The organism is Ensifer sp. GW101-20A05, assembly GCF_059424735.1.
Genome location: NZ_JBWKZT010000007.1, coordinates 81,965 through 139,000, shown reverse-complemented (window position 1 = coordinate 139,000; position 57,036 = coordinate 81,965). Strand labels below are relative to the sequence as shown.

49 protein-coding genes, 3 tRNA genes, 1 pseudogene and 1 riboswitch are annotated in these 57,036 nt (G+C 62.1%); of the genes and pseudogenes, 31 read left to right on the top strand and 22 right to left on the bottom strand.

What is annotated here, in order from left to right; translation table 11 throughout:
- Window positions 1-54: 54 nt before the first annotated feature.
- Window positions 55-564: an outer membrane protein assembly factor BamE gene (locus tag AC070A_RS18975; RefSeq protein WP_057252891.1), complete on the bottom strand. Its 510-nt coding sequence runs from the start codon at window positions 562-564 to the stop codon at window positions 55-57.
- A 138-nt stretch (window positions 565-702) separates the two neighbouring features.
- Here AC070A_RS18975 and AC070A_RS18970 point away from each other — a divergent pair, with 138 nt between their 5' ends.
- The 6 genes from AC070A_RS18970 to AC070A_RS18945 all read left to right on the top strand — a co-directional run bounded on the left by AC070A_RS18970 (window position 703) and on the right by AC070A_RS18945 (window position 5,241).
- Window positions 703-1,242 carry a ubiquinol-cytochrome C chaperone family protein gene (locus AC070A_RS18970; RefSeq protein ID WP_057252563.1) on the top strand — a complete coding sequence of 180 codons (540 nt, stop codon included), beginning with the start codon at window positions 703-705 and terminating at the stop codon, window positions 1,240-1,242.
- Between the two features lie 104 nt (window positions 1,243-1,346).
- Window positions 1,347-1,898: a YceD family protein gene (locus AC070A_RS18965; protein ID WP_113479473.1), complete on the top strand. Its 552-nt coding sequence runs from the start codon at window positions 1,347-1,349 to the stop codon at window positions 1,896-1,898.
- Between the two features lie 201 nt (window positions 1,899-2,099).
- A complete protein-coding gene (gene plsX / locus AC070A_RS18960; protein ID WP_058320505.1) occupies window positions 2,100-3,158 on the top strand; it encodes a phosphate acyltransferase PlsX in 1,059 nt (352 codons plus the stop codon).
- Between the two features lie 4 nt (window positions 3,159-3,162).
- Complete coding sequence (locus AC070A_RS18955; protein WP_057252559.1) at window positions 3,163-4,134, top strand: beta-ketoacyl-ACP synthase III; 972 nt, start codon at window positions 3,163-3,165, stop codon at window positions 4,132-4,134.
- 92 nt (window positions 4,135-4,226) lie between these two features.
- Complete coding sequence (locus AC070A_RS18950) at window positions 4,227-4,565, top strand: integration host factor subunit alpha (protein WP_057252557.1); 339 nt, start codon at window positions 4,227-4,229, stop codon at window positions 4,563-4,565.
- Between the two features lie 139 nt (window positions 4,566-4,704).
- Window positions 4,705-5,241, top strand: coding sequence for a MerR family transcriptional regulator (locus AC070A_RS18945; protein WP_057252555.1), 537 nt, complete (start codon window positions 4,705-4,707; stop codon window positions 5,239-5,241).
- Window positions 5,242-5,546: 305 nt separating this feature from the next.
- Here the strand turns inward: AC070A_RS18945 and AC070A_RS18940 are convergent, their stop codons facing one another.
- On the bottom strand, window positions 5,547-5,711 hold the full coding sequence (locus tag AC070A_RS18940; RefSeq protein ID WP_093232207.1) for a hypothetical protein: 165 nt from the start codon (window positions 5,709-5,711) through the stop codon (window positions 5,547-5,549).
- 309 nt (window positions 5,712-6,020) lie between these two features.
- On the opposite strand from AC070A_RS18940, the gene AC070A_RS18935 reads away from it, so the two are divergent.
- A tRNA-Pro gene (locus AC070A_RS18935) sits at window positions 6,021-6,097 on the top strand.
- A gap of 64 nt (window positions 6,098-6,161) precedes the next feature.
- Here the strand turns inward: AC070A_RS18935 and AC070A_RS18930 are convergent.
- From AC070A_RS18930 to AC070A_RS18910, 5 genes are all read right to left on the bottom strand, one after another.
- Window positions 6,162-7,355, bottom strand: a complete 1,194-nt coding sequence (locus tag AC070A_RS18930; protein WP_113479309.1) for a glycosyltransferase family 4 protein — start codon at window positions 7,353-7,355, stop codon at window positions 6,162-6,164.
- Window positions 7,356-7,357: 2 nt separating this feature from the next.
- Window positions 7,358-8,602, bottom strand: a complete 1,245-nt coding sequence (locus tag AC070A_RS18925; protein ID WP_110878256.1) for an O-antigen ligase family protein — start codon at window positions 8,600-8,602, stop codon at window positions 7,358-7,360.
- Window positions 8,599-9,972, bottom strand: coding sequence for an undecaprenyl-phosphate glucose phosphotransferase (locus AC070A_RS18920; RefSeq protein WP_440636845.1), 1,374 nt, complete (start codon window positions 9,970-9,972; stop codon window positions 8,599-8,601). The genes AC070A_RS18925 and AC070A_RS18920 overlap by 4 nt, the downstream gene beginning before the upstream one ends.
- Window positions 9,973-10,220: 248 nt before the next feature.
- Entirely contained in the window at window positions 10,221-11,393 is a 1,173-nt protein-coding gene (locus AC070A_RS18915) for a glycosyltransferase family 4 protein (RefSeq protein WP_112995515.1), read from the bottom strand.
- Window positions 11,394-11,398: 5 nt separating this feature from the next.
- On the bottom strand, window positions 11,399-11,974 hold the full coding sequence (locus AC070A_RS18910; protein ID WP_057252881.1) for a polysaccharide biosynthesis/export family protein: 576 nt from the start codon (window positions 11,972-11,974) through the stop codon (window positions 11,399-11,401).
- A gap of 204 nt (window positions 11,975-12,178) precedes the next feature.
- Here AC070A_RS18910 and AC070A_RS18905 point away from each other — a divergent pair, with 204 nt between their 5' ends.
- Window positions 12,179-14,368 (top strand): GumC family protein, encoded by a 2,190-nt coding sequence (locus AC070A_RS18905; RefSeq protein WP_112995514.1) that lies wholly within the window; start codon window positions 12,179-12,181, stop codon window positions 14,366-14,368.
- A 55-nt stretch (window positions 14,369-14,423) separates the two neighbouring features.
- Here AC070A_RS18905 and AC070A_RS18900 read toward each other — a convergent pair whose 3' ends face one another.
- The 3 genes from AC070A_RS18900 to AC070A_RS18890 all read right to left on the bottom strand — a co-directional run bounded on the left by AC070A_RS18900 (window position 14,424) and on the right by AC070A_RS18890 (window position 16,811).
- Window positions 14,424-15,614 (bottom strand): GNAT family N-acetyltransferase, encoded by a 1,191-nt coding sequence (locus AC070A_RS18900; protein WP_309239060.1) that lies wholly within the window; start codon window positions 15,612-15,614, stop codon window positions 14,424-14,426.
- Between the two features lie 210 nt (window positions 15,615-15,824).
- On the bottom strand, window positions 15,825-16,565 hold the full coding sequence (locus AC070A_RS18895) for a metallophosphoesterase family protein (protein ID WP_058321518.1): 741 nt from the start codon (window positions 16,563-16,565) through the stop codon (window positions 15,825-15,827).
- A 33-nt stretch (window positions 16,566-16,598) separates the two neighbouring features.
- A complete protein-coding gene (locus AC070A_RS18890) occupies window positions 16,599-16,811 on the bottom strand; it encodes a DUF2842 domain-containing protein (protein ID WP_057252395.1) in 213 nt (70 codons plus the stop codon).
- A gap of 174 nt (window positions 16,812-16,985) precedes the next feature.
- Here AC070A_RS18890 and AC070A_RS18885 point away from each other — a divergent pair, with 174 nt between their 5' ends.
- On the top strand, window positions 16,986-18,089 hold the full coding sequence (locus tag AC070A_RS18885; RefSeq protein WP_113479308.1) for a COX15/CtaA family protein: 1,104 nt from the start codon (window positions 16,986-16,988) through the stop codon (window positions 18,087-18,089).
- A gap of 75 nt (window positions 18,090-18,164) precedes the next feature.
- Here the strand turns inward: AC070A_RS18885 and argC are convergent, their stop codons facing one another.
- The 3 genes from argC to AC070A_RS18870 all read right to left on the bottom strand — a co-directional run bounded on the left by argC (window position 18,165) and on the right by AC070A_RS18870 (window position 21,130).
- Window positions 18,165-19,097, bottom strand: coding sequence for an N-acetyl-gamma-glutamyl-phosphate reductase (gene argC / locus AC070A_RS18880; RefSeq protein ID WP_057252391.1), 933 nt, complete (start codon window positions 19,095-19,097; stop codon window positions 18,165-18,167).
- 151 nt (window positions 19,098-19,248) lie between these two features.
- On the bottom strand, window positions 19,249-20,211 hold the full coding sequence (gene speB / locus AC070A_RS18875; RefSeq protein ID WP_057252389.1) for an agmatinase: 963 nt from the start codon (window positions 20,209-20,211) through the stop codon (window positions 19,249-19,251).
- A gap of 127 nt (window positions 20,212-20,338) precedes the next feature.
- On the bottom strand, window positions 20,339-21,130 hold the full coding sequence (locus AC070A_RS18870) for a phenylalanine 4-monooxygenase (RefSeq protein WP_113479307.1): 792 nt from the start codon (window positions 21,128-21,130) through the stop codon (window positions 20,339-20,341).
- A gap of 113 nt (window positions 21,131-21,243) precedes the next feature.
- Here AC070A_RS18870 and AC070A_RS18865 point away from each other — a divergent pair, with 113 nt between their 5' ends.
- On the top strand, window positions 21,244-21,717 hold the full coding sequence (locus tag AC070A_RS18865; RefSeq protein WP_255571377.1) for an Lrp/AsnC family transcriptional regulator: 474 nt from the start codon (window positions 21,244-21,246) through the stop codon (window positions 21,715-21,717).
- A 30-nt stretch (window positions 21,718-21,747) separates the two neighbouring features.
- On the opposite strand, the gene AC070A_RS18860 is transcribed toward AC070A_RS18865, so the two are convergent.
- The 4 genes from AC070A_RS18860 to AC070A_RS18845 form a co-directional block, all read right to left on the bottom strand.
- Entirely contained in the window at window positions 21,748-22,086 is a 339-nt protein-coding gene (locus AC070A_RS18860) for an antibiotic biosynthesis monooxygenase family protein (protein WP_058321512.1), read from the bottom strand.
- A gap of 102 nt (window positions 22,087-22,188) precedes the next feature.
- Complete coding sequence (gene rpsI, locus AC070A_RS18855; protein WP_057252381.1) at window positions 22,189-22,656, bottom strand: 30S ribosomal protein S9; 468 nt, start codon at window positions 22,654-22,656, stop codon at window positions 22,189-22,191.
- Between the two features lie 2 nt (window positions 22,657-22,658).
- Window positions 22,659-23,123 carry a 50S ribosomal protein L13 gene (gene rplM / locus AC070A_RS18850; protein ID WP_057252379.1) on the bottom strand — a complete coding sequence of 155 codons (465 nt, stop codon included), beginning with the start codon at window positions 23,121-23,123 and terminating at the stop codon, window positions 22,659-22,661.
- Between the two features lie 225 nt (window positions 23,124-23,348).
- Window positions 23,349-23,780, bottom strand: coding sequence for a PaaI family thioesterase (locus tag AC070A_RS18845; protein ID WP_093232241.1), 432 nt, complete (start codon window positions 23,778-23,780; stop codon window positions 23,349-23,351).
- Between the two features lie 168 nt (window positions 23,781-23,948).
- Between AC070A_RS18845 and AC070A_RS18840 the strand changes: the two genes are divergently transcribed.
- Entirely contained in the window at window positions 23,949-24,770 is an 822-nt protein-coding gene (locus tag AC070A_RS18840) for an enoyl-CoA hydratase (protein WP_113479306.1), read from the top strand.
- A 12-nt stretch (window positions 24,771-24,782) separates the two neighbouring features.
- Here AC070A_RS18840 and AC070A_RS18835 read toward each other — a convergent pair whose 3' ends face one another.
- Window positions 24,783-25,619: a DMT family transporter gene (locus tag AC070A_RS18835; protein ID WP_113479305.1), complete on the bottom strand. Its 837-nt coding sequence runs from the start codon at window positions 25,617-25,619 to the stop codon at window positions 24,783-24,785.
- A 179-nt stretch (window positions 25,620-25,798) separates the two neighbouring features.
- On the opposite strand from AC070A_RS18835, the gene AC070A_RS18830 reads away from it, so the two are divergent.
- The 7 genes and pseudogenes from AC070A_RS18830 (at window position 25,799) to AC070A_RS18800 (ending at window position 33,830) form a co-directional block, all read left to right on the top strand.
- Window positions 25,799-26,227, top strand: coding sequence for a CoA-binding protein (locus tag AC070A_RS18830; RefSeq protein WP_113479316.1), 429 nt, complete (start codon window positions 25,799-25,801; stop codon window positions 26,225-26,227).
- A 204-nt stretch (window positions 26,228-26,431) separates the two neighbouring features.
- Entirely contained in the window at window positions 26,432-27,715 is a 1,284-nt protein-coding gene (locus AC070A_RS18825; protein ID WP_113479304.1) for an O-acetylhomoserine aminocarboxypropyltransferase, read from the top strand.
- A gap of 38 nt (window positions 27,716-27,753) precedes the next feature.
- A complete protein-coding gene (locus AC070A_RS18820; RefSeq protein WP_058321537.1) occupies window positions 27,754-28,149 on the top strand; it encodes a hypothetical protein in 396 nt (131 codons plus the stop codon).
- 109 nt (window positions 28,150-28,258) lie between these two features.
- Complete coding sequence (locus AC070A_RS18815; RefSeq protein ID WP_058321508.1) at window positions 28,259-28,663, top strand: FixH family protein; 405 nt, start codon at window positions 28,259-28,261, stop codon at window positions 28,661-28,663.
- Window positions 28,660-30,089, top strand: a pseudogene (locus AC070A_RS18810) (efflux RND transporter periplasmic adaptor subunit). The gene AC070A_RS18815 and the pseudogene AC070A_RS18810 overlap by 4 nt, the downstream one beginning before the upstream one ends.
- Entirely contained in the window at window positions 30,086-33,274 is a 3,189-nt protein-coding gene (locus AC070A_RS18805) for an efflux RND transporter permease subunit (protein WP_113479303.1), read from the top strand. Before AC070A_RS18810 ends, AC070A_RS18805 begins: the two are co-directional and overlap by 4 nt.
- 211 nt (window positions 33,275-33,485) lie before the next feature.
- Entirely contained in the window at window positions 33,486-33,830 is a 345-nt protein-coding gene (locus AC070A_RS18800) for a cupin domain-containing protein (RefSeq protein WP_058321505.1), read from the top strand.
- 38 nt (window positions 33,831-33,868) lie between these two features.
- Here AC070A_RS18800 and AC070A_RS18795 read toward each other — a convergent pair whose 3' ends face one another.
- Complete coding sequence (locus AC070A_RS18795; RefSeq protein ID WP_058321504.1) at window positions 33,869-35,107, bottom strand: cytochrome P450; 1,239 nt, start codon at window positions 35,105-35,107, stop codon at window positions 33,869-33,871.
- Between the two features lie 204 nt (window positions 35,108-35,311).
- Between AC070A_RS18795 and AC070A_RS18790 the strand changes: the two genes are divergently transcribed.
- The 9 genes from AC070A_RS18790 (at window position 35,312) to AC070A_RS18750 (ending at window position 47,901) form a co-directional block, all read left to right on the top strand.
- Window positions 35,312-35,959 (top strand): VOC family protein, encoded by a 648-nt coding sequence (locus AC070A_RS18790; protein ID WP_113479302.1) that lies wholly within the window; start codon window positions 35,312-35,314, stop codon window positions 35,957-35,959.
- A gap of 162 nt (window positions 35,960-36,121) precedes the next feature.
- Window positions 36,122-36,979: an endonuclease/exonuclease/phosphatase family protein gene (locus tag AC070A_RS18785; RefSeq protein ID WP_058321503.1), complete on the top strand. Its 858-nt coding sequence runs from the start codon at window positions 36,122-36,124 to the stop codon at window positions 36,977-36,979.
- An 18-nt stretch (window positions 36,980-36,997) separates the two neighbouring features.
- Entirely contained in the window at window positions 36,998-38,557 is a 1,560-nt protein-coding gene (locus tag AC070A_RS18780) for a phospholipase D family protein (RefSeq protein WP_058321502.1), read from the top strand.
- A 291-nt stretch (window positions 38,558-38,848) separates the two neighbouring features.
- Window positions 38,849-39,481: an ATP-dependent Clp protease proteolytic subunit gene (locus AC070A_RS18775; protein WP_057252356.1), complete on the top strand. Its 633-nt coding sequence runs from the start codon at window positions 38,849-38,851 to the stop codon at window positions 39,479-39,481.
- Window positions 39,482-39,764: 283 nt separating this feature from the next.
- Window positions 39,765-41,042 carry an ATP-dependent Clp protease ATP-binding subunit ClpX gene (gene clpX / locus AC070A_RS18770; protein ID WP_034803621.1) on the top strand — a complete coding sequence of 426 codons (1,278 nt, stop codon included), beginning with the start codon at window positions 39,765-39,767 and terminating at the stop codon, window positions 41,040-41,042.
- A 374-nt stretch (window positions 41,043-41,416) separates the two neighbouring features.
- Window positions 41,417-43,837, top strand: a complete 2,421-nt coding sequence (gene lon / locus AC070A_RS18765) for an endopeptidase La (RefSeq protein WP_057252354.1) — start codon at window positions 41,417-41,419, stop codon at window positions 43,835-43,837.
- A gap of 220 nt (window positions 43,838-44,057) precedes the next feature.
- On the top strand, window positions 44,058-44,333 hold the full coding sequence (gene hupB / locus AC070A_RS18760) for a DNA-binding protein HupB (protein WP_057252351.1): 276 nt from the start codon (window positions 44,058-44,060) through the stop codon (window positions 44,331-44,333).
- Window positions 44,334-44,458: 125 nt separating this feature from the next.
- A riboswitch (FMN riboswitch) is annotated at window positions 44,459-44,624 on the top strand.
- A 78-nt stretch (window positions 44,625-44,702) separates the two neighbouring features.
- Complete coding sequence (locus AC070A_RS18755; protein ID WP_192494661.1) at window positions 44,703-45,617, top strand: DMT family transporter; 915 nt, start codon at window positions 44,703-44,705, stop codon at window positions 45,615-45,617.
- 88 nt (window positions 45,618-45,705) lie between these two features.
- Window positions 45,706-47,901: an esterase-like activity of phytase family protein gene (locus AC070A_RS18750; protein WP_113479301.1), complete on the top strand. Its 2,196-nt coding sequence runs from the start codon at window positions 45,706-45,708 to the stop codon at window positions 47,899-47,901.
- Window positions 47,902-47,983: 82 nt separating this feature from the next.
- Here the strand turns inward: AC070A_RS18750 and AC070A_RS18745 are convergent, their stop codons facing one another.
- Window positions 47,984-48,460, bottom strand: coding sequence for a MarR family winged helix-turn-helix transcriptional regulator (locus tag AC070A_RS18745; protein ID WP_057252345.1), 477 nt, complete (start codon window positions 48,458-48,460; stop codon window positions 47,984-47,986).
- 272 nt (window positions 48,461-48,732) lie between these two features.
- On the bottom strand, window positions 48,733-50,571 hold the full coding sequence (locus AC070A_RS18740; RefSeq protein WP_162770849.1) for a methyl-accepting chemotaxis protein: 1,839 nt from the start codon (window positions 50,569-50,571) through the stop codon (window positions 48,733-48,735).
- Window positions 50,572-50,953: 382 nt separating this feature from the next.
- Between AC070A_RS18740 and AC070A_RS18735 the strand changes: the two genes are divergently transcribed.
- The 3 genes from AC070A_RS18735 to AC070A_RS18725 all read left to right on the top strand — a co-directional run bounded on the left by AC070A_RS18735 (window position 50,954) and on the right by AC070A_RS18725 (window position 56,178).
- A complete protein-coding gene (locus AC070A_RS18735) occupies window positions 50,954-52,234 on the top strand; it encodes a metallophosphoesterase family protein (protein ID WP_113479315.1) in 1,281 nt (426 codons plus the stop codon).
- Window positions 52,234-55,692, top strand: coding sequence for an ATP-binding protein (locus AC070A_RS18730; RefSeq protein ID WP_113479299.1), 3,459 nt, complete (start codon window positions 52,234-52,236; stop codon window positions 55,690-55,692). Before AC070A_RS18735 ends, AC070A_RS18730 begins: the two co-directional genes overlap by 1 nt.
- 87 nt (window positions 55,693-55,779) lie before the next feature.
- Window positions 55,780-56,178, top strand: a complete 399-nt coding sequence (locus AC070A_RS18725; RefSeq protein WP_113479298.1) for a (R)-mandelonitrile lyase — start codon at window positions 55,780-55,782, stop codon at window positions 56,176-56,178.
- Window positions 56,179-56,432: 254 nt separating this feature from the next.
- Here the strand turns inward: AC070A_RS18725 and AC070A_RS18720 are convergent.
- A tRNA-Val gene (locus AC070A_RS18720) sits at window positions 56,433-56,508 on the bottom strand.
- Window positions 56,509-56,959: 451 nt separating this feature from the next.
- Between AC070A_RS18720 and AC070A_RS18715 the strand changes: the two genes are divergently transcribed.
- Window positions 56,960-57,036, top strand: a tRNA-Asp gene (locus tag AC070A_RS18715).

The following is a 57,036-nucleotide window of genomic DNA, read 5'->3' as shown; positions in this document are numbered from 1 at the left end:
GAAAAAGGCCCGCGGAAGAGACTTCCGCGGGCCTTTTGCTTTGTGATGGGTGAACTACTTGCTGCCGAAGTCCTTGAACAGGCTCTTTGCAGCAGCCTGTCCGGCACCTGGTCCGCTCAACAGCTGGCCGAGGAAGCTCGTTTCCTTGCCGCCGGTCGGCGTCGTGCGCGACAGCATGTCGAAGACCTTGCCATCCTTCAGCGTATAGTGTGCGAGCTGGCTGACAGTACCTTCCTTGTCGAAGTAAACAGCAAGGATCGACTGGTCGACCAGCTGAGGCTTCATGAAGGCGACGGGACGCTTGCGGGTCTGCGAAATGTAGTAGAACACTTCGTTGTCGAAGGTCGCGGTCGTCGACGGGGTGCCGAGCGACAGGAGCACCTGCTCGCGGCTGGAGCCGACGGGAACGAGGTTTAGCGTTTCCTGGTCAACCACATAACCCTGATGAAGGACTTCACCGACATTGGCGGACTGGCAGGCTGAAAGGGTGAGACCGGCGATGGTAGCTACGGCCGCCACGCGGCCGAGGGTTTTAAAGTTTTTTCTCAAATACCGCTTCGTCAACGACAGCTCCCCTTGGAGAAACGATGGCAGATCCGCCATTGCAATTCGTGCCTGCTTCGGTAAACCAGCTTCGGCTGTCATGCAACAACGGGATGGGCGCTTGCGCGCATTTCGAGAAAGCCAAGCCCGAGCTTTGTGATGATTTTTGGACTGTTCAAAAGAAAAAGCGGCAATGCCGTGATTGTCGAGCGTCAGTATGCACTGCTGACGTCGGCCGCGCGCCAACCTTATCTCTACACCGACCTCAATGTGCCGGACACGGTCATGGGGCGGTTCGAGATGCTGTCGGCTATGCTGATCCTCTACTTCCGCCGCACCCGTGCTTCGGCAAGGCCCGGCCAGGAGATCGCGCAGGAGATCATCGACGCTTTCTTCGAGGACGTCGATCACTCGATCCGCGAACTCGGCGTGGGCGATGCCGGCGTTCCGAAGAAGATGAAGAAGCTGGCCGGCATGTATTACGGTCGCCTCGAGTCCTACGCGGCAGCGCTGGAAGCGAAGGATACGGCCGCCTTGGCAGCGGCACTCAAGCGTAACTTTCATCCGGAAGGCGGCGATGCAGCACCCTCGATGGAGGCGCTTGCAGCCTATCTGCTGACTGTCGAGGCGCACCTCGCCGACATTGCCGAAGAGGTTGTCGAGGCCGGTCAGTTGCAGATTCCATCCGCTGGCGTTTAATAGAGCGGTTATTAAGAGATATCAGCGCCGCGAGCCGGAACCCGGGCGGCAGCTGCATTCGCGACTGGGCGGCGTCAATCGCCCTGGCGAGGAAGGATCCGATCATGAAAGACGATAGCCAGCCGGCCTTCTCCTATCCGGTGAAGGTGGGGCATATCTCGGCGAACGCTGTCAGCGTGCAACTGTCCGCAAACGAGCGGGAAAGGGCGGCACTGGCGAAGCTCTGGGGCGTCAGGGATGTGCTGTCGCTCAGTGCAGAGCTGCAGATCGCGCGCTGGAAGAAGGATGGCGTCAAGATCAAGGGCGATGTCACGGCCCGCATCGTGCAAAGCTGCGTGGTGACGCTCGAGCCCGTCGAGGCCGACATCCATGAACCGGTCGAAGCGATCCTGGTTCCCGAAGGATCGCGGCTCGCCCGCCAGGCGAGCAACGACGGCGGCGAGATGATTCTCGACCCGGATGGTCCCGACATCCCCGACACGTTCACGGGCGACACGATCGATGCCGGCGTCGTCGTCAGCGAGCAGGTGGCGCTTGCCATCGACCCCTATCCGCGCAAGCCGGGTGCGGCTTTCGCCGAGCGAATCGAGAGCACCTCAGCGGACGACAAGAAGCCGAACCCGTTTGCTGTCCTGAAGGACTGGAAAAAGGACTGAGGCCGCGAAAGCCTCTTCTACAATTCGGTTGTCACGCAAAGGAAAAGCAGTATTTTGGCCCCAAACCGGCCAAAAGAGCCGTTAAGCGATCTGCCGCGTGCTTGGCTCAAGCGTCAGAAGCAATATGTTTCGTCATTGCGTCCCAGGTGAGTGCGCCACGACGGCACGTGTTGTGTGGCAGAAATGAAGGATAAGACACGCGTGGTCAGAATTTCACTTGACGTGATGGGTGGCGACTATGGTCCCGAAGTCGTCATCCCGGGTGCCGCAAGAGCGCTCGAACGTCATCCGGACATCAAGTTCGTGTTGTTCGGTATCGAAGCGCAATGCGCGGAACTCTTGGGAAAATATCCGAAGCTCAAGGCCAGCAGCACCTTTTACGATTGTGAAATCGCCGTGGCGATGGACGAGAAGCCGAGCCAGGCGCTTCGCCGCGGCCGCGGCAAATCGAGCATGTGGAAGGCGATCGACGCGATCAATGCCGGCGAGGCCGATGTCGTCGTTTCGGCCGGCAATACCGGCGCGCTCATGGCCATGTCGGTCTTCTGTCTGCGCACGATGCAGGGGATCCAGCGCCCGGCGATCGCTGCCATCTGGCCGACGCTGAAGGGCGAGAGCATCGTGCTCGACGTCGGCGCGACGATCGGTGCGGATGCGCAGCAACTCATGGACTTCGCGCTGATGGGCGGCGCCATGGCGCGGGCCCTCTTCGAGATCGAACGACCGATGGTTGGGCTTCTCAACGTCGGTGTCGAGGAAATCAAGGGACAGGAAGAGGTCAAGGAAGCTGGCCGCCTGATCCGTGAAGCCAATATCGATGGCTTTGACTATTACGGTTTCGTCGAAGGCGACGACATCGGCCGTGGGACGGTCGACGTCGTTGTGACCGAAGGCTTTTCCGGCAATATCGCGCTGAAGGCAGCCGAAGGCACCGCGCGCCAGATTGCCGAATATCTGCGCGCTGCAATGTCGCGCACCCTGCTTGCCAAGATCGGCTACATCCTGGCCAAGGGTGCGTTCGATCGCCTGCGCGAGAAGATGGATCCCAGGAAGGTCAACGGCGGGGTATTCCTTGGCCTCAATGGCGTCGTGATCAAGAGCCATGGTGGTGCGGATGCCGAAGGTTTCGCAGCCGCGATCGATGTCGGCTACGACATGGTGAAGAATGGCCTGAAGTCGAAGATCGAGCTCGATCTGGCGAAGTACCATGGTGCAGAACCGCCGCAGGCCCTTTCCGCCGGCATGAATGATGAGGTTTGAATAGATGATCCGTTCCGTCGTCCGCGGCTTCGGCGCAGCTTTGCCGAAGCGCGTTGTTACCAATCAGGAGCTGGAATCCAAGGTCGATACGTCCGATGAGTGGATTGTGCAGCGCACCGGCATCCGGCAGCGCCACATCGCCGGCGAGGGTGAAACGACCGCGTCGCTCGGCGAAGGCGCCGCGCGCGCCGCACTCGCCAATGCCGGGCTTACGCCAGATGACATCGACCTCATCATCCTGGCGACCTCGACTCCGGACAACACGTTTCCGGCAACCGCCGTCAATATCCAGGATCGCCTTGGCATGCGCCATGGCGCAGCCTTCGATATGCAGGCCGTTTGTTCCGGCTTCGTCTATGCGGTGACGACGGCCGACGCCTACATCCGCGGCGGTCTTGCCAAGCGCGTGCTGGTGATCGGCTCGGAGACGTTCTCGCGCATCCTCGACTGGAGCGACCGGACGACCTGCGTGCTCTTCGGCGACGGCGCCGGTGCCATCATCCTGGAAGCCCAGGAAGGCGAGGGTACGAATGCCGACCGTGGCGTGCTGACGGCGAAGCTTCGCTCGGACGGCGCCCATCGCGACAAGCTCTATGTCGATGGTGGTCCTTCGACCACGGGAACGGTGGGCCATCTCAAGATGGAAGGCCGCGAAGTCTTCAAGCACGCGGTCGGCATGATCACCGACGTTATCGAGGCAGCCTTCGAGGCGACCGGCACGACGGCCGAGGACATCGATTGGCTTGTGCCGCACCAGGCCAACCGTCGCATCATCGATGGCTCGGCCAAGAAGCTCTGCATCCCGCTCGATAAGGTTGTGGTGACAGTCGATCTCCATGGCAACACCTCCGCGGCGTCCATTCCGCTGGCCCTGAACACCGCGGCGGCCGATGGCCGGATCAAAAAGGGCGATCTCGTTCTGCTCGAAGCCATGGGTGGTGGCTTCACTTGGGGCTCCGTTCTGATACGCTGGTAAAAAATGCTGAGGCAACGCAGGCGCTTGACCACAATAGGCAAGGGCAATAGTCTTCGGTCGCTGATCGGCGTGCCAGACGTTGGTGGGGGAAGATGAGCGGAAAAACAGTAACACGAGCAGACTTGGCTGAGTCGGTTTTTCGCAAGGTAGGTCTGTCACGGACAGAGTCTGCCGAGTTGGTGGAAACCGTCATTGATGAAATATGCAACGCAATCGTGCGTGGCGAGAGCGTGAAGCTGTCTTCTTTCGCGACCTTCCAGGTCCGCGACAAGAACGAACGCATCGGGCGAAACCCGAAGACCGGCGAGGAAGTGCCGATCTCGCCGCGTCGTGTGATGACCTTCAAGGCGTCCAACGTGCTCAAGCAGCGCGTGCTGAAGGCCCATCTCAGCCGTAGAGCGAAGCAGAAGCCGGCATCTCCCGCGGCGTGAAGTCATGGCTTCAGCCACAAATGTGGTTGAAAACCCATCCATAAGCCGTTGAAATGGACCCGATTCGTGCCATCATCGGTATGATATCGGTTCATTGCGGCCCGCGAGCGTGAGTCGCGTGACATGGATTGGGAACCACATGGAAAAGAGCCCGGACGCTTTCCGCACCATCAGCGAGGTCGCCGACGACCTCGATCTGCCGCAGCATGTTCTGCGCTTCTGGGAAACCCGTTTCCAGCAGATCAAGCCGATGAAGCGCGGCGGCGGTCGTCGCTATTATCGGCCGGAGGATGTCGATCTCCTGAAGGGTATCCGGCATCTGCTCTATGATCACGGCTACACCATCAAGGGCGTGCAGAAGCTGTTGAAAACCAACGGCAACAAGTTCGTTGCCGCCATTGCCAGCGGCGATCTCGCAACCGTCGAAGCGCTTGCGGCGTCGAGCAACGAGGAGCCGGCACCGCCCAAGGCCGGCGTTTCGGAAGAAGATCAGATCGTCGGCCGCGCCAAGGCACCGGCGAGCCGCCGCTTCTTCTCGTTCGGCGGCGGCAGCGACGACGTGCCGGAAATCTCGCTCGGCAAATCGTCGTCCGTCGGCAAGGAAGACCGGGCGCTGCTGCAGGAGGCGCTCTACGATCTCCTGGAATGCAAACGCCTGCTCGATCAGGTGCGCTGAGAGTACCGCGGTCGCCTACCAAGCGCGTGCTCGTCCGACGAGGCGCCCCGCCTTCAAGACCATAGGAAAATTGACCGACGACGCAGGCGTGACGCTTGCGCGGTCGTGGGTCGCATAACAGTCAGCCGACGGTTCCGGCCGAGCAATCGGCGAATACTCGTTCGATCGTCAGTTTGTGAGATTGGCGGCTCGCATTCAAATGCTGCAGGCCCAAGGGAAGGGGCAAACCACGCATGCATTGACGTGAGCGACTGAGGGATGCCCACAGGGCCCGTGTTCTGTCGCTCACACTAAAGTTGCCGCGTCTAGTAGGACATACGGAAACCACCGGGGCTGGATGCGGAAACATCAGGCTGCGGATAGGGGCCGTTCCACTGCGCGTAGGTTGTGTTGGTCGAACCGGACGTCGCGCATCCGGACAGCGTCAGGACGACAAGTGCGGTTACGGCCATCAGAGATTTAAGAGGCATGGTCTACTCCTGAAAGGGAGGCTCCAGGCCTCAAGGGCCAGTACCAAACTGTCCCTCAAATCGGTTGTGATGGCAAGCTCACGTTACGTCAGGGGCAGCGTTTCCAACGATGTGATTTCAGGTTTGGTGAAGGTTCCATTGCGATCGAGGATCGCCGATCCATGGGCGATCTTCCGACAAAATGGACTTTTCTTCTGATCGACCCGCCGAGTGCCCGCAGCTTTTCCACGCCGGAGATTTCTTTTTCACGCCGAGTTCGAAATTCCCGCTTGCGCTCTAAGCGCTGGTTATATAGGGGTTTCCTCGGTTCGGAGCGTAGCGCAGCCCGGTAGCGCACTTGACTGGGGGTCAAGGGGTCGTGGGTTCGAATCCCGCCGCTCCGACCATTTTTCTCAATCCTCAATCCCCCATAGAGCGATTGATCTGTTTTTCATTTCCCTCTTTGCAGCGCTACTCCGCCGGCTGAAGGATAGCCGGTACGCGGCGTTTGGCGGCCGCCTTCTGATAGAGCGTTTCCGTTTGATCGAGCATCACGTCGAGGGTGAAGCGGTCTTTCAGTCTTTGCGCGATGGCGGACAGTTTTCCGAACGTTTCCGGTGTGGCGGCTTTAACCATCGTCTTGGCGAGCAGGGACGTGTCGTCACTGTTCGGCAGGACGAAGCCGTTCTGGCCATCTTCGATGACCGTGCGGGCGCCGCCGATATCGGTGGCGATAATAGGCTTGCCTGCGGCCGCCCCTTCCAGCATCACGTAGGACATGGCTTCGTAGCGGCTCGGCATGACCAGAAGATCGAATGCCGGTGCGGCCTGCGGTCCGGTGAAGGCCGAGGTCAGGTGCATGCGGTTCTGCAATCCACTCTCGGCCATTGCCTTGCGCAGGCTCCTTTCGAGTTCGCCCGCGCCGACCATCACCAGATGGCTGTTTTTCACGGATGCGGCGACGCTCTTGAAAGCGGCGATCAGCCGCTCCGGCGCCTTTTGCGCCGAGAGGCGGCCAATGAAGCCGAAGACAAAGGCATCCGGCGCGATCCCGAAGCTGGCGCGAATCGTTTGGGCCATCTCGCATGAGGGCGGGGCAACGCCGTTGACGATCACCGACATCCGCTTTTCCGGCATGTTCAGCGACAGGGCGTGACGATACTCATCCTCCGAAACACAGATCAGATGGTCGGTGAGGAAGCTGGCGAGGCCCCATTCGATCGTGCCGTAGATCAGGCGACCGGCGCGGCCGAGTGTCGGGTCGAGGGTCCGGAAGGCGTGCGGGGTATAGACACGCGGAACATGGGGGCCGGGCAGCCGCAGGCGCGTCAGCGCGCCGGCCTTCGAACTGTGGCCGTGGATGATGTCGAAGTTGCCGCGGCGAATGAGGCGGTGCAATTCAAGAAAGCGGCCGATATCAGAAGGTCCCGGCGCGCGCTTCATATCGACGGCGTGGACGGCCGGCAGGCCGATTGCCTTCAATTCGCGCACGAAACCTTCCTCGGCGCGCACTGGCGAATAAACTGCCTCCACATGGTGCCCGCGCTCGTGCATGCCGCGGCAGAGGTCGAGGAAGTGTCGGCCCGAGCCGCCGCCGCTCGGCTCCAGCACTTGGAGCAGGCGCAGGGGAAGGGCCGGGCGCCGGCCCCCAACGATGTGTTCCATGATCAGGAGCTCCAGCCGGCGCGTGCCTGCCGGCGATGGCGGTATTCGAGAGCGGCACATCCCCAGATGATGCCGAGGAGCAGGTAGAAATGGCGCCAGTGGTCGGTATCAATGACATTGCCGACGCCGACATGGCCGAGAACGGCGACCCAGGCGATCATCAGGTAGGTTTGCCAGGGGCGGTTGAGCAGCAGGAAGCGGAAGCCGAGCGAAAGCGTCCAGATGATCAGCGTGACATAGCTGATGAAGCCGAGCCAGCCGTAGGAGGTCAGCGACTTCAGCCAGACATTGTGCTCGTCTTCCGGGAAGATCGTGCTGAAGACCATCGGCCCGATCCCGAGCGGCTTCTCCATCGACATCAGGAAGCCCAGGCGATGGCGGTCGAAACGGCCGAGATGCCCGCCGTCATAATCCTGCACGAGCTGCGACCGGCTGGAAAAGAGGGTTGCGACTTGCTCGGATTGAAGGGCGACGAGAAGAGCGCCGACGACCATAAGCCCGCCGACGAGCGCCAGGACCAGGATCCTGAGGCGGAAGAGGCCGCTGCGTTCCTTGAGCAGCATGACGAAGACGAAGGCGACGACGCAGAAGAGGTTGAGCGCCCAGGCCGCACGCGAAAACGACAGGAAGACACCGAGCGCGAGGATCATCAATGCGGCGATCTTCGGTGGTGCCTTCTGGATCGGCTGCGTCAGGATGCCATGGATCAGATACATGGCCGGCACCGAGAGAAACGGTCCGAATACGTTGGGGTCCTGAAAGGCGCCCTTGGCGCGGCCATAGAGTGTGAAGTTCTCCGCGCCCGGAACTGCGCCGAAATAGCCGAGAATGCCGAGCAACGCGGTAATGATGGCCGCTGCCACCCAGGCATTGAAGATCAGCCGCAGGCGCTCGTGGCGGTCTTCGATGATCGCGGCGTAGAACACCGACGATAGGGCAAGAAAGCCGGAGACCGCCATGTACATCGGGCCCTTGGTCAAGTCGACCATGACCGTCAAGGACAGGATGCCGCCCACCATGAACAGCGTCAGGAGCGCGAGCAGGGGAGCGACACTGCGGGAAATCTTGAGACCGAAGAGCGCCCACAGGCCAATGAGCGCGACCAGGAACAATTCATAGGGCGCGGGCTCGAAGATGACGAAGCCGGAGAGAAATACGGCGAACGCCACGAGCCCGGAGCCAAGCAGCGAGAGCGCCGCAAGCTGGGGACGAGCGATCGGGAACCGGCCTGTCTCGACGGTGCTCAATAGGCGTTCTCGGTGTTGAGAAGCCGGAAAGGTGTCAGGAACAGGATCTTGAGATCGAAGAGCAGCGACCAGTTTTCGATGTAGTGGAGATCGAACGCCGTGCGCAGGCGGATCTTCTCGTCATTGTCGATCTCGCCGCGCCAGCCATTGATCTGCGCCCAGCCGGTAACGCCTGGCTTGACGCGATGGCGAGCGAAATAGCCTTCGACGACGTCGGAATAGGTCCGGTTCTGGGTCTGCGCCGCGACGGCGTGCGGACGCGGCCCAACGAGCGACAGTTCGCCTTTCAGCACGTTGAAAATCTGCGGCAGTTCATCGATCGACGACTTGCGGATGAAGCGGCCGACCGGCGTGACGCGAGGGTCGCCCTTGGTCACGGCGTTGCGTGCCGAAGGGTCGCTCATATGCGTATACATCGAGCGGAACTTGTAGACCTCGATCGTCTCGTTGTTGAAGCCGTGCCGCTTCTGCTTGAAGATGATCGGGCCGGGAGAGGTGGCTTTGACCGCGATGGCGGCGCCCAACATGATCGGCCATAGGAGCACCACGGCAACCAGGCTGAAGAAGATGTCGAAGCCGCGCTTGGCGACCGAGTCCCAATCGGCGATCGGCTTGTCGAAGATGTCGAGCATGGGCACATCGCCGACATGGGAATAGCTACGAGGACGGAAACGCAGATTGTTGGCGTGGGCCGCGAGCCGGATGTCGACCGGCAGGATCCAGAGCTTCTTGAGGAGCTCGAGAATGCGTTTTTCCGCCGTCAGCGGCAGCGAGATGATCAGCATGTCGATGCGCGCCAGGCGCGCGAACTCCACGAGCTCGTTGACCGTTCCAAGTTTCGGATAGCCGGCGATGACGTTCGGCGAGCGGCGCTCGTCGCGGTCGTCGAAAATGCCGCAGATACGGATGTCGTTATCGGGCTGATCCTCAAGCGTGCGGATCAGGTCCTTCGCCGGCTGGCCGCCGCCGACGACAACAGCGCGGCGTTCCATCGTGCCGTTGCGGGCCCAGTGGCGAATGGAATAGGCGATGAAGGCACGTTCGGCGACGAGAAAGAGCGCGCCACCGACGAACCAGCCGCCGAACCAGACGCGGGAATATTGGTGGCCGGATTTCAGGAAGAAGAGGGCGATGGCAATCCCACCGAAGGCGACCGCCCAGGCCGCGAGAATGCGCGGCATCACGCGCAGACAGGCGCGCAATGCAGGGATCTGGTAGGTATCGGCGATCTGCATCGCGGCAACCGCCAGCGCCGAGCCTCCCATCAGTATCGCCAGATAGAGCGGCAATTGCTCGAAGCCCGGTTGAACGTAGAGCGCGTTGATCGCGTAGCCGATGGCGAAGAGCGCGCTGAACTCGAAGAGCCGCATCAGCCCCATGATCATGGCCGGCGAATAGGTGTCGGCCCGGAACTGTTCGGCGATTTGCCGCGCCAGCGGATTGAGTTCTGCAGACGGCTCGCCGCTCGGCATCTCGCCCGGCGCACGGGAGCGGATTTCCGAAATCTTCTTGCGAAGCGCTTCGGGATCGAATGAATCCGGGCGGTCAAACTTGTTCATGGCTGTCTTCCGGCGCTGAAGTCCCTCAGTCCGGATAGCAGAAAGCCACTAAGAAACGCTTACGTTGTAGACGACACGCTATCCGTGGACGGCTGGTAAAGGCACAATTCCCGGTAGAGCTCTAGCATATCGGACGACATTACCGAAGCGGCGAATCGCGATTTGAATGTGTTCGGCTCAGGCATGACCCGCACCGCCCAGTCCTTCTCGCTGATCGAGCGCGCCATGATGGCGGCCAGTGACTGAACGTCGGCCGGTTCGGCGAGCGCGGCGCTGGCGGCCCCCAGTATTTCCGGGATGCCGCCGACACGGCTGGCAATGACCGGCTTTCTCGCCGCAAGCGCCTCGAGGACGATGTAGGGCATGGACTCGGCCCGCGAGGGAACGACGACGTTGCGCGCCAGCGTAAACGCCTCACGGGTCTTCATCGCCGGTTGCATCCTGATACGGCGGCTCAGACCTTGCTGCAGCATCAGTTCGCTATATTCCTGCTGCTGTGGGCCGTCGCCAATCATCAACGCCGAAAGCGGTCGCCCGACGAGGCGCTCGGTCCGCGCGAACGCCTCCACAAACAAATCGGGACCCTTCAGGTCCCGCATCATGCCAATATAGAGAAAATCGACAGCATCCGGCCGAGGGGCGATCACCTCGAACTCCCCGTCGTCGATCCCATTGTAGATCAGTTCGTGCCGTACACGTGGCGCACCGACCTTGGTGAAATAGGTCTGGCGCTCGAAGTCGCAGACAAAAACGAGCGCATCCGCGAGCCGCTCCTGAACCCGTTCCAGCGGGAAGACAAGCCGCCCGATCAGGGAGCGGCGGCGATAGTGGAGGCTCCCCCCGTGCGGGGAATAGAGGCGGGCTACGCGATACCTGTTGACCCGCAAGGCTGAACCGATGAGGCGGGCAATGGCGCCACCCTTGGCGCCGTGCCCATGCAACACATCCGGTCGCAAACTTCTGATTTCCTTGTAGCCGCGCCATAGCGCGGCAAGATCCGACGGCCCGACTGAGCGGTGAATCGGCATGCGAACGAGGCCGAGCGCCAGATAGGGCCGGATCTCGTCGAACAGTGAATCCTCGTGACTACCCCCGGTGGTGCTGTCGCAGAGAATGCCGACCTCATGGCCGGCGCGGGCGTGCGCCTCGGCAAGATCGCGCACATGGCGGAAAATTCCGCCGACGGGCGATCTGAAACAATGGATGATGCGCAGGGGACGCTGTTGCTGCATCGAGATCAGAACAGGCGTTCGCGGACGTAGATCGTATCGCCGGCGAGAACCGCGTCGGTGATCGGAACGCGGCCGGTGATGATGCGGCCGTTGATCTTGCGGGTAATGTCGGCGTTGGATTGGTTGGCGCGCGGCGAGAAACCGCCGGCGACGGCAATCGCATTCTGCACCGTCATCCCGGGCACGTAGGCATATTGTCCGGCCTGGCCGACTTCACCCATGATGAAGACCGAGCGGTAGCGATCGACCTCGATCGTCACGTCGGGGTCGCGCAGATAGCCCTGGCGCAACTTGGCGGCGATCATGCCTTCGAGCTCCGGCAGGGTCTTGCCGCGCGAGGCGACCGTGCCGATCAGCGGAAACGCGACGTAACCGGCCTGGTCGACCGTATAGGTGCCGCTGAGGCCAGCCTGTTCGAAGACGTTGATGCGCAGGCGATCGCCGCTGTCGAGGCGGTAGGGCTGGATGGTGGCTTCGCTAAAAGCCTTCGGCGCCGGTTGGTAGCTTGTGCAACCGCTGAGCAACATCGACAGCACTGCCGCCGTGATCGCGAGACCTGTCTTGATAGCTGCGGTTGACATGCGGTTCATAGGCTCCGGAAACGACCCACCTTTTCAGACGTTATCGATCCGTTAGGGTTAATAGCCGGTAAACTCGCGGTAGAATTTTTGCGCCGTATCGCTGCAACGGGGAGGGGTTTATCACCCGGAGGTTGATCGTATTAACCCTTGCGTTACCATGTTCGTTTACCCTCCGGCAAAATTTGAGGGTTCGGAGCCAATAGCATGTCGGGAAGCGGCAGCGGTCAACAGGATGTGGATATCGACCTCGGCGGCCTGTTTCGCGCTGTCTGGGATCGGCGCGTCAAGGTGTTGCTCGCAACAGCCTGTGTGACAGCACTCGCCTTCGGTGCGGCAAAGATGATTGCGCCGGACTATCAGAGCGAAACCCGCGTGCTGATCGAATCGCGCGAGCCGGAGTTCAGCGGCCCCAATCAGTCTTCGCAGGCCGGCGCCGATCGTGTCTTCGACGAATCCGGGATCTTGAGCCAGGTGCAGGTGCTGCGTTCGGCGGACCTCATCAAGCAGGTCGCGCGCAATATGAAGCTCTATGAGCTGAAGGAGTTCGATCCATCGGCAGCACCCTCGGCGCTTTCGGATCTTCTCGTCATGCTCGGCCTCAAGAAGAACCCCTTGGAGATGCCGCCAGAGGAGAGGGTGCTCAAGGAATTCAACGACAAGCTCCAAGTCTATCAGGTCGAGAAGTCCCGCGTGATCGCGATCGCCTTCACCTCGAAGGACCGCCAGCTCGCGGCCGCCATTCCGAACGAAATGGCGAAGGTCTTCCTTACGTTGCAAAGCGGCGCCAAGCTCGACACCAATTCCGAGGCGACCCGCTGGCTGGAACCGGAGATCGCCAATCTGCGCGAGAAGGTGCGGGATGCGGAAGCGAAGGTTGCCGCCTACCGCTCTTCGTCCGATCTGTTGCCGACCGGCGAGACCGAGAATTTCGCGACGCGGCAATTGACCGATATTTCGACCGAGCTGACCCGGGTGCGCGGCGAGCGCGCCAATGCGGAGGCACGCGCTGCCGGCGTGCGCTCGGCCCTTGCAAGCGGCCGGGCGGCGGACACGATCACCGACGTCGTCGGATCACAGATGATCCAGCGGCTGAAGGAGACCGAAGCGAATCTGCAGGGGCAGGTTGCCGACCTTTCGACGACATTGCTGGATGGCCACCCACGCCTGAAGGCACTGAAATCGCAACTCGAAGGCATACGCGGACAGATTCGCAGCGAGACACGCAAGATCCTGGCGAGCCTGGAAAACGAGGCCAAGGTCGGCGAACTGCGCGAGCAGCAGCTCGTCCAGCAGCTGAACGCGCTGAAGGCTCAGTCCGCACAGGCCGGCGAGGAAGAGGTGGGGTTGCGTGCGCTGGAGCGCGAAGCGACCGCGCAACGGCAGTTGCTCGAAACCTATCTCGCACGTTACCGCGAGGCGACGTCGCGCACGGTGGAAAATGCGACACCCGCCGATGCACGTGTGATTTCAAGCGCGGTGGTTCCGACGAGCGCGAGCTTCCCGAAAGTGCTGCCGATCACGATCGTTGCCGCCCTCGCGACGTTCCTGTTGAGCTGCGTCGTGATCATGCTTGGCGAACTGTTCAGCGGCCGGGCGCTGCGTCCGGTTTCGGCAACGGGCGAGCGGCTTGCACCGGTTCGCCCGCGGCCGGCCTTGGCTGCAAGCGCCACCGATATCCCGATCATGGCAGCTGATAGGCAGCCTGAAGTGGCGCCTGTCACCGAGGATAATGATGCAGTCGAACTGCTGCCGGCGGCGCAAATTCCCGCTGCAGATACGGACACCGTGGAGGCTGCCGCCGAACCGGACTTCTCGATCGAGGCGGTGGCGGAACATCTTCGCGCCACCGGCGTGCGTGTTGCGATTTCGGTATCGCCGGGCGGAGACGAAGGATCGACCGCAACCGTGATGCTGGCGCGCCTGCTGGCTGAGGACGATATCAAGGTGGTGCTGATCGACCTGACCGGTTCGGCCTGCCCGACGCGCCTGATGGCGCGCTCGCCGCAGCTTCCCGGGATTACCAACCTGCTGGCGGGTGAGGTGCCCTTCACCGATACGATCCACGCCGACCGCTTCTCCGATGCACACGTCATTCCTCAGGGCGATGCGGATCCGCGGCAGGCGATGCGGGGCATCGAACGGCTGAAGATGATCATCGACGCCCTGACCAACGCCTACGATCTCGTTCTAGTCGAGTGCGGCCCGGCGGACGAAATGGCTGTCGAGAAGATTGCCGGCCGCGATGGCGCAGAGATCATCCTCTCGGCGCCGTCGGTCAGTGATGAGCGGATCGTCGAGGTTCTGACCGGTTTCGGTGCGGCCGGCTATCGCGACATCGTTCTCATGACCGGGCAGGCAGCCGATCCGGAGTATCCTGACCGGGATGCCGCCTAACCGACGACGGCGTGTCGAAAGCGAGAAGTCAACGCGGGCTGCTGCTGTTCGGCCTTCAGTCCCCGGTGCTTTGTGCACCGATTTTGCCTTGTCTGAATCGCCTCGCTCGCTGCAGGCGAGCGTAAACGGCCTTGTTCGACTTCGCCGCTGCCTTTGCGCGCACGACAAGGTGATGGCGCAGGGCGGCAAGGCGCCCCGGAAGGGTCACCGGTAATGTGATGTCACGCAACGGCGTCTCGATGGTGCACCAGGACCGCTTGTAGGGTTGGTCGCCGACGCCGAAATCGAACAGGCGTACGCCTTGCGTCGAGAGGCGCTCGATCATCCGATAGAACAGCAATTCACCCGGACTTGCTTCGCCTGCCAGCGCCTCGTCGATCGAGCCGAATTGGCAGATGACATGGTCGCCTTTGAGCGAAATCCCGGCGACGGCAACGACCTGCCCGTCACTTTCTCCTCTAAGCCGGATGGCGTTGAGCTGCATGAGCTGTGGGTTGCCGTCCTGATAGGAGGCAAGCGCATGGAAGAAGGCTTGTGTCTCGGCGTCGTGAAAGACGTCGGGGAGGCCGAGTGTTGCGAAGCGTGTCGCCTTCTGCCGGAAGAAGGTATCGAGCAACGTCTGCGCCTCGCCGGGGGTGCGGGCGATCACATAGTCGTAGCCGCCCATCTCCGTCAGTCGTCGTTCGGAGATGCGCATCTTCTTGCGGCGGCGCTTGGCGTTGATCTGCGCCAGTGTGAGCTGAATGCTGCCGAGGAGGGGCAGCTGGAATGACGAATTGGGGTTTGCGACGCCTGGAAGTGCGGCAAAGGGGCTGACGCCACCACGCCACTCGCTCGGCATCCGTTCGAGCATGACGACATCGGCGAAGCCGCGGAGCGCCGTTCGAATATCCCGGGCCAAGGCATGGGCCAGTGCCGGAGTGATGACTGCGCAGGCGCCGTCGACAAAGAGCCCCGTGTTGAGGTTGCTGTGTTCCGTTCCGATCAGGCGGGCTGTTCGAAACAGGCGCCCGTGCCTGAGTTCCAGCGGCAGAATGAGGAAAAGCGCGCCATCGAACGCAACGCGCAGCAGCAAGAGATCGCTGTTGTGGGTTTCCGCCCAGGCACGGCACCAGTCATAGGCGTGATGCAGCGAATTGCCAGCGAGGCTGTCGAGTGCACGCCATTCGGCCTCCAGCGGCTCCATGGCGCGATGGATCGTAACATCGAAGCGGCGCGTCGTGGTATCGGACGGACCGACACGCATGGACACGCGCGGGCAACGGTCGCCAGAGCCTTCCATGGTCAGATCGGAGTTCGTCATCGAAGGTGCCATCCGGTCCCTGTTGCCGAGCGATTGAACTTCAAGGCAGCTACGATCCGTTTAATGCAGCAACTCTTATGAACGGCAGTGAAGAATAACCGGAGAACGCAGTTAGCAAAGCGTGAAGCGTTGCGGATATCTCACGGCGCGGCTTCAATCGATAAAGCCTGTGGCCAGTGCCCTTGCCCATTCCAGTCGGTTGCGGCTGGCCGCGAGCCGGGACATCGCCATCCAGTCGTAGGGAACACTGCGGAAGGTGACGCTCCACCCTGACGGCGTCTGCTCGACGACGGCGTAGCGTGCATCCGGCGAGCCCGCCTCGACCTTGTGCGGCACGGGCTGGTCGTCGTCATAACCGGGGCAGCCGACGCTGCCGGGGTTGACCACGAGGCGGCCGTCTGAAAGGCGGATGGCGCGCTGGATATGCGTGTGTCCGCAAAGGATGACCGGATAATTGATGCCGGCGGCTTCAGCCTCGATTGCCGAACGCGCCGCCATGTGGACGGTGCCGTCGGTCGTCAGAGCCTCTAGCCAGTAGGTCTCATCGTTCGTCGGCGTCGCATGGCACAGGAAGAACGTTTCCCTGTGGACGTGCGCGACGGGCAGGGTGGCCAGCCATTCGCGGTGCTCCGGCTGCAATTCATCGTAGGCAGAGCGATCCGATAACCCCAGGTCCCGGGGGTCGACTGTCAACAGATAGCGATCGTGATTGCCTCGGATCGAGGGGATCGCGCGCTTCATGAGGATGTCGGCAGTGCGCGCTGCATTGAGCGGGCCGCTCACGTGATCGCCGAGGTTGACGATGTCGGTGATACCGAGCGCATCGATGTCGGCGAGAACGGCCTCGAGCGCGAGATCGTTGCCATGGATATCGGCGATGACTGCAAGTCTCACGGGCGTCTCCTCGAATGGCCGCTGCGCTTTGGCTCAGCGATCGCGAGCCGGCTTTTCCATCCATTTGATAATCAGCATGGCTGGCAATATCCAGAGCAGGCCGGTGAAGAAGAAGTAGGCCAGATGCACCCACCAGGGTGCGGCGCCGAGCAGCAGCGAGGCAAAGGTGACGGCAGCCAGTGCGTAAACGACGACGAGGATGATGATCAGGATCGTGCCGATCAGCTTTCTGAGGCGTACGGGCATTTCACTTCTTTCAGATGGCTTGCATGGGCGCGGACCGACCGCGACGGCATGCCGCAAAGGTTTCGGTCTTGTTTTGCATGCCGCTCTGGTGCAAATCAACGGCTTTCCGAAAGGTGCGACCGTTGATCCGTCCGGTCGCGCCGCCAACAACCCTGCGATACCAGAGGCAAAATAATGGCCGGCGTCGAAATGGCGACAGAACAGATGCTTCGAAACGAGATCGGCAAGACCGAGCGCAACCGCCGGCAGATCCGCGGCTGGCTCGCCGTCGTTATTTTCACGCTCTTTTCGCTCGTGCTTGTCGGTGGTGCAACACGCCTCACGGAATCGGGGTTGTCGATCACCGAATGGAAGCCGATCCACGGTGTGATCCCTCCGCTTTCGGCCGCCGAGTGGGAAGAAGAGTTCCAGCTCTATCAGCGCATTCCGCAGTACCAGCAGATGAACAACGGCATGACGGTTGACGAGTTCAAGACGATCTTCTGGTGGGAATGGGCGCATCGCCTGCTGGCCCGCACCATCGGGATCATCTTCGCTCTGCCGCTCGCGTTCTTCTGGCTGACCGGCCGGGTCGAGCGCAAGCTCCGGATGCCGCTTCTCGGCATCCTCGCCCTTGGCGGCTTTCAGGGTTTCATCGGCTGGTGGATGGTTTCTTCCGGCCTGGTCGAGCGCACAGAGGTCAGCCAGTATCGGCTGGCGACGCACCTCGTCATTGCCTGTCTGATCTTCGCCTCTTGTATGTGGATCTTCCGTGGGCTCAGTCCGCATTCCAACGACACGGCGCCCACGGATCGTTCGCGCAAGATGGCAATGATCATCGCCATCTTCAGCCTGTTCCAGATCTATCTCGGCGCGCTCGTCGCCGGCCTCGACGCCGGCTTCAGCTACAACACCTGGCCGCTGATGGATGGAGCGATCGTTCCGCAGGACCTGTTCCTGCAGCAGCCCTGGTGGATCAATCTGTTCGAGAATCCGAAGACGGTGCAGTTCGTTCACCGGATAGGCGCCTATGTGCTGTTTGCCTTCGCGCTGATGCACATGATTGCCTCGCTGAGGGCTGCTCCTGAGACGACCCATGCGCGGCGCTCTGTGCTTCTGTTTCTGCTCGTCTCAGCCCAGGCGGTCATCGGCATCACCACGCTGGTGCTTGAGGTGCCGATCGGCTGGGGCGTGCTACACCAGGGCGGTGCCCTTGTCGTGCTCGGTTTCGCCATCGCCCACTGGCGCGGTTTCTACGGCGAATATCCGCGGCCGACGGCGATCGAGCTGCGCGACTGACGCCTGAAGAATACCGAAATGACAAAGGCCCCGGCGGGATCGCCGGGGCCTTCTTTTTTCAGCTGCTATTGCCGATCAGGCCGACAGCATCAGGTCCATGTTCTGGACGGCCGCGCCCGATGCGCCCTTGCCGAGATTGTCGAGCAGGGCGACGAGGTTCACGTGATTGCCGCCGGCGGTGCCGAAGACGAAGAGCTTCATCGTGTCCTTGCCGGCAAGCTCGGTCGCGTCGATGCGCGCGAGCTTCTCGCTTTCCGCAAGCGGCACGACCTCGACGATCGACTGCCCGGCATAGTGCTCGACCAGCGCCGAGTGGATCGTCTCCAGCGTTGCGCCGGCGGCAAGATCCTCAAGATAGAGCGGGACTTGGACGATCATGCCCTGCGCGAATTTGCCGACCGAGGGAGCGAAAATCGGCGCACGGTCGAGCAGGCCGTGCATCTTCATTTCGGGCACGTGCTTGTGCTTGAGCGGCAAGCCATAGAGGAAGTGCGGCGCGCTGATGTGGTCCGCATTGGTTTCGTCTTCCATCTGCGCGATCATCTGCTTGCCGCCGCCGGTGTAGCCGGAAACAGCGTTGACCGTGACCGGGTAGCCGTCGGGCACGATGCCGGCCTGGCGTAGCGGCCGGATCACGCCGATCGCGCCGGTCGGATAGCAGCCGGGATTGGCGACGTGGCGTGCATCGCGGATCTTCTCCGGCTGCGCCTTGTCCATTTCGGCAAAGCCATAGGCCCAGTCCGGGGCGATGCGGTGTGCCGTCGACGTGTCGATGATGCGCACCTTGTTGTTGCCGGAAACCATTGAAACCGCTTCGCGCGACGCATCGTCCGGCAGGCACAGAATGGCGATGTCGGCGTCGTTCAGGAGATCTTCGCGCATCGTGGCGTTGCGTCGTTCCGCTTCCGGGATGGAAAGCAGTTCGAGGTCGCTGCGGCCGGCCATGCGCGTGCGGATCTGCAGGCCCGTGGTGCCGTGTTCGCCATCGATGAAGATCTTCGGTTTCATGATTTTCCCGTTCTGTCAGTGATTTACGGATAGTTCCGGAATCATTCTGGCATAGAATTGAATCAATTTCTCAACAGGCCGGCGGACCGCCGCCAGCCCTGTCAGTTCCTATACAAGCAGCCGCCCCTGGTCGCAACGGCGATACGGTTCTTCAGCGCAGCGGTGCGCGTTCCGCAAGTTTCTCCGCATGCAGTCCCAGCATGAACATGGCGACAGTGGCGCCCGCGATTGCGGTGACTTCGGCATGGTCGTAGGCGGGTGCCACTTCGACGACATCGCTGCCGACAATCGTCAGGGCGCCGAGCTTGCGCAGCACCGAGAGGATCTTGGCGCTCGACGGGCCGCCGGCAACCGGCGTGCCGGTGCCGGGCGCGTAGGCCGGGTCGAGGCAATCGATGTCGAAGGTGAGATAGGCCTTGCGTTCGCCGACCTGCCGGATGATCGTTTCGGCAATCTCGGCAGCACTCATTTCCTCGACGTCATAGCCATAGAGAATGCGAATACCGCAGTCTTCGGGTGCGTGGGTGCGGATGCCGATCTGGATGGAGGCGTCGGTATCGATCAGGCCCTCGCGCGCGGCACGTCCGACGAAGGAGCCATGATCGATCCGCCCCCGTTCGTCCGGCCAGGTATCCTGGTGTGCGTCGAACTGCACGAGGGCGAGGGGGCCGTGGATGGCCGCCTGCGCCTTCAGGATCGGATAGGTAATGAAGTGGTCGCCGCCGAGCGTCTGCAGATAAGCGCCGCTTCTGATGATTTTCACCGCTTCGCGCTCGATCGTCGCCGGCGTCTTCGAATGGTTGCCATAGTCGAGCAGGCAGTCGCCGTAGTCGATCGTCGCCATCGCGGCAAAGAGGTCGCGCTCGAAGGGGTACTGCGGATCGTTGTCGAAGATGGCGGAGGCGCGACGGATCGCCTGTGGCCCGAAGCGGGCGCCAGGACGGTTGGACGTGGCGGCATCGAAGGGAATGCCCCAGACGACCGCGTCGATACCCTTCAACTGCTTCGAATATTTGCGGCGCATGAAGGAGAGAATGCCGGCATGCGTCGGATCGGATGCCGCCGATGTGAGTGAGCGCGCCGTCAGCGCATGATCGATTGTCCTGTTGGCCATGTCCCGTCTCTGCTTCAGGGCGGGATGAAGAGAGCCGTGTGCTCGTATCCCGCTCTAACTTGTGGTGGCGAGACGTTGGACAATCGTCGCCGGCAAGGCAAGGCCCTGCCGGCCGATTCTTCCGCGATTACGAAGCCTTGGCTTCGTAGGTCGGGGCGAAGTCGCCAAGCGCCTTCGCTTCGGTGACGCGCGCGGCGATATCTTCCTCGATGATCGTTTCGAGCTGGGCGAAGCTGTCGATCACGTAATAGATAGGCTGCACGATATCGATGCGATAGGGCGTGCGCAGCACGGTCATCAGGTCGAACGGCCGGAACTCGACACCTGGTGTCTCCATGGCGTTGCGCGTCTCGTTCGGCGAAGAGACGATGCCTGCGCCGTAGCAGCGGCGGCCCTTTGGCGTGTTGATCAGGCCGAACTCGACGGTGAACCAGAAGATCCGGAACAGATGCCAGGAGTAACCTTTGCCGAGCGAAGCGGCCTTCTCGCCGAAGCGACGGACGAAGTGGGCGTAGCTCTGGTTGGTGAGCAGCGGGCAGTGCCCGAAGACTTCGTGAAAGATGTCGGGCTCTTCGATGTAGTCGATATGCTCACGCCGGCGGATGAAGGTCGCCAGCGGAAACTTGCCCTGGGACAGAAGCTCGTAGAAACGGGACGGCGGAATGAGCGCCGGCACGCCTTCGACGCCGAAGCCGGTGGTTTCCGCTAGACGGCGGTTCACGTCCTTCAACTGCGGCACATGATGCGGCCCCAGGTCGAGTGTCTTTGCGCCTTCCAAATATTCGTCGCAGGCCTTGTCAGCGAGAAGCTTCATCTGCCGCTGATAGAGCTCGCCCCAGATCGCATCTTCTTCCGGAGTGTAATGATAAGTTCCGTCCGGTTCCGGCAGTTTCGCAGTGTATGTACTCTCCTTCGTCATGACGTCTCCTCATTCGTCAGAACAACTCTCCTGTTGCAATTGTATCGCGGATGGCGCGAGTATTTGTTCCACAGTTGCCAGACACGGGCCTGATGACGGGAGGAAATTTCAAGATGCCGTCCGATGTGAAAGAAAATCTCCATCCAGTTCGAAAGCTGCTGCGATTGATTCAGGCTGATAGCGGCCAGTCGCTCTCCGATCTCGCCGAGAAGGCGGGCATGTCGCAAAGTTCCGCCTGGCGACGGCTGCAGGAACTGGAGACGGATGGCGTCATTCGCAAGCGGGTGGCGTTGCTCGATCCGGCAAAGCTCGATCTGAAACTCTGCATCATCGCTCACGTGACGCTGGAGGATCATCATGACGAGGCGATCGCAGCCTTCTCGGCGTTGGTGCGCGATCGCCCGGAGATCATGGAATGCTACGCTCTATCCGGCACCTTCGATTATATGCTGAAGATTCGCGCCAACGACGTCGAAAGTTACGACGCCTTCATGACGCGCTACCTGATGCGCAACCCGCATGTGCGCACGGTAGTGTCGAGCTTCGTGTTGCGTGAACTCAAGTCGACGACGGAACTGCCGATCTGAAGCGGTTCGGTCATGGCGACTGCCGGGACCCTATGAGCGCTCGAACCCGTATTGCCGCTCGATCTTGCCGACACGGACTTGATAATCCTCGTACCAGCGCTCGCGGCCGAGCCGCTGGGCGGTCAAATGCCGGACGTCGCTTTTCCACGCCGCGATGCTCTCCTCGTCCGCCCAATAGGAATTGGTGATGCCGGAGCCATCAGCACCACGCACGCTTTCGAGCCCGAGAAAACCTGGCTGTTCGCGCGCCAGCCTCTCCATCTCCGTGCCCATATTGTCGTAGCCGTGATCGCCGGCCGTCCGTCGCGAGGAGAAGGTGACGATGTAGTAGGGCGGCTCTGGGGTCTTGGCGACGGGGGAGCTTGTCATGCGATGCCTCGGAGGATCGATGCTGCGGGATACGGTGGGGGCGATGATAACAAAAAAAGGCGGAGCAAAGCCCCGCCTTTCCAAGTCGCAGTTTGGAAGCGATTAACGCTTCGAGAACTGGAACGAACGACGTGCCTTCGCACGGCCGTACTTCTTACGCTCGACCACGCGGCTGTCGCGGGTGAGGAAGCCACCGCGCTTCAGAACGGAGCGCAGGCCCGGTTCGAAGTAGGTGAGGGCCTTGGAGATGCCGTGACGAACGGCACCGGCCTGGCCGGAGAGACCGCCACCGGCGACCGTCGCGTCGATGTCGAACTGGCCGTCACGGGCAGCTGCGACGATCGGCTGCTGCAGGATCATCTGCAGAACCGGACGAGCGAAGTAGTCGAGGTACGGCTTGCCGTTGATGGTGATCTTGCCCGAGCCGGGCTTGACCCATACGCGGGCAACAGCGTTCTTACGCTTGCCGGTCGCGTAGGAGCGACCCTGGGCGTCGACCTTCTTGACGTGAACCGGAGCAGCCGGTTCCGCGGTCGTGGCGATGTCCTTGAGAGCGGAAAGGTCGGCCATTATTAGGCGCTCCTTGTGTTCTTGCTGTTCAGCTTGGCGACGTCGAGGACGGCCGGCTGCTGTGCTTCATGCGGGTGGTTGGCGCCTGCGTAAACGCGCAGGTTCTTCATCTGGCGACGGCCGAGCGGACCACGCGGAACCATGCGCTCGACGGCCTTCTCGATGACGCGCTCCGGGAAGCGGCCCTCGATGATCTGGCGCGCGGTGCGCTCCTTGATGCCGCCGGGGTAACCGGTGTGCCAGTAGTACTTCTTGTCGGTGTACTTCTTGCCCGTCAGAACTGCCTTCTCGGCGTTGATGACGATGACGTTGTCGCCGTCGTCAACATGCGGGGTGAAGGTAGCTTTGTGCTTGCCGCGCAGGCGGTTTGCGATGAGGGAAGCGAGGCGACCAACAACGAGGCCTTCGGCGTCGATGATGATCCACTTCTTCTCCACCTCTGCAGGCTTCTGAACGAAGGTTGCCATATCTAAACTCTTTCTTTGGACCCGGGCGGCGAACCGCCGGGCGTTTCTTGTTGCTTGGTTTTGCCCGGTTTCCCGGACAAAAGAAGAAAGCGGCCCCTGAGGACCGCGATCTGCGGCAGCTTATACGCAAGTGTGAAACAAGCGTCAAGAACGTGAAATCTGCGCGATGGAAATAAACTCTAGTAAAAACAACGAGTTACGTATGTGGTATTTCGATACCATACTTTAACGTGGTGGAATCGAATAGGTCGCCGTTGCATGGGCGACGAGATCGTCGTCACCGACCTTGACGATCGATGCGTCGAGAACAGCGAGGCGCTTGCCGAGTTTGAGGATGCGGCAGGTGCATTCGAGCGGTTCCGGCTCGGGCTTGCGCAGGAAGTTGATATTGAGGTTTGTGGTAACCGCAAGCGCGACCGGACCGATATGGGCGATCAGCGCGATATAGGCGGAAACGTCCGCAAGCGCGAAGAGGGTGGGGCCTGAGACGGTGCCGCCCGGACGGATGTGCCTTTCGTTCGGATCGAGCCGCATGGTGGCAAAGGCTGGGCCTGCCGCCGTGACGTGAAAAACCTTGCCATCAGTGTGGACCTGCGGAAAATCCGTGTCGAGAAACCGGTTGAGTTCGTCGACGGTCATGATCGGCTCGATGGTCATGCATTGCATCCTTCAACATATTCGCCCGCCACCTGAAACCGGCCGACGGCCGGACGCAAGGCGGAAAAAGGTCGTAGACGGAACGCGCCGCCTGGTTCTGCGCTCAGCTTGCACCGCGCGCGTGTCCGGCGTACCACCAAGCCCGAGTTCAAGTTTCAGGAGAAAGAGATGGCCGAAGTGGTATCGTTCAAGAAGGAAGAGCAGAACGGCCTGCTGCTGCGCGAACGCTCCGGGCCGGTGTTGCGGCTGACGCTGAACAACCCGCCGGCCAATGTATTGTCTATCGCCATGATGGAGGCGCTGCACGCCGAGTTCGATGCCGTCGCCGCCTCCAAGGAAATCAGGGTTGTTGTGCTTTCCGCGTCGGGCAAGCTGTTTTCGGCGGGGCACGACCTCAAGGAAATGACCGCGCATCGCGAAGACGACGACCGGGGCCGGGCCTTCTTTGAACAAACGATCCGCCTTTGCGCAGACTTAATGCTGAAGATCACCCGGTTGCCGCAAGCCGTCATCGCTGAAATCGACGGGCTCGCAACGGCCGCCGGCTGCCAGCTTGTCGCAAGCTGCGACCTCGCGATCTGTACCGACAGCTCCACCTTCTGCACGCCGGGCGTCAATATCGGCCTCTTCTGCTCGACGCCGATGGTCGCGCTTACGCGTGCGGCGCACCGCAAGCAGGCAATGGAGATGTTGCTCACCGGTGAGACCATCGACGCCTCGACCGCCAAGGATTTCGGCCTCGTCAACCGCATCGTGCCGCAGCAGTACCTGCGCCAGGTGGTCGACAAATATGCGGCTGTGATCGCCTCGAAGTCGCCGCAGGCGCTGAAGATCGGCAAGGAAGCCTTTTACCGCCAGGCGGAGATGGACCTGCCGCAGGCCTATGACTACGCCGTCGGCGTGATGGTCGAGAATATGCTGGCTCGCGATGCCGAGGATGGCATCGGCGCGTTCCTCGGCAAGCGCATGCCGGAGTGGAAGGAAGACTGATCTGCGACGTCGTCAGGCGAGCTTCAGCAGCAGCGCGCCGAGCGCGATGACGCAGGCAGCGGCAATGCGCCAGACACTGACCGGTTCCTTGAGGAACACGACGGAGATCACCACCGCAAACAGGATCGACGTCTCGCGAAGGGCGGCGACGGTGGCGACCGGCGCCTTGGTCATCGCCCAGAGCGCCAGGCCATAGGCGCCAATCGATCCGGCGCCGCCGATCAGACCCCGCCACCAGTTCTTATAGACGTGGCGGGCGACCGGCTTGATGCCGCGGCGGGCAAAGGCCCAGGCGAAGAGCAGCACCGGCGGTAAGAGCGCCATCCACAGCGTGTAGGAAATCGCATTGCCCGATACGCGCGCGCCGATGCCGTCGACAAAGGTGTAGCTGGCGATGACGCAGGCGTTGAGGAGGGCGAGCACGATCGCGTGTTTGCCGCTCTTTCTGGACTCGAAAGCGAGCGTCAGCACGCCGACAGAGATTGTCAGAATGCCGAGCATCGTACCGAAGGTGAGCTCTTCGCCAATCAGCGCGCCGCTGGTGGCCGCGACGATCAAGGGCGCGGTGCCGCGCATCAGCGGATAGACGAGGCCGATATCGCCTGCGCGATAGGAGGCGGCGACAAGCTGGAAATAGGCGAACTGGAACAGGGCCGAAACCAGGATGTAGGGCCAGGCTTCCGGCTTCGGCAAGGGCAGGAATGGCAGGAAGGGGATGGCCACTGCGGCGGCCCCGAGCGCGATCATTGCTGCGTCGAGCGATTTTTCCGAGCCTGCCTTGACCAGGGCATTCCAGGTCGCGTGCAACAACGCCCCGAACAGGACGAGCGCAATGACTTCAAGCGGCAAGATGGAACCTCGGAAACGATGTGGCGGGCCTGGTGAAGCTTGTGGCGCCGCTCGCACGCAAATGCAACCGTAAAGTCTTGTATTGCGTCAGGGTCTGAGGCGCATTGCTGCACGAAGTTGACTTGGAAGGGAGCGGCCCCATTATACGGCCGTTCAATGAGATGGATCAAAAGCCCCACATGAATCACGACGTCTATCCGGACTACTATCTCGCCGACATCCTGCGCGAGACCAAGACGATCGCTCTCGTCGGTGCATCGCCGAATGCCGAGCGACCGAGCCATCGGGTCATGGCGTTCCTGTTGCGCAAGGGCTATCGGGTGATCCCGATCAACCCCGGCCATGTCGGCAAGGCCATTCAGGGCCAGACCGTCGTCGGCCGGCTCGCAGACGTGAAGGAACCTATCGACATGGTCGATGTCTTCCGCGCCGCCCATGCCTTACCGGCGCTCGTTGACGAGATCCTGGCGCTGGACACGCTGCCGAAGGTGATCTGGGGACAGCTTTCGGTGCGCGACGACGGCGCAGCGGCGAAGGCGGAAGCCGCCGGGATCAAGGTGGTCATGGATCGCTGTCCGGCAATCGAATATCCGCGCCTGATCGGCTGACCTCGGCCCGCAGAACGGCTGCGGCCTGCGCAACCGTCAGTTTCGTAAAAATCCTCTTTGACCGCACACGTAGGCTCTGGAATAGTGCCGCCACCTCCGCGCTGGGCGGCGGAGGTTCGATAGCGGATCACACGCAGATTCAAGGTGATAGAGCGTCCTCGGCGCGCCGGCTGGCGGCCGCGCTCTGGTCATGGGAGGGACGAAATGACGAAAGACAACCCTGGTTTCAACACGCTCGCAATTCACGCGGGGGCGCAGCCCGATCCGACCACGGGCGCGCGGGCGACGCCGATCTACCAGACGACGAGCTTCGTCTTCAACGACACCGACCATGCCGCGGCACTCTTCGGCCTCCAGCAGTTCGGCAACATTTACACCCGCATCATGAACCCGACCCAGGCGGTGCTGGAGGAGCGCATCGCGGCGCTCGAAGGCGGCACGGCTGCGCTGGCCGTTGCCTCCGGCCATGCGGCTCAGCTGCTCGTCTTCCACACGATCATGAACCCGGGCGACAATTTCGTCGCAGCCAACCGGCTCTATGGCGGCTCGGTCAACCAGTTCGGCCACGCCTTCAAGTCCTTCGACTGGCAGGTGCGCTGGGCCGATCCTGCTGACCCCGCCTCGTTCGAGGCGAAGATCGACCGGCGCACCAAGGCGATCTTCATCGAGAGCCTCGCCAATCCCGGCGGCACCTTCGTGGATATCGCCGCCATCGCCGAGGTCGCCCGCAAGCACGACCTGCCGCTGATCGTCGACAACACCATGGCGACACCCTATTTGCTGCGGCCGCTGGAGCACGGCGCCGATATCGTCGTGCATTCGCTGACGAAGTTCATCGGCGGCCATGGCAATTCGATGGGCGGTGTCATCGTCGACGGCGGTACCTTCGACTGGTCGAAGTCGGGCAAGTATCCGATGCTTTCGGAGCCGCGTCCGGAATATGCCGGTGTCGTGTTGCACCAAACCTTCGGCAACATCGCTTTCGCCATTGCCGCGCGTGTCCTGGGACTGCGCGATTTCGGTCCGGCAATCTCTCCGTTCAATGCCTTCATGCTCGTGACCGGCGCCGAGACCCTGCCGCTGCGCATGCAGCGCCATTGCGACAACGCGCTTGCGGTCGCCAAGTGGCTGAAGACGCACGACAAGATTTCGTGGGTCAACTATGCCGGGCTTGAGGACGATCCCAACCACGCGCTGCAGCAGCGTTATTCGCCGAAGGGTGCCGGTGCCGTCTTCACCTTCGGCCTCAAGGGCGGCTACGAGGCGGGCAAGCGCTTCGTCGAGGGGCTGGAAATGTTCTCGCATCTGGCGAACATTGGCGACACACGCTCGCTCGTCATCCACCCGGCCTCGACCACCCATCGGCAATTGACGCCCGAGCAGCAGGTGGCGGCCGGCGCCGGCCCCGATGTCGTGCGTCTGTCGGTCGGCATCGAGGATGTCTCCGACATCATCGCCGACCTCGAACAGTCGCTGGCAAAGCTCTGATGCGTCGGCCGGTCGCAACTTTCCGTGACCGGCTTCCAATGAACGTCGCGCTATGCAAGCATAGCTGCATGTTCGCTGTCGTCGCGCTCCGGCGCTTTCTCTGTGTGTTGGCGTTGCTCGGGATCGTAATCGTTCCCGTGAGCGTCAGCACGGCTGCGAGCGCCATGGCTCTTTCGTCCGACATGCAGATGGATGCGATGACAGGCATGGACGACATGTCCTGCTGTCCGGAGCGGCAACCTGCTCAGAAGAACGATTGCGGAAAGACATGTCCCCTCGCGCTCGTCTGCTCTTCCATCATCCTTGCGCACGGCAGCAAGGCGAATAGCTGGCGCATCGATCTGTCGGCACGCGAGCTGTCGCATCCGGTCCTCCAGGAAAACGGCCTGCCGTCTGCTCTCGTCGAACCGCCGGCACGGCCTCCCAAAGCCTGATCTCACCCTTCGAGCCACTGGATTCGCTCTGCCCGCAATGGCGGAGGCATCCGACTATCGTATTTTTCAGGGACGTGGCCGACGCGCCCGTCCTGGGTGAGATTTCAATATGACTGCAAAGAAATTTTCCGCGAAGGCGATCTTCGCGTCGCTGGCGATCGCGCTGGCCTCGACTGCCACTTCCTACGCCGCCGCGACGGACTACGAGTTCAAGCTCGTCGAGTCCGAAGTGGCCCACGGACCGGAGGCGACAGTCGCCGTCCGCCTCGTGGACAAGCGAACCGACAAACCCGTCTCCGACGCTGTGATCTTCACGACCCGGATGGACATGGCACCGGAGGGCATGGAGGCTATGACCACTCCGGTCGAGGTCATGCCGTCAACGGAACCCGGCGTCTATCGTTTCAAGACTAACCTCAGCATGGAGGGCGGCTGGCGTTTCAAGCTGGCGGCGAAGGTCCAGGGCGAGACCGAGACCGTCCAAGGCGAACTGGTTCTGCAGGCCACGCCGTGAAGCCCGTGAAGTTCTTGCTCCTCGTTAGCTCCCTCGCCGTCGCCGGCGGGGGAGGGTACGCGGCTGGCACGCGCGGCCTTGCCACCGACATCAACAAGGTCTTCCCCGAGCAGGCGCTCGGGGAAACCATGGCCCCTGCAGTCAAGCCGACTGGCAAGGTCATCTACTATCGTAGTCCAGACGGTTCGCCGGAATACTCGGCCACACCGAGAGAGACAGCAGACGGTCGCGCTTTCGTTGCCGTGCGCGAGAGCGAGGACATCTCCTTCGACACGGTGAAGAAGGCCGCTCCCCAAAAGGCGGAAGCCACGCCGACGGCGGGCGAGCGAAAAGTCCTCTATTACCGCAACCCCATGGGCCTGCCCGACACCTCCAAGGTGCCGAAGAAGGACTCCATGGGCATGGACTATCTTCCCGTATACGAGGAAGAGGAGGCGGACAGCTCCGTCGTGAAGGTCTCGCTCGGCAAGTTACAGCGGACCGGGGTGAAGACGGCGACGGCAGAGAACGCCGTCGTCAGCCGCCAGGTGCGGGTGCCGGGAACGGTCACGTTCGACGAGCGCCTGGTGCGGATCGTCTCGATGCGGGCGAACGCCTTCATCGAGGGCGTCGCCGATGTGACGACTGGCGACCGGGTGCTGAAGGGCGACGAGCTTTTCCACTTCTTCTCGAAGGACATCGCCAAGGCCGGGGCCGAATACGCCACTGAACTGCGCGGTGGCGGCAAGCCAGATCTCGACGTCGGCGGCGCGCTGCAACTGCGCAATCTCGGCGTGCCGGAAGAGACCGTTAGAGCGATTGCACGGAGCCGGACGGTGCCCAGAAGCATCGCCTATCTCTCCCCAAGCGATGGCGTCGTCCTCGAACGCAGCGCCACGACCGGCATGATGGCCGAGGCCGGCGACGTCCTGTTCCGGATTGCCGACATGTCGAAGGTGTGGGTGATCGCCGACGTGCCCGAGTTCGATGCCGCGACCATCCGGCAAGGCGCGCATGCGACGGTCCGGGTGCGGAACCTGCCCGGAAAGACCTTCGAGGGTGCCGTCGATCTGATTTATCCCGAGCTTCAGACGCAGACTCGCACGGCCAAGGTGAGGATAGAGCTTTCCAACGCCGAGGGCCTGCTGCTCGCCAACATGTACGCCGAGGTCGAGATCGCCTCGGGTGACACCGCCCCGGTGTCGCGGTGCCCAACAGCGCCGTCATCGACACGGGCGACCGACAGGTGGTGTTCGTCGACAAGGGCGAAGGCCGCTTCGAACCGCGTGACGTCGAGCTCGGAGCGCGCGGCAATGACCGAACGGAAATCAGGAAAGGGATTGAAGCCGGAGAGAAGATCGTCGTCTCCGCCAACTTCCTGCTCGACGCCGAGAGCAATCTCAATGCGGCGCTAAGCGCCCTCACTGCGGACGAGGTGAAGCCATGATCCCGAACGTCATCGCCTGGTCCGCCCGCAATCTGGTGCTGATCATCGTTGCAGCCGCCCTCTCAATCGCCGCGGGCGTGTACTCCCTGCGCTCGCTTCCGCTCGATGCCATTCCCGACCTCTCGGACGTGCAGGTCATCGTCTTCACCGACTATCCCGGCCAAGCACCGCAGGTGGTCGAGGATCAGGTCACCTATCCGCTGACAACGTCGATGCTGACGGTACCACGGTCGAAGGTTGTGCGCGGCTTCTCCTTCTTCGGCATCTCCTTCGTCTACGTCATCTTCGAGGACGGGACCGATCCCTATTGGGCGCGAAGCCGCGTGCTCGAATACCTCAACGCCGCCGCAAGCCGGCTTCCCGAAGGCGTCTCGCCGAGCCTCGGCCCGGACGCGACGGGTGTTGGCTGGGTCTACCAGTACGCCCTTGTCGCCAAGGAGCTGTCGCTGGCCGAACTGCGCTCGTTGCAGGACTGGGTCGTGCGCTTCGCCGCCTCGAAGTCCGACGGCGTGGCGGAAGTCGCGAGTGTCGGCGGCTTCGTCAAGCAGTACTCCATCGTCGTCGATCCGGCGCGCCTGCGCGCCCAGAACGTGACGCTGAAACAGATCGCCGCCGCGGTGCGGGCCAGCAATCGGGACGTCGGCGGCCGGACGGTCGAAATCTCCGAGTTCGAGTTCATGGTTCGCGGCCGCGGTTATCTGCAGGGTATCAAGGATATCGAGAACATCGTGCTGATGACCGAAGGCGGAGCTCCGCTACGCCTTGGCGACGTAGCGCGGGTGGAAACGGTTCCCGACGAGCGGCGCGGCATCACCGAGCTGAATGGCGAAGGCGAGGTCGCAAGCGGCATCGTCCTGCAGCGGGTCGGCGAAAATGCCCTCAACGTCATCGACAGCGCCAAGAAGAGCCTGGCGGCGATCAAGGATAGCCTGCCGGCTGGCACCGAGATCGTGCCCGTCTATGACCGTTCGGAGCTGATCAAGGCGGCGATCGAGACGCTCAAGGGCACGCTGGTCGAGGAGTCGATCATCGTCGCACTGGTGACGATCGTCTTCCTCCTGCATGTGAGGAGCGCGCTCGTCGCCATCATCATGCTGCCGATCGGTATCCTGATTTCCTTCGTCGCGATGCGGGCTCTCGGCATCGGGGCGAATATCATGAGCCTTGGCGGCATAGCGATTGCCATCGGTGCGATGATCGATGCGGCGATCGTCATGATCGAGAACGCCCACAAGCACCTGGAGCGCGCGCCGCCCGACAAACCCAGAGCCGAAGTCCTGATAGAAGCGGCAAGCGAGGTCGGCCCGGCACTGTTCTTCAGCCTACTGATCATCACCGTGTCCTTCCTGCCGATCTTCACCTTGGAGTCCCAGGAGGGTCGGTTGTTCGGACCGCTCGCGTTCACGAAGACCTTCGCCATGGCGGCAGCCGCGCTGCTGTCGGTGACGCTCGTTCCGGCACTGATGGTCCTGTTCGTGCGCGGCCGGATCGTGCCGGAGCACAAGAACCCGCTCAACCGCTTCCTGATCTGGACCTACCGCCCGATCATTCACGGCGTGCTGCGCGCGAAGACGATCACGATCCTGCTCGCGGTCGCCGCCCTCGCCGCAACGGTGTGGCCGGCGCGCCAGATCGGCAGCGAGTTCATGCCGACCCTCAACGAAGGCACGCTCATGTACATGCCGACGACCTTGCCCGGCCTGTCGGTGACCAAGGCAGCCGAGCTGATGCAAACCCAGGACCGCATCATCAGGTCGTTCCCGGAAGTGGAGACGGTCTTCGGCAAGGCGGGCAGGGCGCTGACTGCCACCGATCCTGCGCCGACGGAGATGTTCGAGACGATCATCACCCTGAAGCCGAAGTCGGAATGGCGGCTGGGCGTGACCATCGACAGCCTCAAGCGGGAGATGGACGCAGCGCTTCAGTTCCCCGGCGTCTCCAACGCCTGGACCATGCCGATCCGCGCCCGCATCGACATGCTGTCGACCGGCATCCGCACGCCCGTCGGCGTCAAGGTCTATGGCACCGATCTCAAGGAGATGGAGCGGGTGGCGCGCGACATCGAGACGGTGCTGAAGGCGATCCCCGGCACGTCCAGCGCCTACGCCGAGCGTGTCATAGGCGGATACTTCCTCGACATCGTGCCCGACCGCACCGCGCTCGGGCGCTACGGCCTCAGCATCGGTGACGTGCAGGATGTCATCGCCACGGCGCTCGGGTCCGAGGTGGTCACCTTGACCGTCGAGGGAAGGGAGCGCTACGGCGTCGCCGTCCGTTATCCGCGGGCGTTCAGAAGCGATCCGCAGTCGATCGCGCGCGACATCGAGGTCGCGCTTCCCGGCGGCGGCACGGTGCCCCTTGGCGCAGTCGCGGACGTCAAGCTTGAACGCGGTGCGACAACGATCCGGACCGAAAACGGCCAGCTCGCGGTCTACATCTTCGTCGACATCGCCGACCGCGATCTTGGCAGCTATGTCTCCGAAGCTCAGGAAGCCGTCGCGAAGAGCGTGTCGCTTCCATCAGGCTATTCGGTCGCCTGGAGCGGGCAGTACGAGTATCTGGAACGGGCAAAAGCGCGCCTTGCGATCGTCGTGCCGTTGACCCTCGCGCTGATCTTCCTACTGCTCTACTTGAACTTCAAGGCATTGACCGAAACGCTCATCGTCATGCTGTCGCTGCCCTTCGCGCTGGTCGGCGGCATCTGGCTGATGTGGTGGCTGGGCTTCAACGCCTCGGTGGCGGTGGTCGTCGGCTTCATCGCGCTTGCAGGCGTGGCGGCAGAGACGGGTGTGATCATGCTGATCTATCTCGACCAGGCGCTTCGCGAACGCCGTGAGGAATGCACCGGCGAACAGCGCCCCTTCACGCGGGACGACCTGCATCACGCGATCATGGTCGGCGCAGTGGAACGGGTCCGGCCGAAGATGATGACGGTCGTGGCGATTATCGCCGGGCTGGTGCCGATCCTCTGGAGCACCGGGGCCGGATCGGAAATCATGCAGCGCATCGCCGTGCCGATGATCGGCGGCATGATCTCGTCGACGGTGCTGACACTGGCGGTCATCCCGGCAATCTACGGACTGGTGAAGGGCTGGCGTTTGCCAGCCCTAGCCGACACCCGGTCGCCGACGAGAGCGGCCAGCGCCGGGCTTCTGACGCCGATAGACGGCAGGATCCAGCGGTAGACGAGTGAAAGTTCAAGGTCGGATGGGGCGGGAGCCGAGTTGCTTCGAAATGCCGGTCCACGTCCGCCTCGATCGAGGAATGGCGGCACCAGCAGAACGGAGGCGGGAATATCCTCGAAAAAACAATGGACGTTGCCCCGGAGGTGTGTGACGAAACCAAATCTGAAACCCATGACGGGGGAGGTTGCAGTGCCTCCAGCAAAGGTGCCCAATGGCGAATATGCAGAAGTTCGATCTGTCTTCCGTCGAGCCGGAAACCGGCACGCCCGCTGGCGACCGGCTGATCTCCGGGGCGCCGCAATTCAGTACCTGGAACCTGGAGGAGGCCGATGGCGGCCTCTATGCCGGGGTCTGGGAATCGACGCCCGGCAAGTGGCGGATCGTCTATGAGGAGTGGGAATATTTCCACATCATCTCCGGCTATTCGATCGTCACGCAGGATGGTGGCGAGGCGGCGCATTTGCGCGCCGGCGACAGCATGATCCTGCGTCCGGGCTTCGAAGGGACCTGGGAGGTCGTGGAGACAACCCGCAAGGACTACGTCATCCGCTTGTGAGTGCCGAAGCGCCGGAGATTGGGCGGTCTTCGATGCAGCTACCAGACGAGGTCGAGACGCTCCAGGCCGTGGAAATGAAACGCGTCCTTCACCTCGGGCTCGTTCTTCAGCCGCATGTCCGGCAGCCGCCGAAACAGGATCGGCAGCGATAGATTGAGTTCAAGCCGGGCCAGCGGCGCCCCGATGCAGAAATGCAGGCCGGCCCCGAAGGAGACATTGGCGCCTTCATCGCGCGTCGGCAGGAACGCATTCGGGTCCGTGAACTTCTTCGGGTCGACATTTGCCGCCCCGAGCAAAAGGCCGATCTTGTCGCCCTTGCGAAGGGTGATGCCGTCTTCCAGCTCGACATCCGAGAGAGCGTAACGCTGGAAAATATGCAGCGGTGCCGCAAAACGCAGGCACTCCTCGATCGCCAGCCCCGTTGATGCCTCCGTGGCAAACAGATCCTCGGCGGAAGGTCCGGATTGCAGGATGGTTCTCACGGCATTGCCGATCTGATGCACAGTCGCTTCGTGACCGGCATTGAGGAGCAGGGCGGTGGTCGAGACCAACTCTGCCTCGGAAAGTCGTTCGCCATCCTTTTCCGAGGTGATCATGTGCGTCAGCAGGTCATCGGCGGGATTGCGGTGTTTCTCGGCGATGATCTCTCGCAGATAGGCGGCAAATTCGGCGGAAGCCTGGTTGGCGTCGAGTTCGGTCTCGTGGCTCGGGTTGAAGACATACATCCGGACCATGCGGTGCGACCAGTCGAGAAGATCGGGCGCCGCCTCGACCGGTATGCCGAGCATGCGGGCGATGATCGTCACGGGGATCGTTTCGGCGTACGTCTTGAGCAACTCGACCTCGCCGTCGCCTTCGAAACCATCGATAAGGGCGTGCGACAGCTGCTCGATATCCGGTCTCAGCTGTTCGATCTGCCTTGAGACGAACGCCCGGTTGACGAGGGTGCGCAGCCGCGTGTGTGCCGGCGGCTCGAGCTCCAGCAGCGAATGTTCCTCCAGCGCGTCGAAGTCCCTCAGATGTGGCTTCGGCGCCGACAGGCCGACCTCTTCGCGCGTCGCCACATGCAGGATCTGCCGACCGAAACGGCGGTCGCGGAGCAGCACGTTTACCTGGTCATAGCCTGCGAAATACCATTGTTGCCGCTCCTCCCAGAAGAAGGCCGGACATTGCGCGTGGATTTCGGCATAGGCGGCGAGCGGCTCACGGTAGAAAGCGGGATTGCGCGCATCGATAGAAACGCGCCTTTGGGCGCCGTCAATGGTTATGGCAGGCATGCAACGGGCTCTTTACAGAATTTGACCGACGTCTATTTCTACGGGAACCGGCGTTCAGCCGGCAAGTGCAGATATCCCTCCGGCCATCGGCATGGCGTTGACAGTGTCGGAAATGGTCGTCAATCTCCTGGCGCTGCGTAGGGCGCATAGGCAAGAGGCTGAAAGGGCACGCCCGCCTACGGGAGACACACCGTAGTTGCGCCCATGCCAAACCTTGAAAACCTGAAGAAGCAGGCGAAGCAGTACCTCAAATGGCTTCGCGAACGGTACCATCCGGTCGCAGCGGAGATCAGGGCGGCCTTGCCCCGTTACTGTGACCTTGATGACGACGCCATTCTCAAGGCGGAGTTCAAGCTCGCCGACGCGCAGGAGCTTATCGCGCGCCAATCGGGATTCGACGGTTGGCAGGCGCTCAAATCAGGAGCCCTGACAATGACCCCGCACTCAAAACCCACCATATCGCAGCCGGTGCTGCAGTCGATCGCCGCTCAGCTGTTCGTTGCCGATATCAAGGCCTCGTGCGACTTCTACGCGGAGAAGCTCGGCTTTGCCGTCGATTTCGTCTACGGCGATCCGCCATTCTATGGGCAAGTGATCCGCAACAGCGCCAGGCTTGCTCTACGCCTTGTCTGCGAGCCGGTCTTCGTCGATGACATCCGCCAGCGCGAGGACCTGCTTTCGGCTGCCATCACGCTCGAAACCGTCAATGACATCAAACAATTGTTCCTGACCTATCAGGCTGCTGGCGTACACTTTCACCAGCCGCTGCGGACCGAACCCTGGGGTGCCCGCACCTTCATCGTGCTCGATCCGGACGGAAATCTGATCCTGTTCGCAGGACCGGCCGACTGATCGAGAGCGGCGAAAATGGACGCCGGCGATGCTCGTGCTGTCCCGGCATCCACCCGTTCGCTCCCGTATCGCAGTTGCGAAACAACTTCTGCTCTCCACCCTTTTTCAGTGGCGCCCGGTGACCTATTTGCGCAATGATGCGGGCAGCAGGCAGGGAGCGGCATGGCAAAAAACCAGTCCAGTCTATCGGCGGGGATCGTGGCAGCGATCCGCAAGCGGCGTCCCACGGTCGTTCATCGCGAAGCTGCGGTGAACCGCGGCGACATCGTCATCGCCTCCTACAACATCCATAAATGTGTCGGTACCGACGGCCGTTTCGATCCCGGGCGGACTGCCAATGTGATTGGCGAACTGGGCGCCGATATCGTTGCGCTTCAGGAAGCGGACCAGCGGTTCGGCGAGCGTGCCGGTCTTCTCGATCTCGAACATCTCCGGCGCGAGGCCCATCTCGTTTCGGTGCCGATCTCCGGCTTTTCGGCGAAGGGGCATGGATGGCACGGCAATGTGCTGTTGCTACGCGAGGGCGCCGTTTCCGATGTCAGGCAGCTGAAACTCCCAGGTGTCGAGCCGCGTGGCGCGCTGGTCGTCGATCTCGACCTGAAGGTCGGCCCCTTGCGCATCATCGCCGCCCATCTCGGTCTTCTCAGGCATTCCCGCGCCCAGCAGGCCGAGGCGATCCTTGAAGCGGCAGCCGGCGCGAACGGGCGGCCGACGCTGCTCATCGGCGATCTCAACGAGTGGCGCATGGGCCGGAGATCGTCACTGTCCTTCCTAAGTCCTGTTTTCGATCCGTCGCACGCCACGGTCGCGAGCTTTCCATCGCGTTTTCCGCTGCTGCCGCTCGATCGTGTGCTTGGCAATCCGCACCACCTGGTAACGTCGGTCGCCGTGCATGACTCACCGCTTGCGCGGATCGCATCGGACCATCTGCCGGTGAAAGCCTCCATCGCCTTGAAGGCTGCCCAGCAGGATCACCGAGACGGAAATCGGGTTGGGGCCGGCCGTGCGGGGTCGGTCTGACGGCGAGGCGCGCTTTCGATGTTATCCTCCGTTCTGATCATCGTCGCCGCGATCGTCGGTGTGGTCGTGGCGGCCATCCTCTACATCTATGGCCGGTTCGGACGGCGCCCGCACGGGCTGCCGTCAACGGCACTTCCGGTGGCCGAGGCCGGTACGGAACTCGATCGGCTTATCATGCCCCTTCTTGCCGGCCGCCCGAACGCAAATGGCGTGGCGCTCGTGTCGGACAGTATCGAGGCCCTGGTAGTGCGCGCGCATGCGGCGCGGCGCGCCGGGCGCAGCCTCGATCTGCAGTATTATTACTGGAAGGATGATCTGACCGGTCTTCTGCTGGCCCGAGAGATTTTGGCGGCGGCCGACAGAGGCGTATGTGTCCGGTTGCTGCTCGATGACATCAACGCCGGCATTCATGATCGCATGTGCATCGCGCTTGACGCCCACCCCAATATCGAGGTGCGGCTCTTCAACCCCAGCCGGGCGCGGACCGACCGCTTTCGCCGCGGCTTCGAGATGGCGATCCGCGCCTTCAGCGCCACCCGCCGCATGCACAACAAGCTGTGGGTGGCGGATGGCCGGGTCGCGATCGCCGGCGGGCGCAACATCGGCGACGCCTATTTCGACGCCGCCGAGCTTTCCAACTTCCGCGACCTCGACGTCTGGATGGTGGGGCCGGTGCTGGACCAGGCGTCCGCCATGTTCGACCGGTACTGGAACAGCGACTCCGTCCTCCCGATCGCTGCACTGCGCACGCCACGCAAGCAATATTTGCCGGCGCTCCGTGAGGCCGTCGACGGGCTTGCCCGGACACCCGCGGGCCGGTTTTACATCGAGCGCGTCGACAAGGCTGCCCAGGAAACCGGCATCTATCACGGCACGCGGCGGCTTCACTGGAGTTCGCAGATCCGCCTGGCATCCGACCCGCCGGAAAAGGCGCTGATGCAGCGGCGCCAGAACTGGTTGCTGCGCGAACTCTTCCCGTTGATCGAAGCGGCGACGCGGGATTTGAGGATCATCTCTCCCTATTTCATCCCCGGCGTTGCCGGCACGCGAGAGCTTGCGGCCATCGTTTCGCGCGGAGCTCGGGTCGCGGTGCTGACCAACTCTCTCGCAGCGACCGATGTCGCAGCCGTTCACGGCGGTTACATCAAGTACCGCCGGAAGCTCATCCAGGCCGGCATCGCTCTCTTCGAATTGAAGGAGCAGGGCGACGTTGCCGAAGGGCACCGCATGACGTTGTTCGGGCGCCGCAATGCGAGCCTGCACAGCAAGGCTTTCGTGGTCGATGGCTTGAACGGGTTCGTCGGCTCGATGAACTTCGACCCCCGCTCCGCATCGCTCAATACGGAAATGGGTGTCGTCTTTGCCGATGCGGCTCTTGCCGGCGAGCTGGCCAGCATGTTCGAGGAGGAGACCTCGCCGTCGATCAGCTACCGGCTCGGGATGGACGGTTCACGGCTTGTCTGGCGTGATCGCGCCAACGGCTCCGAGCGGCTGTTGCGGCGCGAGCCGGATGCCAGCCTTGCCAGGCGGATGATTGCCAACCTGATCCGTATTCTGCCGATCGAGTCACAGCTCTAGGAAGGCGGCGCCGCCGATACACGATTTGCCGTTCGTTTACCGACGTCATCGAACCCTGTGTGAAATGCTCGGTCGCGGCGGCTTGCGGCGCGCATGTCGGCGAAAAAAGGTTCTATTGACAACCATGTGTGGAGGAGCGCCGAACTTCGCAGCAAAGGGGGCTTCGATTAAGCTTATCGAAGCTTCGCGACTTGAAGTGAAGGGTGTTGACACTCTATGTAGGGACAGAAGGCAAATCCCGTGATTCCCGGCTCGCAAAGGTTTTGCGAGCCCGATTGATGAAGGTTCGATATGAGAAATCCCGTTGATACCGCCCTGGCACTGGTGCCGATGGTTGTTGAACAGACCAACCGCGGTGAACGTTCCTACGATATCTTTTCGCGCCTTCTGAAGGAGCGCATCATCTTCGTCACCGGTCCGGTCGAAGATCAGATGGCGACGCTCGTCTGCGCCCAGCTCCTTTTCCTCGAGGCGGAAAACCCGAAGAAGGAAATTGCGCTCTACATCAATTCCCCGGGTGGCGTCGTCACCTCCGGTATGGCGATCTACGACACGATGCAGTTCATCAAGCCGGCGGTCTCGACGCTTTGCGTCGGCCAGGCGGCCTCGATGGGTTCGCTGCTCCTGGCGGCCGGCCACAAGGACATGCGCTTCGCCACGCCGAATGCGCGCATCATGGTTCATCAGCCCTCCGGCGGTTTCCAGGGCCAGGCTTCCGATATCGAACGCCATGCCCGCGACATCCTCAAGATGAAGCGCCGCCTCAACGAGGTCTATGTCAAGCATTGCGGCCGTACCTACGAGGAAGTCGAGCAGACGCTCGATCGCGACCATTTCATGAGCGCGGACGAAGCTCTGGAGTGGGGTATCGTCGACAAGGTACTGACCTCGCGCGAAGAGATCGAAGGCACCGAGCAGGCCTGATAACGCGCTTTTGTGTCGCGATAGATGTAATTGTGACACAATTGTAATGGCTCAAGGGCTTTATCGTCAGGGTAAAGCCGGTAATATGGACCGTTAATGCTATGTTGGATTCTGAGGGCATAGTGTTCGGATGAGTTGGGAGAGTCGTTGCAGCCGCATCGGGCATGGTCGCCCAGGTGCGGTAAGTACTCCCGGAAGCCCTGCGTGAGGATAGGCTACAGGGCGAATTGAGTGGTCCGCGATACTTCGCTTGAAGTGTCCGGCGAGCTGGAAGGAAGTGGAAATGAGCAAGGTCAGCGGAAGCAACGGCGGTGACTCGAAGAATACGCTTTATTGTTCGTTCTGCGGCAAAAGCCAGCACGAAGTCCGTAAGCTGATTGCCGGACCGACCGTCTTCATCTGCGATGAATGCGTCGAACTGTGCATGGACATCATTCGCGAAGAGAACAAGACCTCGATGGTCAAGTCCCGCGACGGTGTGCCGACCCCTCAGGAAATCATCAAGGTCCTCGACGAATACGTCATCGGCCAGCAGCAGGCGAAGCGCATCCTCTCGGTGGCCGTGCACAACCACTACAAGCGCCTGGCGCATGCCGCCAAGGGCAGCGACGTCGAACTGGCGAAGTCCAACATCATGCTCGTCGGCCCGACCGGCTGCGGCAAAACCTATCTCGCCCAGACGCTCGCCCGCATCATCGACGTGCCGTTTACCATGGCCGACGCCACGACGCTGACCGAAGCCGGTTACGTCGGTGAAGACGTCGAAAACATCATCCTCAAGCTGCTCCAGGCCGCCGACTACAACGTCGAGCGCGCGCAGCGCGGCATCGTCTACATCGACGAAGTCGACAAGATTTCCCGCAAGTCCGACAACCCGTCGATCACCCGCGATGTTTCGGGCGAGGGCGTGCAGCAGGCGCTGCTCAAGATCATGGAAGGCACTGTTGCTTCGGTTCCGCCACAGGGTGGTCGCAAGCATCCGCAGCAGGAATTCCTGCAGGTCGACACCACCAACATCCTGTTCATCTGCGGCGGCGCATTCGCCGGCCTCGACAAGATCATCTCCGCCCGTGGCGAGAAGACCTCGATCGGTTTCGGCGCGACGGTCCGCTCGCCGGAAGATCGCCGCGTCGGCGAGGTTCTGCGCGAACTCGAGCCGGAAGATCTGGTCAAGTTCGGTCTCATTCCGGAATTCATTGGCCGCCTGCCGGTTCTGGCGACGCTCGAAGATCTCGATGAAGATGCGCTGATCCAGATCCTGTCCGAGCCGAAGAACGCTCTGATCAAGCAGTATCAGCGCCTGTTCGAGATGGAAGACGTCGAGTTGACCTTCCACGAGGACGCGCTGCGCGAGATTGCCCGCCGGGCGATCGTGCGCAAGACCGGCGCCCGCGGCCTCCGTTCGATCATGGAGAAGATCCTGCTCGACACGATGTTCGAGCTGCCAACGCTCGAAGGCGTGCGCGAAGTGGTCATCTCCGACGAGGTGGTCAAGGGCGCGGCGCGGCCGCTCTACATCTACTCCGAGCGGTCGGACGAAAAGACCAACGTTTCGGCCTGATAACGCCGAATTATCGTTTGAGAAGCCCGCCTTGTGCGGGCTTTTTCATGTTCGCGCACTTAGCTGTTGAGACAAAGGCGCCCGAGCGCAGATTTCACAATTCGATTGTTGCTAAAGTGTCTCAAACAACGCAATGATGTGACGATTCAATGAAGGACCTTTATCGTTGCGCGTCCTTGAGCCTCGTTCTCCGTCGCAAGGCCCGCAACAGAAATGATGCGTAGTCAGAAGGACCCGGCCACGGTTGGTGGGTGTCGCGTCCAGCCTTGAAATGGACGCGGTGGCACTCCACTTTGATGTGGAAAATATGACAACCGGGAGTGCCTGCGGGGCTCCCGGGAACGGGCCCGAAATCGGGACGGAAAGGAAATGACATGACGAACAAAACGTCACCGGCGACTGAAAGCGCGACCTACCCGGTCCTGCCGCTCCGCGACATCGTAGTCTTCCCGCACATGATCGTGCCGCTCTTCGTCGGCCGCGAAAAGTCGATCCGTGCGCTTGAGGAAGTCATGGGCACCGACAAGCAGATCATGCTTGCCACCCAGATCAACGCCACCGACGACGATCCGGAACCGTCCGCGATCTATGAAGTCGGCACCATCGCCAATGTCCTCCAACTGCTGAAGCTGCCCGACGGCACCGTCAAGGTGCTGGTCGAAGGCCGCGCGCGCGCCAAGATTGACGGCTACACGCCGCGCGACGAATTCTATGAGGCATCAGCGCACACGCTGAGCGAGCCGGAAGAAGATCCGGTCGAAATCGAAGCGCTGAGCCGCTCGGTCGTTTCCGAGTTCGAGAGCTATGTGAAGCTCAACAAGAAGATCTCCCCCGAGGTCGTCGGTGTCGCCAGCCAGATCGAAGACTATTCGAAGCTGGCCGATACGGTCGCCTCGCACCTGTCGATCAAGATCGTCGAGAAGCAGGAAATGCTGGAGACCACCAGCGTGAAGATGCGTCTGGAAAAGGCGCTCGGCTTCATGGAAGGTGAGATTTCCGTCCTGCAGGTCGAAAAGCGCATCCGCTCGCGCGTCAAGCGCCAGATGGAAAAGACCCAGCGCGAGTACTACCTCAACGAACAGATGAAGGCGATCCAGAAGGAACTCGGCGACGGCGAGGATGGCCGTGACGAGATGGCCGAGATCGAGGAGCGCATCGCCAAGACGAAGCTCTCCAAGGAAGCGCGCGAAAAGGCTGACGCTGAACTGAAGAAGCTGCGCCAGATGAGCCCGATGTCCGCGGAAGCGACCGTGGTTCGCAACTATCTGGATTGGCTGCTCGGTCTGCCCTGGGGCAAGAAGTCGAAGATCAAGACCGACCTGAACCATGCCGAAAACGTGCTCAACACGGATCATTTCGGTCTCGATAAGGTCAAGGAACGCATCGTCGAGTATCTCGCCGTGCAGGCGCGTTCGTCGAAGATCAAGGGCCCGATCCTGTGCCTCGTCGGCCCTCCGGGCGTCGGCAAGACCTCGCTCGCCAAGTCGATCGCCAAGGCGACCGGCCGCGAATATGTGCGCATGGCGCTCGGCGGCGTTCGTGACGAAGCCGAGATCCGCGGTCACCGCCGCACTTATATCGGCTCCATGCCGGGCAAGGTGGTGCAGTCGATGAAGAAGGCGAAGCGGTCCAACCCGCTGTTCCTGCTCGACGAAATCGACAAGATGGGCCAGGACTTCCGCGGCGATCCGTCGTCGGCTCTGCTCGAGGTGCTGGATCCGGAACAGAACTCGACCTTCATGGACCACTACCTGGAAGTCGAATACGACCTGTCCAACGTGATGTTCATCACCACGGCCAACACGCTGAACATTCCGGCGCCGTTGATGGACCGTATGGAAGTGATCCGCATCGCCGGCTACACCGAAGAGGAAAAGCTGGAGATCGCCAAGCGGCATCTGCTGCCGAAGGCGATCCGCGACCACGCGCTGCAGCCGAAGGAGTTCTCCGTGACTGACGGAGCCCTGATGGCGGTCATCCAGACCTACACGCGGGAAGCCGGTGTTCGTAACTTCGAGCGCGAATTGATGAAGCTCGCCCGCAAGGCGGTGACCGAGATCATCAAGGGCAAGACGAAGACGGTCGAAGTCACGGCGGACAACATCAACGACTACCTTGGTGTTCCGCGCTTCCGTCACGGCGAAGCCGAACGCGACGATCAGATCGGCGTGGTCACGGGTCTTGCCTGGACCGAGGTCGGCGGCGAACTGCTGACGATCGAAGGCGTCATGATGCCCGGCAAGGGCCGCATGACGGTCACCGGCAACCTGCGTGACGTGATGAAGGAATCGATTTCGGCGGCGGCGTCCTATGTCCGCTCGCGGGCGATCGATTTCGGCATCGAGCCTCCGATGTTCGACAAGAGCGACATCCACGTGCACGTGCCGGAAGGTGCGACGCCGAAGGATGGTCCGTCGGCCGGTGTCGCCATGGCAACCGCGATCGTGTCGATCATGACCGGCATCCCGATCTCCAAGGACGTCGCGATGACCGGCGAGATCACGCTGCGCGGCCGCGTGCTGCCGATCGGCGGTCTCAAGGAGAAGCTGCTGGCAGCGCTCCGGGGAGGCATCAAGAAGGTGCTGATCCCCGAAGAGAACGCGAAGGATCTCGCCGAGATCCCGGATAACGTGAAGAACGCGCTCGAAATCATCCCGGTTTCGCGGATGGGCGAGGTGCTTGTACACGCTCTGGCGCGCATGCCGGAACCGATCGAATGGGACCCGGCAAGGGAGCCGGCAACCGTCGCAGTGGTTGATTCGCAGGACGAAGCAGGCACCTCGATCGCCCACTAAAAAGTGCCGGTGAATGGGCGCAGCGACCTCACGCGGCGCCCATTTTGCAGAAAAATTGGGAAGACCGGCCTCTGGCCGGTCTTTTTTGTTGTAAAAGCGCCCTGCAAGCCTTGCATTCCAAGGGATTAGGCGCAATTGGGAAAGGCAAGACGCGGGCGATGCGCAAGCCGCCGCGGCTTAAAACACAGTCGTTTCGAACCAATCTGAAAGGGGTGGAAACATGAACAAAAATGAGCTCGTGTCTGCCGTTGCTGAGAAGGCCGGACTTTCCAAGACCGACGCATCTTCTGCAGTTGATGCAGTTTTCGAGACCATCCAGGGCGAGCTGAAGAGCGGCGGCGACATTCGCCTGGTCGGCTTCGGCAACTTCTCGGTTTCGCGCCGCGAAGCCTCGAAGGGCCGCAACCCGTCCACGGGTGCGGAAGTTGACATCCCGGCTCGTAATGTGCCGAAGTTCACGGCCGGCAAGGGCCTGAAGGACGCCGTCAACGGCTGATCAGATTTGCTTGGCGGTCGGACACGAGGCCGGCAGTCCAGGTATTCGAGGGTTCGGCGAAAGCCGGACCCTTTCGCATTCCGGGGGGCTGCCCTTGCGGCCTCCTGCCATTTGCTCTACGGCTTGCCCATTCTCAGGGCGGGGTGAAAGTCCCCACCGGCGGTAAGGGCGCTGCAATATCATGCGGTGACCCAAGCCCGCGAGCGCCTTTCTCCTGAAGCGGGGAAGGGGTCAGCAGATCCGGTGCAATTCCGGAGCCGACGGTCATAGTCCGGATGAAAGAGAATGGTCGTCGGCACGAAGAGCAGGGCTGCCCGGCGTCGTGCCGTGCGCTCATGCGTCCTGATTTGTGTTTGTCCATTTCTCAGGATGCGTGACATGAATCAGACTTCCCTCGGTTTGTCCTCCTCGCGCGCCATGGCCGGTGCCGGCTTCATGGTGCTGGCCGGTATTGCCTTCGCCGGGCTCAATGTCGTTACCCAATGGCTGACGATGAAACTCGGCTTTCCCGCTGCCGCCACGGCCTTCTGGCAATATGCCTTCGCCCTTCTCTTTTCTTTGCCGTTCCTGCGGCGCGTCGGACTTTCGGCGATGCGCACCGATTACCCGTGGCGCCACGTCGTGCGCGTGGCCCTCGCGGCCTTCGGCGTCGGGGCCTGGGTCTCCAGCCTTGCGCATGTGCCGATCTGGCAGGCGATTGCCCTGGTGATGACCTCGCCGTTCTTCATCATCCTTGGCGCTCGCCTGTTTCTCGGCGAACGCGTCGGTCCGGCCCGCTGGACCGCGACCGCGGTCGGATTTGCCGGTGCGATGATCATTCTTGAACCCTGGTCGGACAGCTTCACCTGGGCAGCGCTGCTGCCGATCCTCTCCGCCTTGCTCTGGGGCGCCTCGTCGCTCATCACCAAGAGCCTGACGAGCAGCGAGCGTCCCGAAACCATCACCATCTGGCTGCTTGTCCTTTTGACCCCGATCAATGGCGCCATTGCGCTCACGGCCGGTTTCGCGGTGCCGCAGGGCATGGCGCTCGGCCTTCTCGTGCTCGCCGGGGTCATGACAGTGTTCGCGCAATATTTGCTGACGCTCGCCTATACGGTTGCCGATGCCGCCTATGTGCAGCCCTTCGATGATTTGAAGCTGCCGCTCAATGTCTTTGCCGGCTGGCTGGTCTTCGGTTACGCACCGACAGGCTATCTCTGGTTCGGTGCGGTCCTGATCCTTGGCGCGTCACTGTTCATCATGCGCAACGAGAGTCGGCGCGAACGGGAGGCTGTTGCAACCTGAACGGTGTAAAACCCGGCCGGTGTCATTCGGCTGTCATCGCAGTCGCGCAGAACCCCCATGTTTTCAGTATTCTCCATGGGGGATTTCAATGATCATTACTTCGCGCGTGACCGCGTTCGCGGCCGTCCTTCTTGCTTCCGCGGCATTTCCTGCGGCGGCTGAACCTGTATTCAATCGTATTGCGTCCTTTGCCGTTGCCGACAATCTGCCCGATGGTGACGCGCGCAAAGCGCCGACGTCCGCCGAGATCATCACGGCCAGCGAAGACGGCAATACGCTGATCTACTCCGACAGCCCGGGCAAGCGCGTCGGCCTGATCGACATCACCGATGCCAAGGCGCCGAAGGCAGCCGGCACAATCTCTTTCGACGGTGAGCCGACCTCCGTTACTGTTGCCGGCGCCAAGGCGCTCGTTGCGGTCAACACGCGCGAAAGCTTCGTCAAGCCTTCCGGTCTTCTGGCAATCGTCGACCTGGCGTCGAAGAAGGTGGATGCGACCTGCGATCTCGGCGGTCAGCCGGACTCGGTTGCCGTCAACAAGGACCGTACGCTTGCAGCCATCGCCATTGAAAACGAGCGCGACGAGGAAGTGAACGACGGCAAGATCCCGCAGATGCCGGCCGGCGATCTGGTGATCCTGTCCTTGAAGGACGGCGTTGCCGATTGCGGCTCGCTGAAGCGCGTGACGCTGACGGGTCTTGCCGAAATCGCTGGCGAAGATCCGGAGCCGGAATTCGTCTCCTTCAACGGCAAGGACGAGATTGCGCTGACGTTGCAGGAGAACAACCACATCGTCGTCATCGACGGCAAGACTGCGACGGTGAAGACGCACTTCTCTGCTGGCACCGTCGACCTCAAGGATATCGACATCAAGCGCAACGGCGCCATCGCCTTCAAGGACGAGCAGCCGGGCCGCAAGCGCGAGCCCGATGCGGTGAAGTGGCTCGACGATAACCGCATCGTCGTTGCCAACGAAGGTGACTACGAAGGCGGCTCGCGCGGCTTCACGATCTTCGACACCAGCGGCAAGGTGCTCTACGAATCAGGCGCCAGCTTCGAGCATGCCGTTGCCGCGATCGGCCACTACCCGGAAAAGCGCTCGTCGGCCAAGGGCGTGGAGCCCGAAGGTCTGGAAGCGGCCAAGTTTGGCGACGACAACCTGTTCTTCCTGCTCGCCGAACGGGCTTCCGTCGTCGGCGTCTACAAGGACACGGGCGCGGAGCCCGAACTGCTGCAGCTGCTGCCGTCGGGCATCTCGCCGGAAGGCGCCGTCGCGATCTCGTCGCGCAACCTGCTTGCGACCGCCAATGAAGTCGACCTAGGCGAGGCCGGCGGCGCACGTTCGCATGTGATGATCTATGAGCGCGCTGAGGGCGAAGCCGCCTATCCGCAGATCCGGTCCGCCGAGAAAGACGGGCTGCCGATCGGCTTCGGTGCACTCTCCGGTCTTGTTGCCGTCTCGGACAAGCCGGGCTTCCTGCGCGCCGTCAACGACTCGGTCTTCTCGTCGCAGCCGACGATCTTCACCATCGACGCCACCCAGAAGCCGGCGCTGATCACCGAGACGCTCGCCATCACCCGTGACGGCGCACCGGCTCAGAAGCTCGACATCGAGGGGATCGCCAATGACGGGGAAGGGGGTTTCTGGCTCGCATCGGAAGGCAATTCCGACAAGCTCTACAGCCACGCGCTCTTCCACGTGAACAAGAAGGGCGAGATCAAGAAGGAAATCGCCCTGCCTGAGGCGCTGCGTGCCGGCGAAACCCGCTTCGGCTTCGAAGGCATCACCGTTATTGGCCAAGGCGACGACCAGACGCTGTGGATGGCTGTTCAGCGCGAATGGAAGGACGACGAGAAGGGCTTCGTCAAGCTCGTCTCCTACAAGCCGAAGAGCGAAGAGTGGGGTGCCGTGCGCTACCCCCTGGAAAAGGCCGGTGACGGCTGGGTCGGCCTGTCGGAAATCTCCGTTCATGGTGGCTACGCCTACATCATCGAGCGCGACAACCTGATCGGCCAGGCAGCCAAGCTCAAGAAGATCTATCGCGTCGCGCTGACGGAACTGAAGCCGGCAGCACTTGGTGGCGAACTGCCTGTCGTCAAGAAGGAGGAGGTTCGTGACCTCATTCCGGACCTGAAGGCGCTCAACGGCTATGTCGTCGACAAGGTCGAGGGCTTCACAGTCGATGCAGCCGGCAATGGCTATGTCGTGACCGACAATGACGGTGTCGACGACTCCTCCGGCGAAACCCTGTTCTTCTCCATTGGCGCGATCAACGCGATGTAAGCGTTAACGCCCGGAGAAAACGGAAGAGGCCGGGACATGATGCCCCGGCCTCTTTCTGTTTCGGACTGGTAGGAAATAGCGACTAGCGGGCGACAGCGACCTGCGCCGCCTCTTCGGCCTCATCCTTGCGCTTGCGGATCTCGTCCGTCCTGTCGACCAGCTTGCCGACGATGCCGTAGAGGGCATCGAGTTCCTCGTCGTCGAGCGCCGAGAAAATCTCCTCGAGCAGTTGCTTGCGTGGATGCTCGGCGGCCTCAAGCACGACGCGGCCCGTTTCGGTAATCGAGACGATCTTGGCGCGCCGGTCCTCGGGATCGGGCTTGCGCATCACCAGGCGGTCGCGTTCCAGACCGTCGATGGCCTCGGTGACCGTGCGCGGCGCGAAGTTCAGCGCACAGGCGATATCGGTCGAGCGACAGGGACCGAGCTTGCTCAGGAAGAAGAGGAACTTGCTGCGTGCCAGCGACACGCCTTCTTCGGTCATCGATTCGTTCACCAGCCGGTGGACCCGGTGGTAGAGCTCGAACAGTCTATCGGAAACTTCAAATGTCTTCTTCATGATCGTCGCTGGAATTTCATGAGGTGCCATGTGAAATGGCAGTAACATTAGTGATAGTTACAATTGCCACCTTTGTCGACAGAAACCTCTGGGACTTCACGGTAAGCACTTGGCAGGCAAAGAAACGGCCGCCGTTTTCGGCGGCCGTTTCTGTTGGTTTGTCAAGAATTTCGTGTCCCGAACACAGGCGATGATTGCTCATACACTTCAAGGTCGGTTGCGAGATCTCCGGCGCCCGCCCGCGAAAAACCAAGCACGGGCGCGCGTCGTGGTTATGCCGCCCGGCGCGTCGAGCCGGCCGACGGCGCGTAGCCGTAGGCCTGAGCCTCTTCCAGCGTGAAGCGGGCGATCAGCTCGCGTAGGCGGCCGGCTTCCTGGGCAAGCGTGGCGCTTGCGGCATTGGCTTCCTCGATCATGGCGGCGTTCTGCTGCGTCACCTGATCCATCTGGTTGACGGCGGTGTTGACCTCCGACAGTCCGGCGGACTGCTCCTGCGCCGAGATGGCGATCGCATCCATGTGCTGGTTGATCGTGACGATGAAGCCTTCGATGGTGCGGAGAGCCTCGCCGGTTTCGCGCACGAGCCGGACGCCGCTTTCGACTTCGACGGCGGAGTTGCGGATCAGGTCCTTGATCTCCTTGGCCGCATTGGCCGAGCGCTGGGCAAGCTCGCGGACTTCCTGAGCGACGACGGCGAAACCCTTGCCGGCATCGCCGGCGCGGGCTGCTTCGACGCCGGCGTTCAGCGCCAGAAGATTCGTCTGGAAGGCAATTTCGTCGATGACGCCGATGATGTTCGAGATCTGGCTCGACGAATGCTCGATCCGGCCCATGGCATCGACCGCGCCCGAGACGATGGCGCCGGACTTGCGGGCGCTTTCGTTTGCCTGGCCGGCGACGGCACGGGCCTCGTTGGTGCGCTTCGACGAATTGCCGACATTGACGGTGATCTGGTCGAGCGCAGCGGCCGTCTCTTCCAGTGAGGCTGCCTGCTGCTCGGTCCGACGCGACAGGTCGTCGGCGCTCTGGCTGACTTCGCGCGCACCGCTGTCGATGCTGCCGGAGCTGGCCGAAACGGCGGCAAGCGTATCGGCCAGTTGGGCGACGGCCTGGTTCAGGTCGTGGCGGAGCTGCTCGAAGTCCGGTGCAAAAGGTTCGTCGAGCTGGAAGGCGAGATCGCCGGAGGCAAGCCGGCGCAGGCCGCCAGCAAGACCGGCCGTCGCTTCCTGGAGGCGGCGCTGTGCCGCCGTTTCGGCTTCCTCGGTCAGACGCAGGCGATCGGCTTCAGCCTGGGCGCGCTGTGTCTGGGCATCCGCTTCGAGCTGCTGGTTGGTGATTGCCGCCTGACGGAAGACTTCGACGGCACGGGCCATCTCGCCGATTTCGTCCTTGCGGGCACCGTAGGGGATGCTGGTGTCCGTGTCGCCTTCCGCAAGGCGCGCCATCGAACGGGTGATGATCTGGATCGGGCGGGCGATACCGCGCACGGCATAGAGAATGGCGCCGAGCACGATGATCGCCGCGACGGCGATGACTGCCATTTCGATCATGCGGATCTGGTCGTGCGTTGCCGAGCTTGCTGCAACCGCGGCGTCGGCGCCGGCGACGTTGAGCGCGCGTACTTCCTTGATCGCCTCGTCGACCTTCTGCTCGGTCTCCCGCATCTCGACCTTGAAGACGCTCTGCGCCTTCATGTTCTCGAGGTTGTTGGAGAGCTTAACCATGCCATCGGCGATGGAAAGGTAGGCCTGATAGGCAGCGCGTACCTTTTCCAGCGCGGCCTTGTCGGCGTCCGTTACCATCAGCGCCGCATAGTCGTCGGCGAGCTTGTTGAAGCCTTCGACGGTCTGGCCGATGACTTTTTCCGCGGCCTTCTTTTCGAAGGGCGTCAGCGAGATCAGGTGGCGCGCAAAGGCCATGCGCGTATCGGAAAGCTGGGTTTCGAGCGCGCGGGAAAGCGAGACACGCGGCAGCCAGGTGGTGGCGATCTCGTTGTTGCGCTCGTTCATCATCTTGATGCCGCCGAGCGACGAGACGGCGAGCGCCGCGACGATGACGGCGACCACGAGGAAGAGGGCAATGAGCGTGTGTGAAATCTTGAGTCGTGACATAGGTTCCCCCCGGAAGGACGGCCGTCCATAAAAGCTGTACTTGATGAAGTCGTTCCGGCTCTTGATCGTCATGACGGAGCGGATGCCGAAGCAGGAATCATTCCGGTGCCTGGATGCGCTGGGAGCGCAGCCGACGGAAACCTAGCGAACAAGATCTTACAAAAACCCTAATCGATTAAAGTGAGTATAATCTGATATTTGCAGGTACTCCTGCCGTGCTGTTGATCATTCGTTTTCGGCAGTCTCTGCGGAGATGTTCTGTATTAGTCTTGGCTTTACTTGGATGGTCTGAAGAATGCTCGTCTGCAGCCGACCAATCTCCCACGTGGATGAAGGGTCGCCACTGATTGACGGGCGCCGGCCTGCCGGGCCATGGTCGGCCATGCCCTTCCGCTTCGTCCATACCGCAGATCTTCATCTCGATTCGCCCCTCCGCAGCCTCGCCCTTAGAAACGCCGACCTCGCGGAGATCGTGCGCGGCGCGTCCAGGCGCGCCTTCGTCAAGATCGTCGATCTCTGCATTGCCGAAAAGGTCGATGCGCTGCTGATTGCAGGCGATCTCTATGATGGCAGCCAGACGTCGATGAACACGGCGCTGTTTCTCGGGCGGGAGTTGCGCCGGCTGGATGAGGCGGGGATCCGGACGTTCATCATCCGTGGCAACCACGATGCCCAGTCGCAAGTCACCAACGAGCTCACTTTGCCGCCTTCGGCGCATGTGTTCAAAGGCAGAGCGAAGGCCGTTCTTGCCAAGACCTTGGCAAGCGGGCGCGACGTCTATGTGCACGGGGTGAGTTTCGCCAGCCCGCACGCGCCGGAAAGCCTGCTGCCGGCCTTTCAGCCGCCGATGTCGGGCGCGCTCAACATCGGCATGCTGCACACAAGCCTTGCCGGTGCGGCCGGCCATGATCTCTACGCGCCCTGCAGCGCCGCCGACCTCGTGGCACATGGTTTTGACTACTGGGCTCTCGGCCACATCCATCAACGCCAGATCCATGCAACGGCCCCCTTCGTCGTCATGCCCGGCATACCGCAGGGCCGCGATGTCAACGAAGCCGGTGTGAAGAGCGTGACACTGGTGGCGATCGATGACGACGGCCGGATCGAGATTAACGAACTGCCGATCGGCATCGCCAGCTTCGAGCGCCTGTCAGTCGATATCACCGGCCTCTCCGAGTGGCGCGACGTGCTCGATGCGGTCAGGCAGGCGCTTGTGCGGACATCTGTGGATACGCCGGCGGAAAATGTGATCCTGCGCGTAACGCTCACGGGGGCGACGCAACTGGTCTGGCGCCTTCGCCGCGACACGGATTTGTTGCGCGCCGAGATCGACAACATCGCGGCAGGCATCGTCGGTTGCTGGATCGAGAAGCTGGAACTCGCCTGCGGCAATCCCCTGGTGGAAAAAGCGGGTGCAATGCTGGATCCGGTCGATGAGCTGGTGGCCCTCGTCGAGGCCGATGTTCTGCCGGCTCACGGATTTCGCCAGGACGTCCGGGCAGCCGTGGAAGATCTGCTGCAACAACTGCCTCCTGAGCTGCGCCAGGCGTTGGCACCCGATGAAGACGCGATCGAGCGCCTCGCTTTCGAGGCCAGCGCGTCGGGAGGCACGGAAGTGCTTGCCCATCTTCATGGCAGCGGTTCCGGCGAGGGCATCCACTGATGCGGCTCAGCGCGCTCGATCTCGTCCGCTATGGCAAATTCACCGATCGCCGTCTCGACTTCGGTGAGAGCGTGGCCGGCGTGCCCGATCTGCATATCGTCTACGGGCCGAACGAGGCGGGCAAGTCGACGATGTTCTCGGGCTTCCTCGATCTGCTCTTCGGGATCGAGCACTCGAGCCCCTATGGGTTCCTGCATCCCTATCCGACAATGCGGGTCGGTGGCACCATCGAGGCGGCTGATCGGACTCACCGCGTGTTCCGGGTCAAACGCAAGTCGAACTCGCTGGTCGGCCCCGACGATCAACCTTTGCCCGACAATCTCTTCTCCGGCGCGCTGGGCGCAATCGACCGCGACACCTATCAGACGATGTTTTCGCTCGATGACGAGAGCATCGAGAAGGGCGGCGAGGCGATCCTGAAGAGCGAGGGAGAGCTTGGGTCGCTGTTGTTTTCCGCAAGCTCGGGACTGCCGGACAGTACGGCGATCCTTGCCGCCTTGCGCGGCCAGGCCGACGCCTTCTACCGGCCACAGGCGCGCAAGCATCAGCTTGCAGAGCTGAAGGCGCAGCTTGACGCCCTGAGGACGGAGCGAAATGCCCTCGACATCAACGCACGCGAATATGCGGCGCTGCGCAAGACGCTGGCGCAAGCACGCGACCGGCATGAGGAAGCGATCACACGTCGCGCCGAACTTCGAGTCGCGCAGTCTCGCCTGAAGGCGGAGATCGAGGCCCTGCCGCACTTTGGCCGGCTGCGTGCGCTTCGCATGGAACTGGCGAGCGCGCCGGTGCTGCCGGTCCCGCCGACCGAGTGGGCAGCCGAGCTGCCGGCGCTTCGCCGCCAGGAAGCGGAGATCGAGGTCAGGCTTCGGCAGAACCAAAGCGAGATGCAGCACCGCCGCAATGCGTTGGAAGAGCTTCCGCTCGACAAAAAAGGGCTGTGCCTGGCCGAACGGCTGACGGCGCTGCAGGAGACGGCCCTCGATGCGCGCTATGTCACGGCCGCGCGCGATATGCCGTCGCGATTGGAAGAGTTGGCGAGAACGTCGACGGAGATCGTCGGTTGCCTGCTGCGGCTCGGTGAACCGGCAGACCGCGACCCTGCCGATCTGCTGCTGCCGGCAGGGGTCGGTGCGCGACTGCAGGATCTGGCGCGCCGACATTCTGCACTGGCCGAACGGTGCGCTTCGGCTCACCACGAAGTGCAAGCCGCGGTCGAGGAAAAACGGATCGCTGAATGTGAGCTGGTGCGGATTGATGGAGAAGGGGGGCTGGCGGACACCTCCGGTCTTTCGGGGCGACTGACGCTGCTGCGTCGCAGTGACTGCCTGCTTCGGAAACAGGCCGCGGCGCAATCTCTGGATCGGCTGGAAGCGGAACTTGCCGACAAGCTGCTGCAGCTGAAGCCTTTCGCTGGAAGCGCCGACGATCTGCTGGCGCTCAGCGTTCCAGCGCCCGGAGCGCTTGAGGCGTTGCGTAGGGCCGCAGCCACTTTGGAAGAGCGGCAAGCGCGCGTATCCGATCGCGTTGCCGGCGAGCAGGAGCTGCTTGTGGGCGAGGAGGCGCGGCTGGCCGCGCAGTCCGCCGTTGGCGGCACTCTGGACGATGTTTCGGCCGCGGCACTGCGTCGCCGTCGTGACGAGGCCTGGGAGCGGCACAAGGGCCGGCTCCTTCAGGAAACGGCTGTCGCTTTCGAAGAGGCGATGGGCAGGGATGACGAAATTACCACGCTGCGCCTCGCTGAAACGGCGCGGCTCGCGGATATGCGCGGCCTGTCTCTTTCGATCGCCGAGAGACGCGCCCGCCTTGCGGCGCTGCGCGAGCAGCAGCAGCGATGCAGCGAGGAGGTGGCGGTCCAGGCGCAGTCTCTGGAAGCCGTCGCTACATCCTGCGGCCTGCCCAGCGTCATGGGCTTGCCGCAACTGGAAGCCTGGCTCGTTATCCGGGGTTCGGCGCTCGAACTTCGCGCGCAATTGCGCTCTGTCCGTCTGGAGTTCGACCGGGCGCATGCCGAGGAGGCCGAAGCGATTCGCGGGCTCAGCGACGAACTCACCGGCATCGGCATGGAAGGAGGGCTGTCGGAGCGACTCGACGATCTCCTGCAGATCGCAGAGCGTGTCGTATCGCAGGCACAGACCTCAGCCGCCGCCCGCAACACGGCCCGCGAGGCGGCAAAGCGCAGCGCGATGGTTCTTGAAAGCCGACGCTCGACACTTGATCTTGCTGAAACCGAAATGGCCACCTGGCAGGAGCAGTGGAATACGCTTCTTGCCAAGAGCTGGCTTGCGGAACGCAGCGACCGGCTCGTGCCGGAGCAGATTGGCGCGATGCTTGCGGTCCTGCAGGACCTGGACAAGCTCGTACAGCGCAAGGCCGATCTCGAGTATCGTGTCGCCGGGATGCGCAAGGATCAGGCGGCATTCGAACGTGCCATCGCCGACCTCGCTGGCGGACCGCTGACAGACGATACGTTCGCAACGTTTACGGCGCTCAAGGCGCGTGCCGCCGAGGCCCAGCGGCTTTCCGACCGCCGGGCGACGTTCCTGTCGGAGCTGGCCCGCTTGGACGACGAGCGACGCGCAATCTGTGCCGAGCAAGAGCTCCACATAGCGCGCCGGCGCCTCGTCCTGGAGTTTTTCGACTGTGAAACGGTCGACGATGCCATGCAGCAGTTCGAAGCCGCGCGCGAGCAGGGGCGCCTGCGCCAGCGAATTGCCGAACTGGAAGCGGATATCGCTTCCCGATTAGGCGTCTCCACGTGCGAGCAGGCCGAGGTGTTGCTCACCGAACTCGATGACGCGGCAGTCCGGTTGGAATTGGCGCGGCTCGATGCGGCGCTCGAAGACAGCGACCGCGAAGTCAGCGAGTTGCACACGGATATGCGCGGCAAGGAGAAGGCACTCGCCGATATCGAAGGCGGGGACACGGTTGCCGAGCTCGATCAGAAGCGGCGAACGCTGCTGCTCGACATCGAGAGCAAGGCGCTTGCCTATCTGCGGCTCCGGGCCGGCGTCTTCGCAGCGGAGACGGCGCTTCGGCTTTTCCGCGAGCGGCATCGCAGCGCAATGATGCGCCGCGCCTCGGAAACGTTCAGCCGGATCAGCGGTGGAGAATATTCCGGCCTGTCGGCGCAGTCCGACAAGGGACAGGAGTTCCTGATCGCCAATGCCGCTGGTGGTGGATCGAAACTTGCCAAGGATCTCTCCAAGGGCACCCGATTCCAACTCTATCTGGCGCTCAGGATCGCCGGCTATCACGAAATCGCGGCAGCACGCGAATCGCTGCCCTTTATCGCCGACGACATCATGGAGACCTTCGACGACGGGCGTGCTGGCCGCGCCTTCGAGCAAATGGCCGAAATGGCGCGCGTGGGCCAGGTGATCTACCTGACGCATCACGAACATCTTTGCGAGATCGCCCGCAGTGCCTGCCCGACTGTGACAATCCACAGGTTATGATAGGCTCGCGGGCGTGGCGGTGCCTGTTGGCCGTGACGCGCTTTCGCTGAAAAGAAGCGCCGCAAACGAAATCCGGAGGAACGAGAGATGGACATCATACCCGGTGGGTCGAGACCTTCGATGCGCGCGCCGGCTGAGTATTTCACCGGTACGGTGCGGCAGGATCCGGTCATCGAGACCGCAGATCCGGCGCGGATCCGCGCCGTCAGCGTTACCTTCGAGCCGGGCGCCCGCACGGCCTGGCACACCCATCCACTTGGTCAGACATTGATCGTGACCGCCGGCCGCGGCCTCGCGCAAAGCTGGGGCGGCCCGGTGCGCGAGATTCGTGTCGGCGACGTGGTCTGGTTCCCGCCGGGCGAAAAACACTGGCACGGTGCCGCACCCGATACCGCAATGGTTCATCTTGCGATTCAGGAAGCGCTCGACGGCAAGGCTGTGGATTGGCTGGAGCATGTGACCGACGAACAGTATCGCGGGGCGTAGAGCCACGCGACAGAATCAGCTGACCGACAGGAACGGCCGGTCACGTCGATGATGGGGAGTGCATGGCTGACGGCGGCTGTCAGGCACAGCCGCTTCTGTCCCCGACAGGCGCCGCTCAACATCAGCGCTATCGTGGCACAGATAGGCGCCGCCGGAGCGAACGCATTCTCGGCCTATGAACAGTCACGAACGCAACAAGGTTCTAACGCCGCGAGGTCGCTGTCTTATGCGATGAATTGGGAGGAGAAGGAAAATGGTGGGCGATGAGAGACTCGAACTCCCGACATCCTCGGTGTAAACGAGGCGCTCTACCAACTGAGCTAATCGCCCTTCCGCGTTTGGACCGGATCAGTCCGCCGCGTCGGTGGCCGTGATCTATGCGTAACCGAAAAAAACCGCAAGAGCATTTGTATCGTTTTTATGATTTTTTTTGTCTTGGATCGCGCGATGCCCTGAATTGCCGGGGTTCCTAGTTGTGGACAAGAAAGCGTGTCTTCGGCCGTCACCCGTGGCAGGGAGGGCGAGAGATAAAGATTTGCCGTTCGGGATCATCGTAGAGGATGGAAGAGGCAATCGGAGTGGGCGTATGGCTGCGTCGTGCGCATGATCCGGCCTCCTGAACATTGTCGTCACCTTGCCCTGTGGATCATTTTTCGCTCCGTCACGGATTTGTCTTCAAACACGCTTGACACCCAAATGCGAACCGCTTAGTTAGCCGCTCATCGAACGGGCAAGCCCGCTCGGTGCCGGGGCGGAAACGCTCCAACCAAGTCAAGATGATGCGGGTGTAGCTCAGTCGGTTAGAGTGCCGGCCTGTCACGCCGGAGGTCGCGGGTTCGAGCCCCGTCACTCGCGCCA

Bases quoted from the DNA above. Each gene is read 5' to 3' on its own strand.
- argC (WP_057252391.1), bottom strand. From the start codon at position 19,097: ATGAAACCGAAGATCTTCATCGATGGCGAACACGGCACCACGGGCCTG.
- AC070A_RS18950 (WP_057252557.1), top strand. From the start codon at position 4,227: ATGAGCGGAAAAACAGTAACACGAGCAGACTTGGCTGAGTCGGTTTTT.
- clpX (WP_034803621.1), top strand. From the start codon at position 39,765: ATGAGCAAGGTCAGCGGAAGCAACGGCGGTGACTCGAAGAATACGCTT.
- AC070A_RS18805 (WP_113479303.1), top strand. From the start codon at position 30,086: ATGATCCCGAACGTCATCGCCTGGTCCGCCCGCAATCTGGTGCTGATC.
- AC070A_RS18840 (WP_113479306.1), top strand. From the start codon at position 23,949: ATGGCCGAAGTGGTATCGTTCAAGAAGGAAGAGCAGAACGGCCTGCTG.
- AC070A_RS18955 (WP_057252559.1), top strand. From the start codon at position 3,163: ATGATCCGTTCCGTCGTCCGCGGCTTCGGCGCAGCTTTGCCGAAGCGC.
- hupB (WP_057252351.1), top strand. From the start codon at position 44,058: ATGAACAAAAATGAGCTCGTGTCTGCCGTTGCTGAGAAGGCCGGACTT.
- AC070A_RS18830 (WP_113479316.1), top strand. From the start codon at position 25,799: ATGAATCACGACGTCTATCCGGACTACTATCTCGCCGACATCCTGCGC.
- AC070A_RS18755 (WP_192494661.1), top strand. From the start codon at position 44,703: ATGCGTGACATGAATCAGACTTCCCTCGGTTTGTCCTCCTCGCGCGCC.
- lon (WP_057252354.1), top strand. From the start codon at position 41,417: ATGACGAACAAAACGTCACCGGCGACTGAAAGCGCGACCTACCCGGTC.
- rpsI (WP_057252381.1), bottom strand. From the start codon at position 22,656: ATGGCCGACCTTTCCGCTCTCAAGGACATCGCCACGACCGCGGAACCG.
- AC070A_RS18740 (WP_162770849.1), bottom strand. From the start codon at position 50,571: ATGTCACGACTCAAGATTTCACACACGCTCATTGCCCTCTTCCTCGTG.
- AC070A_RS18725 (WP_113479298.1), top strand. From the start codon at position 55,780: ATGGACATCATACCCGGTGGGTCGAGACCTTCGATGCGCGCGCCGGCT.
- AC070A_RS18870 (WP_113479307.1), bottom strand. From the start codon at position 21,130: ATGACGAAGGAGAGTACATACACTGCGAAACTGCCGGAACCGGACGGA.
- AC070A_RS18845 (WP_093232241.1), bottom strand. From the start codon at position 23,780: ATGACCATCGAGCCGATCATGACCGTCGACGAACTCAACCGGTTTCTC.
- AC070A_RS18825 (WP_113479304.1), top strand. From the start codon at position 26,432: ATGACGAAAGACAACCCTGGTTTCAACACGCTCGCAATTCACGCGGGG.
- AC070A_RS18865 (WP_255571377.1), top strand. From the start codon at position 21,244: ATGCCGTCCGATGTGAAAGAAAATCTCCATCCAGTTCGAAAGCTGCTG.
- AC070A_RS18905 (WP_112995514.1), top strand. From the start codon at position 12,179: ATGTCGGGAAGCGGCAGCGGTCAACAGGATGTGGATATCGACCTCGGC.
- AC070A_RS18930 (WP_113479309.1), bottom strand. From the start codon at position 7,355: ATGGAACACATCGTTGGGGGCCGGCGCCCGGCCCTTCCCCTGCGCCTG.
- speB (WP_057252389.1), bottom strand. From the start codon at position 20,211: ATGGCCAACAGGACAATCGATCATGCGCTGACGGCGCGCTCACTCACA.
- AC070A_RS18795 (WP_058321504.1), bottom strand. From the start codon at position 35,107: ATGCCTGCCATAACCATTGACGGCGCCCAAAGGCGCGTTTCTATCGAT.
- AC070A_RS18820 (WP_058321537.1), top strand. From the start codon at position 27,754: ATGAACGTCGCGCTATGCAAGCATAGCTGCATGTTCGCTGTCGTCGCG.
- AC070A_RS18775 (WP_057252356.1), top strand. From the start codon at position 38,849: ATGAGAAATCCCGTTGATACCGCCCTGGCACTGGTGCCGATGGTTGTT.
- AC070A_RS18920 (WP_440636845.1), bottom strand. From the start codon at position 9,972: ATGCGGCTCTTCGAGTTCAGCGCGCTCTTCGCCATCGGCTACGCGATC.
- AC070A_RS18815 (WP_058321508.1), top strand. From the start codon at position 28,259: ATGACTGCAAAGAAATTTTCCGCGAAGGCGATCTTCGCGTCGCTGGCG.
- AC070A_RS18970 (WP_057252563.1), top strand. From the start codon at position 703: ATGATTTTTGGACTGTTCAAAAGAAAAAGCGGCAATGCCGTGATTGTC.
- AC070A_RS18745 (WP_057252345.1), bottom strand. From the start codon at position 48,460: ATGAAGAAGACATTTGAAGTTTCCGATAGACTGTTCGAGCTCTACCAC.
- AC070A_RS18890 (WP_057252395.1), bottom strand. From the start codon at position 16,811: ATGCCCGTACGCCTCAGAAAGCTGATCGGCACGATCCTGATCATCATC.
- AC070A_RS18800 (WP_058321505.1), top strand. From the start codon at position 33,486: ATGGCGAATATGCAGAAGTTCGATCTGTCTTCCGTCGAGCCGGAAACC.
- AC070A_RS18790 (WP_113479302.1), top strand. From the start codon at position 35,312: ATGCCAAACCTTGAAAACCTGAAGAAGCAGGCGAAGCAGTACCTCAAA.
- AC070A_RS18860 (WP_058321512.1), bottom strand. From the start codon at position 22,086: ATGACAAGCTCCCCCGTCGCCAAGACCCCAGAGCCGCCCTACTACATC.
- AC070A_RS18885 (WP_113479308.1), top strand. From the start codon at position 16,986: ATGGCCGGCGTCGAAATGGCGACAGAACAGATGCTTCGAAACGAGATC.
- AC070A_RS18915 (WP_112995515.1), bottom strand. From the start codon at position 11,393: ATGCAGCAACAGCGTCCCCTGCGCATCATCCATTGTTTCAGATCGCCC.
- AC070A_RS18910 (WP_057252881.1), bottom strand. From the start codon at position 11,974: ATGTCAACCGCAGCTATCAAGACAGGTCTCGCGATCACGGCGGCAGTG.
- AC070A_RS18945 (WP_057252555.1), top strand. From the start codon at position 4,705: ATGGAAAAGAGCCCGGACGCTTTCCGCACCATCAGCGAGGTCGCCGAC.
- AC070A_RS18750 (WP_113479301.1), top strand. From the start codon at position 45,706: ATGATCATTACTTCGCGCGTGACCGCGTTCGCGGCCGTCCTTCTTGCT.
- rplM (WP_057252379.1), bottom strand. From the start codon at position 23,123: ATGGCAACCTTCGTTCAGAAGCCTGCAGAGGTGGAGAAGAAGTGGATC.
- AC070A_RS18940 (WP_093232207.1), bottom strand. From the start codon at position 5,711: ATGCCTCTTAAATCTCTGATGGCCGTAACCGCACTTGTCGTCCTGACG.
- AC070A_RS18965 (WP_113479473.1), top strand. From the start codon at position 1,347: ATGAAAGACGATAGCCAGCCGGCCTTCTCCTATCCGGTGAAGGTGGGG.
- AC070A_RS18780 (WP_058321502.1), top strand. From the start codon at position 36,998: ATGTTATCCTCCGTTCTGATCATCGTCGCCGCGATCGTCGGTGTGGTC.
- AC070A_RS18785 (WP_058321503.1), top strand. From the start codon at position 36,122: ATGGCAAAAAACCAGTCCAGTCTATCGGCGGGGATCGTGGCAGCGATC.
- AC070A_RS18900 (WP_309239060.1), bottom strand. From the start codon at position 15,614: ATGCGTGTCGGTCCGTCCGATACCACGACGCGCCGCTTCGATGTTACG.
- AC070A_RS18735 (WP_113479315.1), top strand. From the start codon at position 50,954: ATGCCCTTCCGCTTCGTCCATACCGCAGATCTTCATCTCGATTCGCCC.
- AC070A_RS18730 (WP_113479299.1), top strand. From the start codon at position 52,234: ATGCGGCTCAGCGCGCTCGATCTCGTCCGCTATGGCAAATTCACCGAT.